The 56587-nt window shown below is 73.5% G+C and carries 53 protein-coding genes and 1 pseudogene (1 of these 54 running past the window's edge); 26 read left to right on the top strand and 28 right to left on the bottom strand.

All coding sequences use genetic code 11. From position 1 onward, the window contains the following. Nucleotides 1–27: 27 nt before the first annotated feature. The 6 genes and pseudogenes from ACVW07_RS05345 to ACVW07_RS05320 form a co-directional block, all read right to left on the bottom strand. Complete coding sequence (locus ACVW07_RS05345; RefSeq protein WP_456818239.1) at nucleotides 28–372, bottom strand: hypothetical protein; 345 nt, start codon at nucleotides 370–372, stop codon at nucleotides 28–30. 38 nt (nucleotides 373–410) lie between these two features. Further along, nucleotides 411–680, bottom strand: coding sequence for a DUF7218 family protein (locus ACVW07_RS05340; RefSeq protein ID WP_456818238.1), 270 nt, complete (start codon nucleotides 678–680; stop codon nucleotides 411–413). 144 nt (nucleotides 681–824) lie between these two features. Further along, complete coding sequence (locus ACVW07_RS05335; RefSeq protein ID WP_456818237.1) at nucleotides 825–1493, bottom strand: ATP-binding protein; 669 nt, start codon at nucleotides 1491–1493, stop codon at nucleotides 825–827. Nucleotides 1494–1728: 235 nt separating this feature from the next. Further along, nucleotides 1729–2754 (bottom strand): annotated as a pseudogene (locus ACVW07_RS05330) (PP2C family protein-serine/threonine phosphatase); the annotation flags it as partial. A gap of 12 nt (nucleotides 2755–2766) precedes the next feature. Next, nucleotides 2767–3762 carry an ANTAR domain-containing protein gene (locus tag ACVW07_RS05325; RefSeq protein WP_456818236.1) on the bottom strand — a complete coding sequence of 332 codons (996 nt, stop codon included), beginning with the start codon at nucleotides 3760–3762 and terminating at the stop codon, nucleotides 2767–2769. 156 nt (nucleotides 3763–3918) lie between these two features. Further along, nucleotides 3919–4287, bottom strand: coding sequence for a nuclear transport factor 2 family protein (locus ACVW07_RS05320; RefSeq protein WP_456818235.1), 369 nt, complete (start codon nucleotides 4285–4287; stop codon nucleotides 3919–3921). An 84-nt stretch (nucleotides 4288–4371) separates the two neighbouring features. Here ACVW07_RS05320 and ACVW07_RS05315 point away from each other — a divergent pair, with 84 nt between their 5' ends. Beyond that, complete coding sequence (locus tag ACVW07_RS05315) at nucleotides 4372–4830, top strand: GatB/YqeY domain-containing protein (RefSeq protein ID WP_456818234.1); 459 nt, start codon at nucleotides 4372–4374, stop codon at nucleotides 4828–4830. Between the two features lie 36 nt (nucleotides 4831–4866). On the opposite strand, the gene ACVW07_RS05310 is transcribed toward ACVW07_RS05315, so the two are convergent. The 3 genes from ACVW07_RS05310 to ACVW07_RS05300 form a co-directional block, all read right to left on the bottom strand. Continuing rightward, nucleotides 4867–6567, bottom strand: coding sequence for an AMP-binding protein (locus ACVW07_RS05310; RefSeq protein WP_456818233.1), 1701 nt, complete (start codon nucleotides 6565–6567; stop codon nucleotides 4867–4869). A 46-nt stretch (nucleotides 6568–6613) separates the two neighbouring features. Further along, the gene (locus tag ACVW07_RS05305; RefSeq protein ID WP_456818232.1) at nucleotides 6614–10816 is read right to left on the bottom strand and encodes a molybdopterin-dependent oxidoreductase; all 4203 of its coding nucleotides are present in this window, start codon (nucleotides 10814–10816) and stop codon (nucleotides 6614–6616) included. 124 nt (nucleotides 10817–10940) lie between these two features. Next, entirely contained in the window at nucleotides 10941–11960 is a 1020-nt protein-coding gene (locus ACVW07_RS05300) for a hypothetical protein (RefSeq protein ID WP_456818231.1), read from the bottom strand. Nucleotides 11961–12287: 327 nt separating this feature from the next. Here ACVW07_RS05300 and ACVW07_RS05295 point away from each other — a divergent pair, with 327 nt between their 5' ends. After that, nucleotides 12288–13412 (top strand): AI-2E family transporter, encoded by a 1125-nt coding sequence (locus tag ACVW07_RS05295; RefSeq protein WP_456818230.1) that lies wholly within the window; start codon nucleotides 12288–12290, stop codon nucleotides 13410–13412. Between the two features lie 88 nt (nucleotides 13413–13500). Then, a complete protein-coding gene (locus ACVW07_RS05290; protein ID WP_456818229.1) occupies nucleotides 13501–15642 on the top strand; it encodes an alpha-galactosidase in 2142 nt (713 codons plus the stop codon). An 86-nt stretch (nucleotides 15643–15728) separates the two neighbouring features. On the opposite strand, the gene ACVW07_RS05285 is transcribed toward ACVW07_RS05290, so the two are convergent. Then, nucleotides 15729–16709: a DUF4349 domain-containing protein gene (locus tag ACVW07_RS05285; protein WP_456818228.1), complete on the bottom strand. Its 981-nt coding sequence runs from the start codon at nucleotides 16707–16709 to the stop codon at nucleotides 15729–15731. A gap of 153 nt (nucleotides 16710–16862) precedes the next feature. Further along, the gene (locus ACVW07_RS05280) at nucleotides 16863–17756 is read right to left on the bottom strand and encodes a DNA-3-methyladenine glycosylase family protein (protein ID WP_456818227.1); all 894 of its coding nucleotides are present in this window, start codon (nucleotides 17754–17756) and stop codon (nucleotides 16863–16865) included. Nucleotides 17757–18203: 447 nt separating this feature from the next. Between ACVW07_RS05280 and ACVW07_RS05275 the strand changes: the two genes are divergently transcribed. The 3 genes from ACVW07_RS05275 to ACVW07_RS05265 all read left to right on the top strand — a co-directional run bounded on the left by ACVW07_RS05275 (nucleotide 18204) and on the right by ACVW07_RS05265 (nucleotide 20774). Further along, the gene (locus ACVW07_RS05275; RefSeq protein WP_456818226.1) at nucleotides 18204–19661 is read left to right on the top strand and encodes a mechanosensitive ion channel family protein; all 1458 of its coding nucleotides are present in this window, start codon (nucleotides 18204–18206) and stop codon (nucleotides 19659–19661) included. After that, a complete protein-coding gene (locus ACVW07_RS05270) occupies nucleotides 19658–20290 on the top strand; it encodes a uridine kinase (protein ID WP_456818225.1) in 633 nt (210 codons plus the stop codon). The genes ACVW07_RS05275 and ACVW07_RS05270 overlap by 4 nt, the downstream gene beginning before the upstream one ends. Before the next feature lie 217 nt (nucleotides 20291–20507). Then, a complete protein-coding gene (locus ACVW07_RS05265; protein WP_456818224.1) occupies nucleotides 20508–20774 on the top strand; it encodes a hypothetical protein in 267 nt (88 codons plus the stop codon). A gap of 26 nt (nucleotides 20775–20800) precedes the next feature. Here the strand turns inward: ACVW07_RS05265 and ACVW07_RS05260 are convergent, their stop codons facing one another. Beyond that, on the bottom strand, nucleotides 20801–22831 hold the full coding sequence (locus ACVW07_RS05260; protein ID WP_456818223.1) for a hypothetical protein: 2031 nt from the start codon (nucleotides 22829–22831) through the stop codon (nucleotides 20801–20803). A 212-nt stretch (nucleotides 22832–23043) separates the two neighbouring features. Here ACVW07_RS05260 and ACVW07_RS05255 point away from each other — a divergent pair, with 212 nt between their 5' ends. From ACVW07_RS05255 to ACVW07_RS05225, 7 genes are all read left to right on the top strand, one after another. Further along, nucleotides 23044–23574, top strand: a complete 531-nt coding sequence (locus tag ACVW07_RS05255; protein WP_456818222.1) for a methylated-DNA--[protein]-cysteine S-methyltransferase — start codon at nucleotides 23044–23046, stop codon at nucleotides 23572–23574. A gap of 428 nt (nucleotides 23575–24002) precedes the next feature. Then, nucleotides 24003–24371: a peptidase inhibitor family I36 protein gene (locus tag ACVW07_RS05250; RefSeq protein ID WP_456818221.1), complete on the top strand. Its 369-nt coding sequence runs from the start codon at nucleotides 24003–24005 to the stop codon at nucleotides 24369–24371. After that, nucleotides 24332–25270: a hypothetical protein gene (locus ACVW07_RS05245; protein ID WP_456818220.1), complete on the top strand. Its 939-nt coding sequence runs from the start codon at nucleotides 24332–24334 to the stop codon at nucleotides 25268–25270. Before ACVW07_RS05250 ends, ACVW07_RS05245 begins: the two co-directional genes overlap by 40 nt. After that, nucleotides 25267–26016, top strand: a complete 750-nt coding sequence (locus tag ACVW07_RS05240; protein WP_456818219.1) for a hypothetical protein — start codon at nucleotides 25267–25269, stop codon at nucleotides 26014–26016. Before ACVW07_RS05245 ends, ACVW07_RS05240 begins: the two co-directional genes overlap by 4 nt. After that, nucleotides 26013–27476 (top strand): hypothetical protein, encoded by a 1464-nt coding sequence (locus ACVW07_RS05235; RefSeq protein ID WP_456818218.1) that lies wholly within the window; start codon nucleotides 26013–26015, stop codon nucleotides 27474–27476. The genes ACVW07_RS05240 and ACVW07_RS05235 overlap by 4 nt, the downstream gene beginning before the upstream one ends. Then, on the top strand, nucleotides 27473–28177 hold the full coding sequence (locus ACVW07_RS05230; protein WP_456818217.1) for an ABC transporter ATP-binding protein: 705 nt from the start codon (nucleotides 27473–27475) through the stop codon (nucleotides 28175–28177). The genes ACVW07_RS05235 and ACVW07_RS05230 overlap by 4 nt, the downstream gene beginning before the upstream one ends. Next, nucleotides 28174–29352 carry an ABC transporter permease gene (locus ACVW07_RS05225; protein WP_456818216.1) on the top strand — a complete coding sequence of 393 codons (1179 nt, stop codon included), beginning with the start codon at nucleotides 28174–28176 and terminating at the stop codon, nucleotides 29350–29352. The genes ACVW07_RS05230 and ACVW07_RS05225 overlap by 4 nt, the downstream gene beginning before the upstream one ends. Nucleotides 29353–29414: 62 nt before the next feature. Here the strand turns inward: ACVW07_RS05225 and ACVW07_RS05220 are convergent, their stop codons facing one another. From ACVW07_RS05220 to ACVW07_RS05205, 4 genes are read right to left on the bottom strand one after another with little or no spacing between them, the layout of a single operon-like run. After that, nucleotides 29415–29768: a PRC-barrel domain-containing protein gene (locus ACVW07_RS05220; RefSeq protein ID WP_456818215.1), complete on the bottom strand. Its 354-nt coding sequence runs from the start codon at nucleotides 29766–29768 to the stop codon at nucleotides 29415–29417. Continuing rightward, on the bottom strand, nucleotides 29755–30189 hold the full coding sequence (locus ACVW07_RS05215; RefSeq protein ID WP_456818214.1) for a hypothetical protein: 435 nt from the start codon (nucleotides 30187–30189) through the stop codon (nucleotides 29755–29757). The genes ACVW07_RS05220 and ACVW07_RS05215 overlap by 14 nt, the downstream gene beginning before the upstream one ends. After that, on the bottom strand, nucleotides 30186–31415 hold the full coding sequence (locus ACVW07_RS05210) for an NRAMP family divalent metal transporter (protein ID WP_456818213.1): 1230 nt from the start codon (nucleotides 31413–31415) through the stop codon (nucleotides 30186–30188). The genes ACVW07_RS05215 and ACVW07_RS05210 overlap by 4 nt, the downstream gene beginning before the upstream one ends. A 10-nt stretch (nucleotides 31416–31425) precedes the next feature. Beyond that, nucleotides 31426–31881 (bottom strand): hypothetical protein, encoded by a 456-nt coding sequence (locus tag ACVW07_RS05205; protein WP_456818212.1) that lies wholly within the window; start codon nucleotides 31879–31881, stop codon nucleotides 31426–31428. 121 nt (nucleotides 31882–32002) lie between these two features. On the opposite strand from ACVW07_RS05205, the gene ACVW07_RS05200 reads away from it, so the two are divergent. From ACVW07_RS05200 to ACVW07_RS05185, 4 genes are read left to right on the top strand one after another with little or no spacing between them, the layout of a single operon-like run. Beyond that, entirely contained in the window at nucleotides 32003–32233 is a 231-nt protein-coding gene (locus tag ACVW07_RS05200) for a hypothetical protein (protein ID WP_456818211.1), read from the top strand. 25 nt (nucleotides 32234–32258) lie between these two features. Next, a complete protein-coding gene (locus ACVW07_RS05195) occupies nucleotides 32259–33302 on the top strand; it encodes an NAD-dependent epimerase/dehydratase family protein (protein ID WP_456818210.1) in 1044 nt (347 codons plus the stop codon). A 37-nt stretch (nucleotides 33303–33339) separates the two neighbouring features. Then, nucleotides 33340–33861: a DsbA family protein gene (locus ACVW07_RS05190; RefSeq protein ID WP_456818209.1), complete on the top strand. Its 522-nt coding sequence runs from the start codon at nucleotides 33340–33342 to the stop codon at nucleotides 33859–33861. Nucleotides 33862–33917: 56 nt separating this feature from the next. Next, nucleotides 33918–34730, top strand: a complete 813-nt coding sequence (locus ACVW07_RS05185) for an SDR family NAD(P)-dependent oxidoreductase (RefSeq protein ID WP_456818208.1) — start codon at nucleotides 33918–33920, stop codon at nucleotides 34728–34730. Nucleotides 34731–34793: 63 nt separating this feature from the next. On the opposite strand, the gene nhaA is transcribed toward ACVW07_RS05185, so the two are convergent. Further along, entirely contained in the window at nucleotides 34794–36125 is a 1332-nt protein-coding gene (gene nhaA, locus ACVW07_RS05180; RefSeq protein WP_456818207.1) for a Na+/H+ antiporter NhaA, read from the bottom strand. Nucleotides 36126–36175: 50 nt separating this feature from the next. Beyond that, on the bottom strand, nucleotides 36176–37024 hold the full coding sequence (ppk2, locus tag ACVW07_RS05175) for a polyphosphate kinase 2 (RefSeq protein WP_456818206.1): 849 nt from the start codon (nucleotides 37022–37024) through the stop codon (nucleotides 36176–36178). A 110-nt stretch (nucleotides 37025–37134) separates the two neighbouring features. Here ppk2 and ACVW07_RS05170 point away from each other — a divergent pair, with 110 nt between their 5' ends. From ACVW07_RS05170 to ACVW07_RS05150, 5 genes are all read left to right on the top strand, one after another. Continuing rightward, nucleotides 37135–37539, top strand: coding sequence for a TOBE domain-containing protein (locus tag ACVW07_RS05170; RefSeq protein WP_456818205.1), 405 nt, complete (start codon nucleotides 37135–37137; stop codon nucleotides 37537–37539). Next, nucleotides 37536–38366: a molybdate ABC transporter substrate-binding protein gene (gene modA / locus ACVW07_RS05165; protein WP_456818204.1), complete on the top strand. Its 831-nt coding sequence runs from the start codon at nucleotides 37536–37538 to the stop codon at nucleotides 38364–38366. The genes ACVW07_RS05170 and modA overlap by 4 nt, the downstream gene beginning before the upstream one ends. A gap of 27 nt (nucleotides 38367–38393) precedes the next feature. After that, a complete protein-coding gene (locus ACVW07_RS05160) occupies nucleotides 38394–39203 on the top strand; it encodes an ABC transporter permease (protein ID WP_456818203.1) in 810 nt (269 codons plus the stop codon). Continuing rightward, the gene (locus ACVW07_RS05155; RefSeq protein ID WP_456818202.1) at nucleotides 39200–40315 is read left to right on the top strand and encodes an ATP-binding cassette domain-containing protein; all 1116 of its coding nucleotides are present in this window, start codon (nucleotides 39200–39202) and stop codon (nucleotides 40313–40315) included. Before ACVW07_RS05160 ends, ACVW07_RS05155 begins: the two co-directional genes overlap by 4 nt. 149 nt (nucleotides 40316–40464) lie before the next feature. After that, a complete protein-coding gene (locus tag ACVW07_RS05150) occupies nucleotides 40465–41844 on the top strand; it encodes an MFS transporter (RefSeq protein ID WP_456818201.1) in 1380 nt (459 codons plus the stop codon). Between the two features lie 52 nt (nucleotides 41845–41896). Here the strand turns inward: ACVW07_RS05150 and ACVW07_RS05145 are convergent, their stop codons facing one another. The 10 genes from ACVW07_RS05145 to ACVW07_RS05100 all read right to left on the bottom strand — a co-directional run bounded on the left by ACVW07_RS05145 (nucleotide 41897) and on the right by ACVW07_RS05100 (nucleotide 51381). Continuing rightward, complete coding sequence (locus ACVW07_RS05145) at nucleotides 41897–43441, bottom strand: molybdopterin-dependent oxidoreductase (RefSeq protein ID WP_456818200.1); 1545 nt, start codon at nucleotides 43439–43441, stop codon at nucleotides 41897–41899. A 151-nt stretch (nucleotides 43442–43592) separates the two neighbouring features. Then, a complete protein-coding gene (locus tag ACVW07_RS05140; protein ID WP_456818199.1) occupies nucleotides 43593–44450 on the bottom strand; it encodes a hypothetical protein in 858 nt (285 codons plus the stop codon). Nucleotides 44451–44497: 47 nt separating this feature from the next. Continuing rightward, nucleotides 44498–45079 carry a DUF6318 family protein gene (locus ACVW07_RS05135; RefSeq protein WP_456821029.1) on the bottom strand — a complete coding sequence of 194 codons (582 nt, stop codon included), beginning with the start codon at nucleotides 45077–45079 and terminating at the stop codon, nucleotides 44498–44500. Nucleotides 45080–45310: 231 nt separating this feature from the next. After that, the gene (locus ACVW07_RS05130) at nucleotides 45311–46705 is read right to left on the bottom strand and encodes an SPFH domain-containing protein (protein ID WP_456818198.1); all 1395 of its coding nucleotides are present in this window, start codon (nucleotides 46703–46705) and stop codon (nucleotides 45311–45313) included. A 65-nt stretch (nucleotides 46706–46770) separates the two neighbouring features. Beyond that, nucleotides 46771–47277, bottom strand: coding sequence for a hypothetical protein (locus tag ACVW07_RS05125; protein ID WP_456818197.1), 507 nt, complete (start codon nucleotides 47275–47277; stop codon nucleotides 46771–46773). 160 nt (nucleotides 47278–47437) lie between these two features. After that, entirely contained in the window at nucleotides 47438–47884 is a 447-nt protein-coding gene (locus ACVW07_RS05120; RefSeq protein WP_456818196.1) for an HIT family protein, read from the bottom strand. An 85-nt stretch (nucleotides 47885–47969) separates the two neighbouring features. Beyond that, nucleotides 47970–48542 (bottom strand): hypothetical protein, encoded by a 573-nt coding sequence (locus tag ACVW07_RS05115; protein WP_456818195.1) that lies wholly within the window; start codon nucleotides 48540–48542, stop codon nucleotides 47970–47972. Nucleotides 48543–48605: 63 nt separating this feature from the next. Beyond that, the gene (locus ACVW07_RS05110; protein ID WP_456818194.1) at nucleotides 48606–49850 is read right to left on the bottom strand and encodes an ABC transporter permease; all 1245 of its coding nucleotides are present in this window, start codon (nucleotides 49848–49850) and stop codon (nucleotides 48606–48608) included. Further along, nucleotides 49847–50785: an ABC transporter ATP-binding protein gene (locus ACVW07_RS05105; RefSeq protein WP_456818193.1), complete on the bottom strand. Its 939-nt coding sequence runs from the start codon at nucleotides 50783–50785 to the stop codon at nucleotides 49847–49849. The genes ACVW07_RS05110 and ACVW07_RS05105 overlap by 4 nt, the downstream gene beginning before the upstream one ends. Before the next feature lie 44 nt (nucleotides 50786–50829). Beyond that, complete coding sequence (locus ACVW07_RS05100) at nucleotides 50830–51381, bottom strand: DUF1697 domain-containing protein (protein ID WP_456818192.1); 552 nt, start codon at nucleotides 51379–51381, stop codon at nucleotides 50830–50832. 165 nt (nucleotides 51382–51546) lie between these two features. Here ACVW07_RS05100 and nirB point away from each other — a divergent pair, with 165 nt between their 5' ends. The 4 genes in view from nirB to ACVW07_RS05080 are tightly spaced (each overlapping or abutting the next) and all read left to right on the top strand, a layout consistent with a single transcriptional unit that may run on beyond the window. Next, nucleotides 51547–54129 (top strand): nitrite reductase large subunit NirB, encoded by a 2583-nt coding sequence (nirB, locus tag ACVW07_RS05095; RefSeq protein WP_456818191.1) that lies wholly within the window; start codon nucleotides 51547–51549, stop codon nucleotides 54127–54129. Further along, nucleotides 54126–54503 (top strand): nitrite reductase small subunit NirD, encoded by a 378-nt coding sequence (gene nirD, locus ACVW07_RS05090; protein ID WP_456818190.1) that lies wholly within the window; start codon nucleotides 54126–54128, stop codon nucleotides 54501–54503. The genes nirB and nirD overlap by 4 nt, the downstream gene beginning before the upstream one ends. After that, nucleotides 54500–55786 carry a uroporphyrinogen-III C-methyltransferase gene (gene cobA / locus ACVW07_RS05085; protein ID WP_456818189.1) on the top strand — a complete coding sequence of 429 codons (1287 nt, stop codon included), beginning with the start codon at nucleotides 54500–54502 and terminating at the stop codon, nucleotides 55784–55786. Before nirD ends, cobA begins: the two co-directional genes overlap by 4 nt. Next, nucleotides 55783–56587 carry the 5' portion of a uroporphyrinogen-III synthase gene (locus tag ACVW07_RS05080; RefSeq protein WP_456818188.1) on the top strand. Its footprint extends 314 nt past the window's final position, so only the first 805 of its 1119 coding nucleotides appear in the window; its start codon is at nucleotides 55783–55785; the stop codon falls past the right edge of the window. The genes cobA and ACVW07_RS05080 overlap by 4 nt, the downstream gene beginning before the upstream one ends.

Genomic DNA, 56587 nt, shown 5'->3' with positions numbered 1-56587 from the left:
GGGCACATCCTCCCGAAGAACCGGTCGTCACCGACGAGGGCGCCGCCACGAGAGCATCACGTGCAGGTCCCGCTGCCCGGCGGGCCCGGACAGGACCGCACGGGCGACCGCCGCGGCGCCGACCTGCTCGCACTCCCACAGCTCGAAGTCGACGGTCCTCGACCACGCGGGCGACAGGTAGCCGAGGACCACGGCCCCCTTCGACACCCGCACCAGGCCGCGGTCGACCCGGGCGAGGACGACCGGGAACCGGACGGCGTGCCGTGGGGCGTCGTCGGGCAGGGTGGTCTCGCTGAAGCCGAGCACCCGGACGCAGACGTGCCCGCCTCCGACCGGCACCTCCCGGGTGCGTCCGAGGTGAACGGCGTCCATGGCGGGACGGTAGTCGCGCGGCACGGCTCGGTGCTACCTCAGTGGCCTCTCAGAGCCTCGACGAGCTCGTGCTTCTTCATGGACGAGCGGCCGGGGATCCCGATCTCGGAGGCACGCTTGCGCAGGTCGGCGACGCTCCAGTCGTCGTACGAGCCGGAGCGTCCGCCCTTGGCGGCGACGTTCCTGCGGCCGCGGGCGGCGCTCGCGTTGGCGATCCGGGCGGACTTCTCCTTGCTGTTGCCCTCGTCGCGGAGCTCCTCGTAGAGCTTCTTGTCCTTGACGCTCGGTCCGGGGCTTCGTCCAGGCATGTCGGCCTCCTGCGGGTCGCTCGTCGGCGGGCGCCTGCTTCGCCTTCCGGTGTCCATGCTGCGTCGGACGTCGACGTCGCGCATCCGTGCCCCACTGGTCACCGGCGACGGCACCGCCGGTACCTCGTACCGCAGGTCGCCGCGTCAGCTTCCTTCCCGCACGTGGGGTGTCCCGGCCAGGGCGAGCGTCTGGGCGGCCGGCGACCCGGGCGGCGCGACGATCGCCAGCCCCTCGAACTCGTCGACGAGCTGCTCCAGGACCCGGACCCCCGCGCTGCCGAGGTACGCGACGCCGCCGAGGTCGACCTCGACCGGCACGAGCCCGTTGCGGGCCAACCGGCGCACCTCCGCGTCGAGCCGGGTCGCCGCGCCGAGGTGGTCGACGGCGCCGGCGACCCGGAGCCGGCCCCGTTCCGTGTCGAGCGCGAGGGTGACCGGGTCGGAGCGGGCCACGGAGGCGTCCTGCACGGGCGTCGCCTCGTCGACGGGAGCGGGCCGGCGGGCCGGGCACTCGAGCGTGACCGCGGTCCCCGCCGGGCCGGGATCCACGGCGAGCTGCAGGCCGGCCGTGGCGATCATGCTGAACCCCCGCCCGCGCTCACCGGGGCGCGGCTCGGGCTCGCGCCACTGCCCGTGGTCCCTCACCACCACCCTGATCATCGCGTCGTCGTCGATCCGCGCGTCGAGCATCACCGGCCCGGCCGGCTGCGCCGGGTCCCGGTGCCGGTAGGCGTGCTCGACGGCGTTCGCGGCCGCCTCGCTGACCCCGAGCACGAGGCGGTTCCGGTCGAGCGTGCCGACCCCGACCCGCACGCACCACTCGTCGACGGCGCGGCGGAGCTGCGCCAGCCGGGTCGCCTCGGCCGGCACGGTCAGGTGCAGCGGCGCCGGCGGGGCGCGGCGGACGGCGACGAGCAGCGTGACGTCGTCGGTGAACCCGCTCTCCACGAGGTCGCCGGGGGATCCGCTGCGACATCAGGACCGCCGGGGACTCCGGTCCACCGTCATGGGAGGCGGCGCTGCGGAAGGCGGCGACGGCCGACCGCTCCAGCGCGTCGACGCCTTTCAGGACCGGACGGTGGCGCTTCTCCACGAGCCCGTCGGTGAAGAGCAGGACCGCCTCGTCGTCCGCCAGCCGGTCCCGCCCGGGCCGGCTGACGGCCCGGGCCCCGAGCGGCCCGTCGCCCGTGGGCGCCAGGAGACGGGCGGACGTCCGGTTGACGACGAGGGGGGCGGGGTGCCCGCGCGTGACGTACTCGAGCTCGCCCGTCAACGGGTCGAGGAGGGCGACGCACACGGTGGCGGCGAACGCCCCGGACACGCGTTCCGCGTAGGCCTCGACCGCGCCGATCGCGGTGACCACGTCCGCGCCCTCGAACAGGCGTGCCGCGAGCACGGCACGGAGCTGCGCCATGACGGCCGAGGCCTCGACACCGTGCCCGACGACGTCGCCGACCGTGAGCGCGAGCCGACCGTCGCACAGCGTGGCGGAGTCGAACCAGTCGCCACCGGCGGCCTGCTCGACGCCCGCGACGAGGTAGGCCGCGGCGACGTCGACCCGGGGGAGCAGGGGCACCGTCGTGGGCAGCAGAGCGCCCTGCAGGCGGACCACGACCTCCCGGGCGCGGGCGTAGCGCTCGTGCGCCTCCGCCTCGCCCTCGGCGGCGAGGGCCGCCGCGAGCACGTGCTCCGTGACGTCGAAGCCCGAGCTCAGGACGCCGACCTGACGACCCTCCGGATCCCGCCAGGGCGAGACGGTGACGTCCAGCCAGCGTTCCGTGGCGCCGTCGTCGGAGTCGATGCCGACCCGCAGCGCGGAGGTGTGCACCGACTCTCCGGTGCGCTGCACCGAGCGCAGGATCGCGCGCACGCCGTCCAGGCCGGTGTCCGTGACGTCGTCCGCCCGCAGCCCCAGGATCGGCCGGTGCAGCATGAGCTCGCGTCCCGCCCGGTTGGCCGCGACGATGCGCAGGTCGTCCCCGCGGAACGCGTAGTGGAAGCACGACGAGCTCTCGAAGATCTCAGGGACCCACTCGGCGTGGTGCACCGTGCCGGACGGCTCGTCGGCGGCCATCGTCGTGCCCCCTCATCCGTGCCGCTGGCGCGGAGGTTCGGACAGGCGCGCGCTCTCGGCAGGGGTCGAGCGGGTTGTCGGGACGAGCTCCAGGTCGAGGCCCTGCGCCCCTGCCAGGCCCAGGTCGGCGCTCTCCGACAGCACCAGGCGGAGCCGGACGCCGCCGTCCGCCGCTCGTCGGTGAGCGGTGGTGAGCACCGAGACACCGACCGAACCGAGGTGCGAGACGCCACGCAGGTCCATCACGACGCTCCCGGGGCGCCGCGCACGGACCAGGAGCTGGGTGAGCGCGGCGCTCAGCTCGCCGGCGGTGGCCAGGTCGACCGGGCCCTCGACGATGGCGGCGGGGACACCGTCGACCGTCGTGAAGGTCACCTGGAGCGCGGGCGGCTGGCGGTCGACCTGCTGGTCGCTCGGGTCCTCGGTGAGGCTGGCGAAGAACACGTCGTCGAGGCGCCGACGACTCCCGGAGCTGAGCCCGCCGCTCGACCGCACCGCCGCGACGAGCCGCCGGGCCAGGGTGACGAGCTTGAGGTTGCGCTGCTGCGATCCCCAGCGCAGCAGCTCGAAAGCCGCCTCCCCGTCGATCCCGTAGCCGAGCATGAGCACGCCCTTGGCCTGGTCGATCACCGCGTGCGACTCGAGCGCCAGCGCGAGCTCGGTGTTCACCCGGCTCGCCGTGGCCCGCTGCTGCGCCGCGGTGGTGTCGACGAGGAAGCCGCTGACCACCCGCTCGCCGTCGATGCCTGCCTCTCCCGAGCCGGTGAGGGTCACGGTCCGCGCCGCACCGGACAGGTCGAGGAGCCGGTACTGGCACCCGAACGGGGTGCCGTCACGTGCCCCCTGCGCGATCTGGTCGAGCACGCGGTCACGGTCGGCGGCCTCGACGTGCCGGAGCATCAGGTCGAGCGTGGGCACGACCTCGCCCGGCGCCATCCCGTGGATCTCGAACATCCCGTCCGACCACTGGCACCGTCCGTCCACCGGGTTGATCGCAAAGCGACCCACCGCCGTGGATCCGCCACTCGTCATGGCGTCCTCCGACCCTCACCCCGCCCGTGCCGCGTCCGGGCTCGTTCCTGAACCCGCCGCCGGACGGTCGCACCTTCGACCGTAGTCCCCGGTGGTCCCGCGGCGCGCGTGGATCGTGCCCGGTCTCCCGGATCAGGCCGGGTCGTCGGCCGCCTGGTACGTGGCGTGGCCCTCGGCGACGAGCCCGTCGGCGAGCACCAGCACCTCGTCCACGAGGTCGCCGCGGTGGTTGCGGTACGAGATCACCAGCACGTCCACGCCGGTGAGCACGCGCTCGACGGCGAACTGCAGGTCCGGGCTCCGGCGCAGACCCTCCGACCAGTAGCGGCGCAGCGCGTCCTTGCCCCGCACCACCCCGCCGGTCTCCGGCATCAGACGGGCCGCGTACGGCGAGGAGAACACCACGTCGTCGTGGAAGTGGGCCAGGACGGCCTCGACGTCATGGGCGTTCCAGGCGGCCACCCAGGAGGCGGCGAACGCGGTGGGGTCGGGCATCGTCATGTCGGCATCATGGCGGAGCTCGCCCGGCGCCACACCGCGGATACTCGCTCGGGCGGGAGGGCTCGAGGAGGGCAGGATGGCCCCATGAGCGCCACGACCCTCGACCAGCTGACCGCCGACCTGACCACCGCCATGAAGGCCCGGGACACCGAGCGGGTCGGCATCCTGCGGCAGGCGATCGGTGCGGTCCGTGCCGAGGCCAAGGCCGGACCTGTCGAGAAGGACCTCACCGAGGACGACGTGCTCCGGGTGCTGACCCGCGAGGTGAAGAAGCGCCGGGAGAGCGCCGAGATCTACGCGGCAGCGAACGCCACCGGGCGGGCGGCGACCGAGACCGCGGAGGCCGACCTGCTCGAGACGTACCTGCCCGCCCGGCTGTCGGACGACGAGCTCGACGCCCTGGTGCGAGCGGTGGTCGCCGACCTCGGGGCGGTCTCGCAGAAGGACATGGGCCGTGTCATGAAGGAGGCCGCGGCCCGCGCCGCGGGTGCGGCCGACGGCAAGAAGCTCTCGACGCTCGTGCGCGACGCGCTCGTGGGCTGAACCGGGCGACGTCCTCACCGCAGGGTGACGGGCGGGTCACGGCGTCGCGGCGGCCAGCACGTCCTCGCGGACGACCCGGCGCAGCACCTTGCCGAGGATCGACCGTGGCAGCTCGTGCACGAGGACCAGCCCCCGCGGCACGGCGTACTGCGCGACGCGCTGGGCGCACCACGCCCGCACGGCGTCGAGATCCACGGGGACGGCGGCGTCGTCGAGCACCACCGCGGCGACGACCGTCTCGCCGAGGTCACCGCCCGGGACGCCGACCACGGCGACGTCCCGCACCCCCGGCATCGCACGCAGCTGGTCCTCGACCTGCGACGGGTAGACGTTGAACCCGCCGGTGATGATGACCTCCTTGATGCGGTCGACGAGGACCACGAACCCGTCGTCGTCGAGCCGCACCACGTCCCCGGTGCGCAGCCAGCCGTCCGGCAGGAGCTGCTCGGCGGTCTCCTCGGGGCGCTGCCAGTACCCGGCGAACACCTGCGGCCCGCGCACCAGGAGCTCGCCCTGCTCACCCTCGCCGACGTCCCGGGAGGGGTCCTGAGGATCCACGACGCGGATGTCGGTGCTGGGGAAGGGCAGACCGAGCGCCCCCGGCCGCCGGGCGGCGGACAGGGGGCTCCCGAGGACCACCGGAGCCGTCTCCGTCATGCCGTAGCCCTCGACGACGAGGCCACCGGTGACCCGTTCCCAGCGGGCGGCGGTCTCGGCCGGCAGGGCCATGCCTCCGCTGATCGCGTACCGGAACGAGGTCAGGTCGACCTTCGGGTCCGCCTCGGCGGACGCGGCGATCCGGTCGAGCATCGGCGGGACGGCGGGGAGGAAGGTCCCGGGCCGGCGGCGCTGGGCGGCGAGCACCGCCGTGGGGTCGAACTTGGGGAACGCGACGATCGTCGCGGCGATCCGCACCGTGTAGGCGAGCCCGAGGGTCAGTCCGAACGCGTGGAAGAACGGGAGCATGGCGTAGACCGTCTCGGTGCCCGGGACGGCCGCCGTCCACGCCTGGCCCTGGACCGCGTTCGCGACGAGGTTCCGGTGTCGCAGCGAGGCGCCCTTCGGGGTGCCGGTGGTGCCGCCGGTGTACTGGATGAGCGCGAGGTCGTCGCCGGTCGGTGCGGGGTGGGACGCCGGCAGCGGGGCTGCTGCGGCCACGAGCCGGTGCCAGGACGGGGTGGCGGCAGGCACGTCGCCGCGCACGGCGGCCAGGGCGGCACGGGCGGCGGGGACGGGCAGCCGCAGTGCCCAGCGGCTGCGGCGGGGCAGGTCGGCTGCGAGGTCGACCGCCACCACCGTGCGCAGCGCGGTCCCGGGCCGCGCCTGGAGGACCGCGGCGACGGCCTTCTGCCAGACGAGGGCGACGGTGGCGCCCGAGTCGGCAAGCTGGTGGTGGAGCTCGCTGGCGGAGTAGGTCGGGTTGTGCTCGACGACGACGGCGCCGAGGCGGAGGGCGGCGAAGAACGCGACGACGTGGGCGGTGCTGTTGGGCTGGACCACGGCGACACGGTCGCCGTGGCGGACGCCCAGGTCGTGCAGCACCTGGGCACCCCGGGACACCAGGTCGGCGAGCTCGGCGTAGGTGGTGGTGGCGCCGAGGAGGTCGACGGCGACGCGGTCCGGCCAGTCGCGCGCGGCCCGGTCGAGGGCGGCGCCGAGCGGCTCGTCGGGCACGACCACCTCGTGCGGTACGCCGGGGGCGTAGGAGGCGTACCAGCGACGGTCGTTGTCGGCCATCGTCCGAGCCTAACCTACGGTGCCGTAAGTTACCAGTGCGTAACTTTCAGTAGACGTCCCGGACGTACCGCTTCTCGGCCACCAGCTGCTCGACGTAGGCCGACGCCTCGTCGGCCGACAGGTGCCCCCAGGTCTGCGCCACCTCGTGCAGCGTGGCGTGCACGTCCTTCGCCATCCGGCTCGCGTCGCCGCACACGTAGAAGTGCGCGCCGTCCTGGAGCCACGACCACAGCGCACCGCCCTGCTGACGCATCAGGTCCTGCACGTACACCTTGTGCCGCTGCTCGCGGGAGAACGCGAGGCTCAGCCGGGACAGCAGCCCGTCGTCCTGCATCTGCCGCAGCTCGTCGCGGTAGTAGAAGTCCGTCTCCGAGTGTCGCTCGCCGAAGAACAGCCAGTTGCGGCCCTGGTGCCCGAGCGCCCGGCGCTCCTGCAGGAACGCCCGGAACGGCGCCACGCCCGTGCCCGGGCCGACCATGATCATGGGTGTCCCGGGGTCCGCCGGCGGCCGGAAGTGCGGCGAACGCTGCACGAACACCGGGACCTGCGCATCGTCGCCGCGGTCCGCGAGGAACGTCGAGCACACCCCGTGCCGCCGGCGGCCCTGGTGCTCGAACCGCACCGCGGACACCGTCAGGTGCACCTCGCGCTCGTGGTGCCGCGGGCTCGACGAGATCGAGTACAGCCGTGGCTGCAGCCGCTTGGTGACGCCCAGCCACTCCTCGACGTCCGCCCGTACCCGGTGCTCGGCCAGCACGTCCACCGACTGGCGGCCCCAGAGGTAGCTCTGCAGGCTCGTCGTGTTGTCCTGCCGCAGCAGCCGCCCGAGCTCCTGGTGCTTGGCCCGGTCCTGCACGAACCGCAGGAGGTCCGGCGTGATGCGCAGGATCTCCAGGTGGTGGCGGGCGGCGTCGGCGAGCGCCATCGGGGGCAGCCCGTCGAGCGTCACCTCCGTGTCGCCGTCCAGCCCGGTGACGTGCAGCCACTCCTCGACGGCCTCCGGGCTGTTCGTCGGCCACACCCCCAGAGCGTCGCCCGCCTCGTAGGCGAACTCGTCGTCCTCGAGCGCGAACGCGAAGCTGCGGACGTCCTTCGTCGAGCCGTCCGAGCTCAGCCGCACGTTGCGGACCAGGCGCGTGGCCAGGGGTGACGAGCGCGTCCAGCGGTTCCGTGGCCGAGCCGCGGGGGCGGCGACCGTGGGTGCGGAGCTGCCGGCGAGCAGCCCGCGGACCGTCGTGAGCCACGTGTCGGCGGGCTCCTGGTCGCCCGGCTCGACGTTCACGCGGTCCGTGAGGCGGGTGGCGCCCAGCTCGGCGAGGCGTGCGTCCAGACGGCGGCCGTGCCCGCAGAAGTCGTCGTACGACGAGTCGCCGAACGCCAGCACCGCGTAGCGCGTCCCGGACAGGGTGCCGACCGCCTCCGACGACAGGGCGTTCCAGAACCGTGTGCCGTTGTCAGGGGCGTCACCGTCGCCGAACGTGCTCGTGACGAGGAGCACGGTGCGCCCGCCTGTCCCGTCCGAGCCGAGGTCCGCCACGTCGAACCGGTCCATGCTGACCAGCGCCACGGACAGGCCGGCGGCCCGGAGCTCGGCCGCGAACCGTTGGGCGTGCTCCTCGGCGTTGCCGGTCTGGGACGCCCACAGCACCAGGACCGAGTCGGCCGTCGGCGCCCCGCGTCCGGCCGGAGCGCCCGCCGGAGCGCCCGCCGGAGCGCGCGCCGGAGCGCCGGCCGGCGTCGGGAAGGCCGACACGCCGCCCGCACGGGAGAACAGCCCGGCGAGCATCCCGTCCACCCAGGCGCGGGTCAGCGGGTCGAAGGGCGCGGCGTCCGGGAGCACCGGAACGCCCGTCTGCCCCTCCTGGCGCATCGACCACAGCAGCCCGCGGACGTACTCCGCCTGCTCGCGGGACAGGTCCGGGGCGGTGGCCGGACCGAGCCCCAGGGCACTGCCGACCGGGTCGGTGGCCGCAGGGGCGTCGCCGGCGTCTGCCTCCGGCCCTGCGTCGAGCCCCGGGAGCAGGCCGTCCGTCGACGCGACGGGCAGTGCCGCGACGGGCACCGGCGCCTCCACCCTCGTCAGCGTCACGGCGCACACCTTGAGCTCCGGCTGGAACGAGACCGGGTCGACGGCGTCGTTGGTCACCGCGTTGATCGCGAGGTACTCGCCGAAGGAGTCGTTCCAGTGGATCGGCGCGAAGCAACCGCCCGGCCGGACGCGGTCGCTCACCACGGCGGGCAGCACGGCACGCCCCCGGCGGGAGGCGATCTCCACGTGGTCGCCCTCGGTGATCGACAGCCGCTGCGCGTCGTCCGGGTGGATCTCGACGAACGGTCCCGGGTTGAGCCTGGTGAGGGCCGGCACCTTGCCCGTCTTCGTCATGGTGTGCCACTGGTGCTGCAGGCGGCCCGTGTTGAGCACGAACGGGTACGCGTCGTCGGGCAGCTCGGCGGCGTCCATGTGCGGGCGGGGGAAGAACTGTGCGCGGCCCGACGGCGTCGCGAACGCCAGCTCGGGGGTGGTGCCGTCCGGTGCGACGAGCAGCCGCTGGCTCACGCCGTCGTTGAGGTACCTGACGGGCGCCCGGTGGTCGGCACGGCCCGGGGGAGCGGGCCACTGCACGGGGGTCTCGCGCAGGCGGTCGTACGTCACGCCGCGCAGGTCGTAGCCGGTGCGCGGGTTCCAGAACTGGCGCAGCTCGTCGAACACCTCCTCGGCGTCCGCGTACGTGAACGCGTCGGCGAAGCCCATCGCGCACGCCACCTCGGCGATGATCCGCCAGTCCGGCATGGCCTCGCCGACGGGGTCGGCGGCCTGCTGGTTGAGCGTGAGGTTCCGGTCCGAGCTGACGGTGACGTACGTCGACTCCGCCCACAGGGTGCCCGGCAGCAGGATGTCCGCGTACGCGTTCGTCTCGGTGTCGAGGAACACGTCCTGCACGATGACCAGCTCGCACGCCTCGAGCCCCTGGATCACGGTGCTGCGGTTCGCGACGGACGCGACGGGATTGGTGCAGATCACCCAGCAGGCCTTGATGGTGCCGTCGGCCATCTGCCGGTACAGGTCCACGGTCCCGGTGCCGACGTCCGTGCGCAGCGTGCCGTCGGGCAGGCCCCACGCCTCCTCGACGAACGCACGGTCCTCCGGGTCGACCACGGACCGCTGGCCCGGCAGGCCCGGACCCATGTAGCCCATCTCGCGGCCACCCATCGCGTTCGGCTGCCCGGTGAGCGAGAAGGGTCCGCTGCCGGGCCTGCAGATCGCGCCCGTCGCGAGGTGCAGGTTGCAGATCGCGTTGGTGCTCCACGTGCCGTGGGTGCTCTGGTTGAGACCCATCGTCCAGCAGGTCATCCAGCGCTCGGCCTCGCCGATCCACCGGGCGGCCTGGCGCAGGTCCGCCTCGGGGATGCCGGTGATCTCCGCGACGCGGTCCGGCGGGTAGTCCGCCAGGTGGTCCGCCATCGCGTCCCAGCCGTCCGTGAACCGCTCGATGAACTCCGGGTCCGTGTGGCCGGCCTCGACGAGCAGGTGCAGCAGGCCGTTGAGCAGCGCCAGGTCCGTGCCCGGCTTCACCTGCAGGAACAGGTCCGCCCGCTCGGCGGTCGCCGTGCGGCGCGGGTCGACGACGACGAGCTTGGCGCCGGCCTTGACCCGGTCGAGCATGCGCAGGTAGAGGATCGGGTGGCAGTCGGCCATGTTCGCGCCGATGACGAAGAACAGGTCGGCGTGGTCGAAGTCCTGGTACGAGCCGGGCGGTCCGTCCGAGCCGAGGGACTGCTTGTACCCCGTCCCGGCGCTGGCCATGCACAACCGGGAGTTCGACTCGATCTGGTTCGTGCCGACGAACCCCTTGGCGAGCTTGTTCGCGAGGTACTGGGCCTCCAGCGACATCTGCCCCGAGACGTACAGGGCGACGGCGTCCGGCCCGAACTCGTCGAGGATCGCCCGCAACCGGGCGGCCGCCTCCAGGATCGCCTCCGCGACGGGGGCCGGTTCCGCCGGCGCGTCGCGTCGGGGCCGGACGAACGCGGTCTCGAGCCGGCCACCGGCCGACAGCATCGCCGCGCTCGTGGCGCCCTTGGTGCACAGCCGCCCGAAGTTCGTCGGGTGCTCCTTGTCGCCCGCGGCCTTGAGCACCGTGCGTCTGCCCGACGACGGGTCGCGTCCGATCTGCAGGACCATGCCGCAGCCCACACCGCAGTACGAGCACGACGACCGCACGGTCTCGGGCGCGGTGGAGGAGTCCATGGCCCCATGAAGCCAGGTCGGGGTTGCCGCACCGTGACGGCGTTGTGTCGCGCGAGGCACAAGGGCTTCACAACGGCGGCTGCCGGGATGTGCGCTCGACGCCGGCGCTCGCGGTGCGCCGGCGTCACCGGTCCGGTGACGGCTGCACGAGCTGCTGTGCATGACGAGGGTCGGGAACCGTCGACAGACGGGCTGCCCACGGCTGGAGCCGGACGAGCTCGTCGACCACCATGCGCCACCGGCGCTCCGCGATCCGCAGGTGCCCGGCGACGTCGTCGGGCGAGATGTGCCCGGAGCCATGACGGCCCGACGCGGCGTCCACCGCATCCATCCCGCGGCGCACGGTGCTGCGGGCCGCGCGGTAGCCGGGTGAGTCGTGACCCTCGGGCGGCGTGAGCACCTCGAGCACCGCCGCCGCCTCGTCGAACAGGGACCTGACCAGCGCGAGCGCCGGTGGGCGCTCGGCCGCCGTCAGCCGGTGCGCGCTGTCGGCGAGCGTGGAGATCGCCGTGGTCCCGGTCAGCCGGTGCACGGTGGTGCCGAGGGTGGCCGGGTCGCGACGCATCTCCAGGAGCAGCGCGAGCGTGCGGCCGAGCAGGGTCTCGTCGCGCACCCGCTCGATCTCCCGCTGCTGCGCGGCCTCCCGGTCCTCCTCCTCCGCGCGAAGGACCGCCGCGTGGGCCTCGCGCTCGAACCGCTCGGCCTCCAGGCGCGCGGCCGTCGCGTTCCGGGCGACGCGCTCGGCGGCCGAGCGGACCCGGTGCTCGCTCTCGTTCTGCCCGCGCAGCACGAGCTCCCGGGCAGTCTGGTTGAACGGCGCCGCGAACCCGTCGTCGGTGTACCCGAACAGCGAGACCCGGTGCTCGTCGGCCCACAGCTGCGCGGCCCGGGTGTAGCCCGAGCGAGAGTAGAAGGCGGCCGCGCGGGTGCCCGCCGCGGCGTGCAGCTGCTCGACGTCGGTGCGCTCGACGGGGCGGTGCTCGTGGTCGACCCGTGCGGCGAAGTCCGGCCCGGTCAGGTCGACGCCGCCCGGGCCGTCGGTCGGCGACACCCGGACGTCCGTCCGGGCCAGGACCGTGCGAGCGTGCCGCTCGGCGAACCGCTCTGCCGCCCGGTGGCGCGGGTCCTTGCCCGCTGCGCTCACGCCCGCTCCTCGGATCGTCCCGGCACTCCGGACTCGACCGTAGGGGCGTGTGGCGCCGCATGCGTTCGGCCGTCCGGGTGACGTCGGGGTGGCGTCAGCGTCCCCGCCCGGACGGACCACCACGAAACGGCGCAGTGCCGTGGACCCGGGCACGCGCGGCCGACGGGCTCCTCCCGCCCGTCATGGCGGACGCGTGGGCTCAGCTGACCGGTTCGTCGTCCGCCGTCTTGTATGTTGCGGGCACCCGGCTTCGTCGACGCCGGACCTCGGGACGGCACCGCGCCGCGGGTGACCGCCACGAGACCGGCCCGTCGAAGGAGCGCATCGATGGCTTCCCCGCAAGGGCTCGCCCCCTCCACCCGCACGCTGCTCACGATCGCGGCCTTCGTGCTGGCGCTCGCCGGCGTCCATGCCGCGCAGGACATCCTCGCGCCCCTCGTCCTGGCCGCCGTGCTGGTCGTGATCGTGCACCCCGTCCGGCACCCTCTGGAGCGCCGCGGCTGGCCCCGCTGGCTGGCCACGACGACGGTCATCGTCCTGGCGTATCTGATCCTGCTCGTGCTGGTCGCCATGCTCGTGTTCGCGGGTGTCCGGTTCGCCGACCTGGTCCGCGAGTACCTCCCCGAGCTGCAGGCGACCGCGAACACCGTGACCGACCGTCTCGCCGAGCTCGGCTTCGACTCGGCGGCCTCCGACGCGACGGCCGACTTCCTCAAGCCCTCGTCGCTGCTCGGCGTGGCGACGGCGGTCAGCGGCGCGGTCGCGTCGGTGGCGAGCACGTTGTTCGTGGTGGTCACCTACGTGCTGTTCATGTCGGTGGACGCGGCCCGCTACGACGGTGCCCGCCGCCTGTTCGGCTCCGAGCGCCGCAGCGAGCTCGACCGGGCGACCACTCTCAACATCGGTGTCCGCCGGTACTTCGTGGTCAGTGCGACGTTCGGTGCCATCGTCGCCGTCATCGACGGGTTCGCGCTGCTGTGGCTGGGGGTGCCGGCTCCTGCCGTGTGGGCGATCCTCGCCTTCGTCACCAACTTCATCCCGAACATCGGGTTCGTGCTCGGCGTGATCCCGCCGACCGTGATGGCCCTCGTGGTGGGCGGGTGGCCGTTGGCGCTCGCCGTCATCGCCGTCTACAGCGTGGTGAACGTGGTGCTCCAGGTGCTGGTGCAGCCGAAGTTCGTGGCCGACGCCGTCAACATCACGCTCACGCTGAGCTTCGCGTCGGTGGTGTTCTGGACGTTCGTGATCGGGCCGCTCGGTGCGATCCTCGCCGTGCCGCTGACGCTGCTCACCCGGGCGATGCTCCTGCAGGGCGGAGCCCGCTCCGCCTGGATGGCGTGGCTGTCGGGTGACGACGCCGTACCCACCCCGGACGGACCGCCACCGGCGGCGACGGAGCTGAGCGCCTCGGCCCGGGGACCCGAGCCGGACCAGGATCCGCTGCCGGCCTGACCTGGTGCCGCCGCCGGCACCGATGGACGCAGCACTGGGACGTCCATGCAGGCGGTGAATCTCAGTGCCTGCGAAGGGGAAGCACCGCATGTCCGTGCTCGACGAGGTCGTCCACCTGCGCGCCGACGGCGTCTCCCTGCTCGTCGACCTGCGCGGCGGGACGCTCCCGCGCGTCGTGCACTGGGGGCGCGACCTCGGTGAGCTCGGGCCGGACGTCCTGCTCGACGTGGTCCGCGCGACGGCCACCGCGACCGTCGGCCTCCCGGTCGACGGGCAGGTGGAGGTGTCGGTGCTCCCCGAGCAGGCGGCGGGGCACCTCGGGACACCGGGGCTCGTCGGGTCGCGGGACGGGGCCGACTTCAGCCCCGCGTTCGTCGTCCGCTCGTCGAGCGTCCAGGTCGACCCGGAGGGCGGCGGCGCGCTCGACGTGGTCGCCGCCGACGCGGGCCTCGTCGTCGAGCTCCGGCTCGAGCTGACCCCGCAGGGCCTCGTACGGCTCCGCGCCGGCGTGACGAACGACGACGAGGCCACGTACACGCTCGACGCGCTCACGCCCATGCTTCCCGTGCCCGGGCGGGCCACCGAGCTGCTCGACCTCACGGGCCGGTGGGCGCGCGAGCGAGCTCCGCAGCGCACCGCCTTCACGCACGGCACCCGGCTCCGCGAGAACCGTCGGGGCCGCACGGGCTCGGACTCCGCGTACGTGCTGGCGGCGGGCGTCGCCGGGTTCGGCGACCGGGGCGGTGAGGTGTGGGGGCTGCACACGGCCTGGTCGGGCAACCACCGGTCCCTCGCCGAGCGCAGCCACTACCAGGCGGGCCTGATCGGCGGCGGCGAGCTGCTGCTGCCGGGCGAGGTGCGGCTCGGCCGCGGCGAGACGTACACCGGCCCGTGGCTGTACGCCTCCTGGGGTGACGGGCTCGACGACCTGTCCGGCCGGTTCCACCGCTGGATGCGCGCGCGTCCCCAGCACCCCCGCACGCCGCGGCCGGTCACGCTCAACACCTGGGAGGCCGTCTACTTCGACCACGACCTCGGACGGCTCACCGAGCTGGCGGACATGGCCGCCGCGGTCGGCGCCGAGCGGTACGTGCTCGACGACGGCTGGTTCGGCTCGCGCCGCGACGACCACCGCGGGCTCGGCGACTGGTACGTGTCCGACGAGGTCTGGCCGGACGGGCTGCACCCGCTCGTCGACCACGTCACCGGTCTGGGCCTGCAGTTCGGCCTCTGGGTCGAGCCCGAGATGGTCAACCTCGACTCCGACCTGGCTCGCGCGCACCCGGACTGGATCCTGCGCACGCCCTCACGCCTGCCCCGGGACGCCCGCCACCAGCAGGTGCTCGACCTCGCCGTGCCCGAGGCGTTCGCCTTCATCCTCGAGCGGCTCGACGCGCTCCTCGACGAGTACGCGATCGGGTACCTCAAGTGGGACCACAACCGCGACCTGCAGGACGCCGGCCACGGTGCGGTCGGCGCGCCCGGTGTGCACGCGCAGACCGTGGCCCTGTACCGGCTGCTCGACGAGCTCCGGCTGCGGCACCCGGACGTCGAGATCGAGTCCTGCTCGTCGGGTGGCGGCCGCGTGGACCTCGAGATCCTGCAGCGGACCGACCGCGTGTGGGCGAGCGACTGCATCGACGCCTTCGAGCGGCAGCGCATCCAGCGCTGGACCAACCTGCTCGTCCCGCTCGAGCTGATCGGTGCCCACATCGGCTCCGGCACCGCGCACAGCACCGGTCGTCGGCACGTGCTGCCATACCGGGCCGGCACGGCGCTGTTCGGGCACCTCGGCATCGAGTGGGACCTGCGCGAGGCCGACGACGCCCAGCGGGCCGAGCTCGCCGCATGGGTCGCCGCGTACAAGGACCTGCGTCAGCTGCTGCACACCGGCGCGTCGGTCCACGCCGACCCTGTCGACCCGGCGCTGTCGGTGCACGGCGTCGTCGCGCAGGACCGGTCCGACGCGCTGTTCGCGGTCGTCGCCTCCGACACGTCGCAGGCCCTGCCCATCGGACGGGTGCAGCTCCCAGGGCTCGACCCCGATGTCCTGTACCTCGTGCGGCCGCAGGCGCCCGGCGACGTGGCGCACGGGATCGGTGCTGCGGCGCCCGGCTGGTGGGCTCCTGACGGGGTGCGGCTCACGGGGCGGACGCTCGCGGAGATCGGTGTCGCGGCACCGACGCTCTTCCCCGAGCACCTGGTTCTTGTGCGGGCGACGAGGCTGTGAAGGCGGAGCGCCGGACGTCGGACAACGCCTGACGGCGGAGCCGCCCGTCCGAGTACCGCCGGACGTTCGCGCTCTCCTGACGGGCGTCAGGAGAGGACGTCGTCGTCGGAGACCGGCACCGGTACGGGGACCAACGGCGGCCGCGCGGCCGTCGACCCCGAACGCGCCCGGCGCCAGCGGGTGACCGCCATGGCACCGGCGGCGACCGCCCCGCCGAACGCCAGCCACGGAAGCAGCACGCCCAGCACCACGGCCGCGACTCGGACCGTCGACGTGAACGTGGTCCAGCCCGCGGCCAGGCCTTCGAGGAAGGACTGCGGACCGGTCGCCGGCGCCACAACAACGACCTCCGGGCCGCTGATGGCGACGCTGAGCGTGGACAGCCGCACCTGGTCGGCGAGCAGGGCGCGCTGGGACGTGAGCTGCTCGAGGTTCGTCTGGCGCTCGGTCAGCGCGTTCTCCGCGGAGATGATCGCCTCGTTCGTGGTCGCCCGGGAGAGCAGGTCCTGCATGCGGGCCGCGGACAGCTCGAGCCCGTGGATCCGTGCGTCGAGGTCCTTCGCGGCGTTGGTGACGTCCTGCGAGTGCAGGTCCACCGCCTCGACGGTGCCGAGTGCCCGCAGCGCTGCGAGCGTGGCGGTCATCTCGCTCGATGGCACCCGGATCTTGAGGGAGGCGGTGCCCCGGGTGTCGTCGGTGGCGCCGTGCTCGGTGCGGTCGTCGACCCGGCCGCCCGCCTTCTCCGCGAGCTCGACGACGGCGTCGGCGGCGACGCGCAGGTCGTCGACCGTCATGGACACCTCGCCGGTCTGCACGACCTGCTGAGCGGGGGCCGCCGCCGGGACCTGGCCGTCCGCCACCGACGCGAGCGCGGCGGCGTCGGCTCCGACGTTCGCGGCCTCGTCCGGGCCGACGTCGGCGGCCATGTCGGCGCTGCCCGCGCTGTCCGAGGACCCGCTGTCGTCACCGGCGCTGCACGCGCCCAGGGTGAGGGTCGCGGCAATCAGGCCCGCTGCAGCGAGTGCCGCGCTGCGGCGGGGGCGGTGGGTTCTCGTCGTCGAGGTCATGGCGGGGACGCTAGGGGCGGCGCGCCCGTCGCGGGGCCGACGTCGCGCAATCGTGATGCCGGCGGCCGGATGTGCCCCAACCGTGACCTGTCCGTCACCGGACAGCGGCCGGGCGACGTGCAGGGACACGGCCCCTCGGGACAGCGGCGCAGGTCAGGGTGCGTACGCCCGCGACGTCCACAGGTGCATGGCGGCGAACGCGCGGTACGGCTGCCATGCCTCGGCGGCCTGCGCGAGGTCCCGCTGCGTCGGCAGGTCGAGAGCCCGCCGCAGCACGAGGTCGCCGACCGGCAGCGCGTCGCGGTCCGCGAGCACCCGCAGCGCGAGGTAGTCGGCCGTCCACGGACCGATGCCCGGCAGGGTGACGAGCGCGGACCGGACGTGCTGTGCGTCCGCGCCGGGTGCGAGCACGAGGCCTCCCGCGCACGCCTCGGCGAGGGCGTGCAGCGTCCGCGCACGGGCGTGCGTGATCCGGACCACCGCCTGCAGCTCGACGGGGTCGACGGCGGCGAGCCGCTCCGGGGACGGGTGCGCGAGGAGACCGCCCGGGCCGGGCGTGCCGTACGCGGCGGCGAGACGGCCGCCGAAGGTGCGGGCGGCGGCGAGCGAGACCTGCTGGCCGAGCACCGTCGCGACCGCCGCCTCGAACCCGTCGAGGTGACCGAGGATCCGCAGCCGGGGACGGCGACGGACGAGCGGTCCGACGAGGGGGTCGGGACCGAGGGTGTCGAGGACGGCGCCGAGGTCGTCGTCGAGGCCGAACCACCGTGCCGCGATGCCGTCGAGGTCGGCGTCGGGTGCGCCGCGGAGCTCGACGAGGTCGGGCGCGAGGCGGGCCTCGACGGCGACGGCCCGACCGCGGACGGCGACGAGCCGTCGCACGGTGCCGTCCTGCACCGTCTCCACCCCGGGCACCGCGTGGGCCACGAGCGAGGCGAGCAGCGGGGCCGGGTCGAGCGGCTGCCGCAGCGCATGCCAGCCGCCCGCGGGACCCGGCGGAGCGGACATCGGTGTCTCGTCGGTCACGTCGGGGTCGGGCTCGGTCACGAACATGCAGGCTAGACGGCTCTCCTGACAAAGGTCGTGCAACTGGACGCCCGTCTGAGGTGCGCGATGGCAAAGGGAGTGTTAGACATGGCACAGCCGATCGTCATGGGATTCCCACGCGACCGGCCTGTTGCGGGTCTGAGACCGCGTGCCGAGGGTCCGGCGAGAGCCGGGCCGCCCGAAAGGGTGCAGGGAGCGCGCCACGCCTCGTGCCGGCGAGACGCCTCTCGTGGTGCCCCGTCCCCACGTGGGGACGGGGCACCCCAAAACACGCCCGTGGTCCGGACGCAGCGCGGTGGGGGTACCGCGGCCCCGATCCGCCCGGCGTCCGGCGCGGGTGGCTGCCCGACGCGGGCGACGAGCAGTGCCGCCCGCGGGAGGCAGAACCTGCGGCGTGGTCGCGGCAGGCGTCGAGCGACCGCTGTCGCCGCTGCCTAGGCTGACGGCGTGCACCGCTCCCGGTTCCTGACCCTCGCCCAGGTGGAGGACCAGGCGTCCACGTCGGCGAGCGACGTCGTCGTGCCCGTGCTCTCCGTGCTGGTCTCGGTCGTGGTGGCCTACCTCGTCGCGACGCTCCTCGGAGCCCTCGTGCGCAGGGCCGCACGACGTTCCCCGGCCGCCGCGGACCTCACGCGCCGCTCCCGCCGGCCCACGCGGGCCGTGCTCGTGGTGGTCGCACTGTGGATCGCCCTGCGGCTGTCCACCGACCCGTCGCACTGGCGGGCCGCGGCCGAGCACGTGCTGCTGGTCGCGCTGATCCTGACGGTCGCCTGGCTCGTCGGGAGCCTGGCCTTCGTGCTGGAGGACGCGGCGTTCGCGCGGTACCGGGTCGACGTCTCCGACAACCGGCGGGCGCGGCGTGTCAGGACGCAGGTGCAGCTGCTACGTCGGATCACGGTCGCGGTGATCGTGGTGTGCGCGGTCGGCGCGGTGCTGCTCACGTTCGAGCAGGCCCGCGCGTTCGGCGCGAGCCTGTTGGCGTCCGCCGGCGTCATCTCGATCGTCGCGGGGCTCGCGGCGCAGAGCTCGCTGGCGAACGTGTTCGCGGGCACCCAGATCGCGTTCACCGACGCGATCCGGGTCGACGACGTGGTGGTGGTCGACGGCGAGTGGGGGCGGATCGAGGAGATCACGCTCACCTACGTCGTGGTCCACGTGTGGGACGACCGCCGCCTCATCATGCCGTCCACCTACTTCACCACCACGCCTTTCGAGAACTGGACCCGCCGGGACGCGAACCTCCTCGGCACCGTGGAGCTGGACCTGGACTGGGAGCTTCCCGTCGAGCAGATGCGCGAGGAGCTCACCCGCCTGCTCGAGGCGACCGACCTGTGGGACCGCCGCGTCGGGATCCTCCAGGTCACCGACGCGGTCGGCGGTGCCGTCCGGGTGCGGGCGCTGGCGTCGGCCGCCGACGCACCCACGCTCTTCGACCTGCGGTGCTACGTCCGCGAGGGGCTCGTGGCCTGGCTGCAGTCCGAGGCGCCCGAGGGCCTGCCGCGCACCCGGTGGGAGCCGGGCCTGTCGGCCCCGACGGTGCAGCGCCCGGTCGACGTCGCCGGTAGCGAGGCCGGGCAGGGCGTGCGCGGCGCCGGCGACGGTGACGAAGATGCCAAGCCGAGGGTCTCAGGGCGGCGTGCCGCTCGGCGAGACGCACCGGTGCGGCTCCCGGCGACGCGACCGCTGCCGCGCCCGGCGACGTGGTCGCGGGACGAGACGGAGGTGCTCACGTCGACCGGCCAGAACGCGCGGCTGTTCACCGGCAGCATCGACGCGCTCAAGCGGTCGGAGCACTTCCACGGCCCTGGGCAGGACGTGATCGACGAGCGCGAGCACACCGCCGAGGAGCGTGACGAAGGCGGCGACCGGCACGCGGCAGGGCGCGAGGAGAGCCCCGCCGGATGACGGCTCCGACCATCCGCCCGGTGAGCTGGGACGCCCTGGTGGCGCACGTCGTCGCGCGCGTGCTCGCCCGGCCGGGGCGCAGCCGGGTGGTGGTGGACGGTGCTGCGGTGCTCCGGCCGGCCGATCTTGCCGACGCGCTCGTCGACCCGTTGCGGGCTGCGGGTCGTGCAGTGGTGCGGGTGCACGCCGACGACTTCCTGCGGCCGGCCTCCGTCCGGTGGGAGCACGGCCGCGACGACGCCGACGCCTACCTCGAGGACCGGCTCGACGCCGCGGCCCTGCGCCGGGAGGTGTTCACCCCGTTCGCCGTGGAGGGCCGCTACCTGCCGACGTTGTGGGACGCGAGCACGGACCGGTCCACCCGGGCCGGGTACCGGACGGCGCCGGCCCGGTCGGTGCTGGTGGTCGACGGCGAGCTGCTGCTCGGGCGGCTGGACGGGGACCTCGCGGTGCACCTCTCCGTCCGTCCCTCGACGCTCGCGCGGCTGCTGCCGGCGGACCGCCAGTGGCTCCTCGCGACCTTCGCGCGCTATGACGACGAGGCGGCCCCCGACGCGGTCGCGGACGTGGTGGTGCGTGTGGACGACCCCCGCCGTCCGGCCCTGGTCACAGCAGCCGAGCGGCTGTGACAGGCCGTGACCGGCCGAGTCGCACCGGCCATTGACCGGGGCCCGAGATGCGCGTAATCTCCGTGCACACACCGGACAGACCTCGCATGACACCGTGACCCGGACAGTGTGACTTCGGATCCGACGTCCCTCTCCGCATCCCTCAGCCGACGAGCTCGGCCTCCCGTGACGGAGGCCGGGACACCAGCAAGGCCCGCGACGCTCGAAGGGGAGTGCCATGGCCATCTACGGGACACCGGTCCGGACGGTCGACCACGACCTCGGGTGGGCGGCGACGCTGGTCGGCGCAGCCGTGCTCAGCGCGCTCGTCGCCTTCTGGGTACCGCTCGGGGGCGTGCTCGCGCCGCTCGTTCTCGCACTGTCGCTCTGGCGGCTGCGCCACACCGGCGAGCTCGCAGTCAAGGCGTTCCTGTGGGCGGCGGTCGTGGCCTCGGCCACCGTGCTGCTGCTGCTCGTCGTGGCGACGTTCGCCACGACCCGCTGACGGTCGAGGCGTCCGGGCCCGTCGCCTCACCCGGTTCTCGGTCGCGCGAAGACGCCACCGACGAACCCGAGGACGGCGCCGACGAGCACGAGGAACCACCCGCTGCCGGAGGCGTCGGTGACGCCCGACGACGCCGCGACGAGGGCGGCCGCCGCGATCAGGATCATCAGCACCGCCGCGATGCGGATGCCGCGACCGGTCGAGCTGTTCAGTCCGAACAGCATCACGATGCCCAGGAGCACCACCAGGACGACGGACGCCGTCATCGCGCTGGACGCGATCGACTCCGTGTCGCCACGGGTCGCAGCGGCGACGTCGTCCGTGACCTCGCTCAGGTCCGCGTCCTGGCCGAGCAGGAAGGGCAGCACCGCGCCGAGCATCGCGAGCAGCGCCCCGAGCACCACGAACCAGCGCTTCGCGACCGGCCGGCGGTCCCGCGACGTCTGGGTGAGCATCGCCTCTGCCTCGACCGCCGCTGCCCCGTCGCTCGCCGTGATCCGCAGCTGGCGTGACGACGTGGTCCCGCCCCGGGGTGGCTCGCTGTCGACGGCCAGCCGGACGGAGGCGACCTGCCCGGCCGGCACGGCCAGCTCTGCCGGGGTGAAGGTGAGCCGTGCGCGACCGAACTCGTCCGAGCCGGTCAGCCGCACCCGGAGCACGTCCGCGCCCGCCCGGTTGTCCACGTGGACGCCGTACACGCCGCGTCGCTCGTGGGTGGACAGGTTCGACGGCTCCACCCGGAGCCGTGCCGTCGTGATCGGCGCCGCGCGGGAGGCGACCTCCAGCACGCCGGGTGCCTCGACCTCGGCGGTGCCGTCGTTCGCGACGACCGTGAACGGGCGGGTCTGGGTCGTGCCCGGCGGCGGTGCGGCCGTCCGGAGCAGGGCGTGCACCGTGGAGACCCGGTGGGGGCCGACCACCAGCCTGTCCTCACCGAACGAGAACGACACGAGGCGCTGCGGGTCCCGCGCGCTGAGCGACAGGGCGACGCCGACGTCGCTCGCCCGGTTGTCGATGACCACGTCGAACGCCACGGTCCGGTCGTCGGTCGTCTGGAGGTGGCTCGGCTCGAGCCGCACCGCGACGGGGTGGCGCTCCGGCGGTGCGGCGGTGCGCTGCGTGATCGTGACCGCCGCGGTGACCTCGCCGTCGTCGGCCGTCCCGGTGATCGTGACCTGTCGGCTGACCTCCTGGCCGGCCGGCGGTTCCGGTGCGACGAAGCGCACGGTGGTCTCGACCGTTCCGCCCGCCGGTACGTCGACGACGGCCGGCACGAAGTCGACGCGGACGAGGTCCTCGGGGTCGTGGGCGGCGAGGACGTAGCGACGGGGGAAGTTCGCCGCCCGGTTGTCGAACGACAGCGCGAACGAGCCCTCGCCGGTGTCGTTCACGTGCACGAGGGCCGGACGGGACGTCAGCGTGGGCGGAGGTCCGAGCGGGGGCACCGTGAGGCTGACGGAGATCTCGACCAGCTTCGCCGGGTCGATCGAGGAGCGGACGACCAGCACCAGCTCGAGCTGCTGGGCGACCACGAGCACGCCGGGACGCGTCGCGAACGTCACGGTCACGGATCGCGTCTCGCCGGGCATGAGGTTGGCGTCCTCCTGCGTCACGACGAGCCACGGCGGTGGGGCGACCGGGTGCACGACGATGCCGTCGACGATGTCGGACGCGTTCTTGAGCACCATCCCGAGCGTTCCCGGCGCCTGCGGGGTGACGAGCACGTCGCTGCGTTCGAGCAGGGCGACGGGTGCGGCGGCACGCGGTTGGGTGCGCGGCTGAGGAGCAGGCTCGTCGGAGACGGGCTGCTGCTCTGTCGGGTCGGTGTCCACGTGAGGACCGGTGCCGCCGGACGTGCCGCCCACGGTGCCGGCCGCGATGCCGCCCGCACCAGCTCCCGTCGCGGCCCCGGCTCCGGCGACCTGGGTCCCGCCACCGTGCTGCGAGCCCGGCGCCTCGCCGGTGCCGTCCCAGTCGAAGTAGGTGTCACACACGCGGCAGAACGCCGCGTCCTCCGGGTTCGACGAACCGCACACGCTGCAGATGCGATCCGCCATCACGTCCCCCTCGTCGTCGCGAGAGCCCCGTCACCAGCGATGCTAGCCGCGTCGGGGTCACGGGACGTCCTGGGAGGAAGGAGCGCGACGTCGGCCACTGATACGCCGCGCCGGTCGACGCCCGCACCTCACACCCGCCGGTCGCGCGTCGTCTTCCCCGTGGGGGCCGGCGCCGTGCCGGGATGCCGGAGGGGAGCGGGAAGATGTCGGTCATGACGGCAGCGCGAGCGGCGGCCACCACGCACACCGTGGTCGACTCGGAGATGGGCCCGATCACGCTCGTCGGGGTGGGCGGCGCCCTCGCGGCGGTGCTGCTTCCGTCCACCCGGGCCCGCAACCATCCGGTCGGCGGTGAGCTGGGCGTGCGCGACGACGCGTCGCTCGCCGAGGCCGCCCGACAGCTGACCGGGTACCTGGCGGGCCGCCGGACGGTGTTCGACCTGCCGCTGCACCTCGTCGGCTCCGAGTTCCAGGTGCGCATCTGGCGGGCGCTCCTGCGCATCCCGTACGGCGAGACCCGGTCCTACGGGGAGCTGGCGGCGGAGGTCGGCCTCGACCCCCGCACGTCGTCCCGGGCGGTCGGCGCCGCGAACGGTGCCAACAGGATCGCGATCGTGGTCCCCTGCCACCGCGTCGTCGGTGCGGACGGGTCGCTCACAGGGTTCGCCGCGGGCGTCGAGCGGAAGCGGTTCCTGCTCGAGCTCGAACGGGCACCTGCCGGGGGAGCGGGCACGCTCTTCTGACCGGGGTGAGGTCCTGACCGGGGTGAGGTCCTGGCCGCGGGGAGGTCCTGACCAGGACGTCGTGCTGACCGGGACGCGTGCTGGGCAGGGCGACGGGACGGCGGTGAGCCCGCCCGCCAGGCGCCGGTGCCGTCCGGCGCGGGCGGCACGACCTATTCGAAATATGTGCTCGGATTCAACCGAATATCGGTGCCTAAACGTTCAAGCCGGTGCGTACGGCCGCGGCGCGCGGGCCATTTTGACTTTGCGCGACGGACCCCCCTAGGTTGCACCGGGGCGAACCGGACAAGTCGGACGTTTGGTGACAGATCGGTAAGCAAACGCCGGCCCGCTCGGTACACCCTCCCGCGCGCGAAATCGGCACGATCGCTCCGGTCGAGATCGGCGTGGGCCCCTGTTTGACCAATCCAAGACACGAGGTGTATTGCATGCGCAAGATCAGCAAGATTGCCGCAGCAGCAGCTACCGCAGCCCTCATGACCGTCGGCGCCGTCCTCGTCGCCACCCCGGCCTCCGCGGGAGACGGGGCGTGCAGCCTCGGTTACGCCTGTGCCTGGAAGGACTCGAACTACAACGGTGCACGAGTCACCTTCCAGTACCGGATCCCCAACATGAGCGACTACGGCTTCAACAACGTGGCGAGCTCGCTCGCCAACAACGGCCGCACGTCGAACGTGATGTGGTACACGGGCACCAACTACGACGGCAGCGGCTGGCTGCTGCAGCGTGGCTACTGGTCCGCGAACCTGGCGGGCACGTGGCTGCAGGACGCCATCTCGTCGGCGAAGTTTGTCTGAGACGTGATGATTCCGTGAGTCTTGCGCGACTCGCGGGCTGTTGCGCCCTCGTCGCCGCTCTGATGGTGTCTGGTTGTTCCATGCACCCGGAGAATGGTGGCGAGGGCGCGACCGGCCGCTACGACGCTCCTTCCGACCTGCCGCTGGAAAGCAAGTTCGTCGACCTCTCCCTGTACGGCGCGGCCGTCGATGCATTCATGGCTGAATGCATGGCGCGGTCCGGGCTCGAATACACCGTCGGGACATGGGATGTCAGCAAGCCTGCGGTCCGTGCGTACTCGTCGCTCGGTTATCCCAACCTGGCGCCGGACGTGGTCGAGAAGTACGGGTACCGAGCTCCGCGAGATCCGCGGGAGGTCGCCATGCCTGCTGCGCTGGCCTCGGTCGTCCCGGCGGGCCAGGAGGAGAGGTACACGCAGGTGAAGGAGGCGTGCACGGAGGAGTCGCGAGGTCCGGTGCCGGACGTCGCCGCCGCCGGGAACGTCCTGCTGCAGCTCGACGCCAAGAGCCGCGACGCGGCCGTGGGGAACGCCCGCGTCGACGCCGGCGTCGAGCGGTGGCGCGCCTGCGTCACCCGCGCGCACCCTCCGATCGGCGACCCGACCGGCCGCCCGGAGCAGTTCCGGATCTCGGTGCTGGAGGCCGTCGACGCGCGAGACTACCCAGGTGCGGGCGACACGTTGGTGCTGGACGCACCTCGCGACGAGATCGAGGCTGCGACCATCGACGTGGAGTGCCGGAGCCGGTCGGGTTACGACAATGCCTATTTCTCCGCGATCGGCGAGGCGCAGGAGCGCCTGACCGCCGAGCACGCGGATGCGCTCGAGGGAGTAGAGAGATCGATGAACGACATCCAGCAGGCGATCGACCACTACGTGCTCGACGGGCAGAACCGATGAGGGCGCGGCGTGCTGCGTCGTCACGGGTCGCGGCCGTGCTCGGCGCTGCGGGCCTGGCGGTCCTGCTGGTCGGCTGCTCGTCCCACGAGACCGGGGACGTCGCCTCGCTGGACGGCGACGACGCAGCCGCCACGGTGCAGGGCGGCTACGCCGACGAGAACACCGCGAGCTACGCGGACTGCCTCGAAGGCCTCGGCCTGACCGTGCACGCGGAACCGAGCGGCAACCTCAAGGGCTTCGTCGTCATCGAAGGCGTCCAGATCCTCGGTGACTCCGACACCTCGCCGATCGGCGTCGACGGGGTGGACCGGGACGCGGACATCAAGGGGTGCCGCACCAAGTTCCCGGGTGCCAAGGACGAGCTCGACACGTCCGTCGCCGTGGACGCGCCGCAGGAGCTGGCCGTCGACGACGACGTCGCCGAGGCGGGGCACACCTGGGCGCAGTGCGCTCGTGACGCCGGGTACGCGATGATCGCGGACCCGGTCGTCGACCTGGTCGTGATCCCCGAGGGCCTGACGGTCGACCAGGCGGTCGCACTGGGCAAGGCGTGCTCCAAGCCGATCGCGCACCCGGACGACCCGGCGCCGCACTTCGACTACCAGGCGGCCGTGAAGGTCGAAGGTATGGGTATGGACATCGGCCCCTACATGCAGGCGATCGAGAACCCGATCTACGCCGGTGTCATGGGTGGGGCCACTCCGGGAGCGGCAGCACCGTCGGACGGGAGCACGGACACACCGTGAAGAGGGCGGTCAAGGCGGTCGTCGCGGCAGTCGCGCTCGGTGCGCTGGCCGCCGCGTCGATCGGTGCCGTGCGCCTGAACGCACCGCACGACCCTGGTCCGGCCGACACGGCCTCGATGAGCACGGCGGTCGTCGAGCGGGGGGCGCTCGCGGCCGGGATGCGCCTCACCGGCACCCTGACGCGCGGTGACGTGACGCCCCTGTCCGGTTCGGGGCACGGGGTGCTGACGGCGCTCCCGCCGCCGGGTGCGCAGATCTCGGCCGGCCAGGTGCTGTACGAGGTCGACGGGCAGCCGGTGTTCCTCCTCTCCGGGCCGGTGCCGTTGTGGCGCGCCCTCAAGCTCGGCGACACGGGCAAGGACGTGCTCACCCTCACCACGGCGCTCGCGGCGCTCGGCCACGGCGACGGCGCCTCGGACGTGTTCGACGCGGCGACGTCGGCGGCCGTCGCCGATCTCTACCGCGCGGCGGGAGAGACGCCCCCGACCGAGACGGACGAGGGCAAGAAGGCGATCGCCGACGCCCAGGCCGCGCTCGACGCCGCGCAGAAGTCTGTCGCGGCCGCGCGCAAGGGTCTCGCGGCCGCCGACTCACCGCCCGACGCGGTCGAGGTCGCCCAGGCGGACGCGGCCGTCGCGGAGGCGGCTGCGGCGCTGGACGAGGCGACCGCGAGCGGCGCCAGCACCGCGCTCGCTCAGGCGCAGCTCGACGCGGCCAGGGCCGCGCGGTCGGCGCTCGACGCGGCGCCGGACGTGGCCGCACAGAAGCAGGCCGTCGACGAGGCCGTGGCCCAGGTCGCGGCAGCGAAGGCCGCGCTGGGCGTGGCGCGTGCCCAGTCCGTCGGCCCGGAACAGCTGACCGTGCTGAGCGCCGCGTCCATCCGCGTGGAGTCGGTCGGCGCGCGCCTCGGCGGCCCGGCGAGCGGGGAGATCCTGCAGTGGACGGGCATGACCACCTTCGTCCAGGCTCCCGTCACCGCCTCCCAGCAGTCCGCGCTCGCCATCGGCACGACCGTCCAGGTCACGCTCCCGTCCGGTGGCCAGGTGCAGGGGACCGTCGCGTCCGTCGGCAGCACGACCGCAGCCGCGGCCGCAGCCGACGGGAAGTCCGGTGACGGCGCAAAGACGGCCGGCGACGGCGCCGGCGGCACGGGCGCGAAGGACGGCTCCGCGTCAGCCACGAAGCCTGCGCTGCACGTCGACGTCGCCGACCAGGCGGCGGTGGCGGCGCTCGCCGGGTCGGCGGTCACCGTCGAGGTGTCGACCGACGTGGCCGAGGATGCGCTCATCGTCCCGGTCACCGCGTTGCTCGCGCTCGCCGAAGGTGGCTACGCCGTCGAGCGAGTCACCCGGGGGGGCCATGTCGAGCTCGTCGGCGTCAAGGTGGGCCTGATCGCCGAGGCACGGGTCCAGGTCACCGGCGGCAAGCTCAAGGCGGGGGACCGGGTGCGGATCCCGTGACCGGGGAGGGCGCCCCGCCGGCGCTGGCGGTGCGCGGCGTCACCAAGGACTTCTCCACCGGCGGTGGCACGCTGCGCGTGCTGCACGGCATCGACCTCGAGATCGGTCCGTCGTCCCACGTGGCGGTGGTCGGCCCGTCGGGCTCCGGGAAGTCGACCCTCCTGTCGATCATGGGCACGCTCGAGGACCCGACGACGGGCGACGTGGTCGTCGGCGGCTCCTCGACGGTGACGATGACGGACGGTGACAAGGCGGCGTTGCGCTCGCGCGCGTTCGGGTTCGTGTTCCAGCAGTTCCACCTCCTCGAGTACGTCGACGCCACCCGCAACGTCGAGCTGGGCCTGCTGTACGCGGGGTTCAGCGCGAAGGAACGCCGGGAGCGCGCTCGGCACGCCCTCGAGCGGGTGGGCCTCGGCGGGCGCATGGACCACCGTCCCGGGCAGCTGTCCGGTGGTGAGCAGCAGCGCGTCGCCGTCGCGCGGGCGATCGCGCACGATCCTCAGGTCGTGTTCGCGGACGAGCCCACCGGCGCCCTCGACCAGGCGACCGGCCGGTCCGTCATGGAGCTCCTGCGAGGACTGAGCTCGACGGCGCTCGTCGTCATCACGCACGACGAGGCCATCGCCGGTTCGCTGCCCCGACTGGTGCGCGTCCGCGACGGACGGATCGAGCAGGACGTGCACCAGCGGGCGCACTCGTGAAGCGGACGCGGCTGTCGGTCGCCGACCTGCTCGGCACGGCGACCCTCGGACCGAGGTCCCGTCCGCTGCGGTCGGTGCTGTCGATGCTGGGGGTGGCGATCGGGATCGCGACCCTCGTGACGGTGATGGGCATCGCGGGCACGAACCAGGCCTACACGCGTGCCCAGCTCGAGGCGCTGGGCTCGAACGTGCTCGAGGTGGCGCCCGGGGACGGCCCGGACGGGCCCGTGCCCTTGCCGGACACGGCGTCGGCGATGATCCGCCGGATCGGACCGGTCGAGGGTGCCGCGGCGATCCGTGAGCTGCCGGACCTCGGGGTGTACCGCACCGATCTCGTGCCGGCGACCATGGGCAACGGCCTCACGGTGGCCGCGGTCGAGCCCGAGCTCGCGGGTGCGATGGACCTCTCGGTCGTCGAGGGACGGTGGTTCGACGACGCGACCTCCGCGCTTCCCGGCGTGGTCCTCGGCGCGAAGGCGGCGCAGCGGCTGGGGGTCTCGGCGGTCGGGCAACGCGTCTGGATCGGGAACGCCTGGTACGGGGTGATGGGTGTCATGGCCCCGTCGCAGCTCGCGCCCCAGCTCGACCTGAAGGCGCTGATCGGTGACCGGTGGGCGGCCGAGCATGCCGCCGATCCGCGGATCACCACGATCTACGTCCGCTCCCGCAGCGGCAGCGTGCCCCAGGTCAGGCCGGTGATCCCGTTCACCGCGAACCCGGCGGCTCCGTTCGCGGTCCAGGTCACGGCACCGTCACGCCTCGAGCAGGCGCAGACGGCGGTCGACGGCTCGTACCGTTCGCTCGCGCTCGGGCTGGCCACGATCGCGCTGCTGGTGGGCGCGATCGGCATCGTCAACACGATGGTCATCGCCGTCCTCGAGCGGCGCGGCGAGATCGGTCTCCGCCGCGCCGTCGGCGCGCGAGCGGGGCAGGTGCGGCTGCAGTTCATCATCGAGGCGGCGTTGCTCGGGCTGGTCGGCGGTGCGACCGGGGTCGTGGTGGGCGTGCTGGTGACGCTCATGTACGGCGCGGTCAACGCCATGACCCCGCAGCTCGACCCGGCCGCGTGCGCCGTGGGGCTGGTGCTGGCCGTCCTGGTCGGCGCGGCCGCGGGGGCGTACCCGGCGTCGCGCGCGGCTCGGCTCTCGCCGACCCAGGCGCTTCGCGGCGCCTGACGCGCGGGGCCGCGTCGCCCCGGCGGCGACGAGGACGCGGGGTCTGCGCCTGAGCGGCCCCGTCAGGGCCGCCGGCGGCCTTCCTCCGGGTGCGCCGGGGACCACCGCCGGTAGCCGTCGGCGAGCGTCACGGCCTGTCCCGACGCCACGTCGACGTCGGACCACAGGACCAGGAACGTCCCCCGGTGCCGCCACCGGAGGTACCGGGCGACGAGCGCGGGGGACCGGACGTCGGTGCGCTCGTAGCCCATGAAGGACGTCCTGGTCCGAGGACTGACCAGGAGCCCGTGGACGCGCGGTGCGGCGAGGAGGCCGGTCACCGGGCCGTCGAGGACCAGCCGCACGTCCACGACGAAACCGAGCCGCCGCCCGGCGGCGTCGCGCACGGGGGCGTCGAGCAGGTCACCCAGGATCATGACGACCTCCGGGGATGCGGCCGATGACGTGGTCCCGCACCCAGCGCTCGACCCACAGGACGTCGAGATCGTCACCGTGCACGCCGAGCCGGACGGTGGTGCCGACGTCGGTCACGTTGCGCCAGTCCACGCGGTGCAGCCGGGCCGACGGGGGGCGGCCGCCGAAGATGCGTGTCGCCAGCACCGGGCCGGACAGCAGGGCGACGACGTGCAGCGTCTCCGCGCCGGTCGCGGACGACGACTCGGGCGTGCCGATCTCGAGGTCGTCGACCGTGGCGACGGGCCGCCCGTCGACGTCGAGCGTCTGCCGGTCCAGCAGGTGCAGCCGCGCGTCGAGCACCCGGCCGGCCGGCCGTGGCGACCCGGGCAGCGTCCCGTCGGTGGGGAACGGCCGGTCGGACCGGCGCAGCCAGGGGCTCACGAGCCTGCTCCTGTCACGATCATCAGCGGTATCGCCGCCAGGGACGCGGCGAGGATGACGACGAGGAAGACGAGCGCCAGCGCGTTCGTCGCCCGCCCGTTGACGTGCACGCCCATGTACTCGGGGTCGTTGGCCACGAGCAGGATCGGCAGGTAGGTCAGGGGCAGCGCGACGGCCGAGAACACGACGGAGAACTCCGTCACCTTGATCGGGTCGACGCTCGTCATCAGCACCCCCGTCGCCACCATGATCGCCACGATCATCGCCAGATGGAACCGCGCCGCCTGCGCGGGCCGGCGGAACTTGCCCCAGGACCAGCCGAAGAACTGCGCCAACGTGTAGCCGCTGGACAGCGACGTCTCCAGCGCCGCCCCCATCGTCGCGGCGACGATCCCGACGATGACGACGGCCAGCGCCAGCTTGCCGCCGGCGAGCGCGACGGGCAGGACGATCTGCGACAGCGACGACACCTCGACGTGCCGGGGCAGGAAGACGACGGCGGCGCACGCGGCGATCGCGACGGACAGGATGCCGCCGAACGGGAACCCGACGAGCACGTTGAGCCGGGACTGCCCGACGTCCTTCACGGTCCACCTCTCCTCGACCGCTCCTGAGGAGAAGAAGAACACCTCGTACGGCGTCATCGCCGCGCCGAACAGCGCGATCGCGTAGTACCAGTACGACGCGGGCCCCTCCTCGGCGGGGACGCTCGGCTGCAGCGCCTGGGTGGCGAGCTCGTTCCAGGGCGGGTGCAGGAGGAACAGCGCCACGGCGAACACGACGAGCGTCAGCCCGAGCAGCCCGGTGACGTTCTCCATGATGCTGAACCTCGCGCGCCAGACGACGAGCCACACGGCGAGCGCGGCAACGGGGATCCACAGCCGCGGCTCCACGCTCGAGGCGAGCTGGAGGGCGAGCGCGATGCCGCCGATCTCCGCCGTCAGCGTCAGCAGGTTGATGAGGAACGACGCGGTGAGGTTGGCACCCGCCGTGCCGGGTCCCAGGCGTTCGCGGATGATCTCGAACGTCGCACGGCCGCTGACGGCAGCCACCCGCCCCGACATCTGCGCGAACAGGCAGATGCCGACCACGCCCAGCGCCACCACCCAGGCGAGCGACAGCCCGAACCGGGACCCGACCACGGCGTTGGTGACGAGGTCCCCGATGTCGAGGAACCCGCCGATCGCGGTGAGGATGCCGAGCGCCACGCCGAGCAGCCGCTTCATGCGCGGGCCCTCACGTGCCGGCCGCCCGCTCGAGCTCCGTGCCGAGATCGTCGAGCTGGCGCGCGCTCTCCTCCAGGTCGGCCCGCACCCGGGCTGCATCACCGACCCCGTTGGCCCAGTCGCGGGCCCGGGACACCGCGACGGTCGCCCGGTCCACCGCGGCGAGCGCGTCGTCGCGCCAGGCGGCCGCCTCGTCTCCGCCGGGAACGAGCGTGCTGATGGCGAACGAGGCCTCGGACAGGACGTGCACGGAGTCGTCGATGGCCGTGTCGACCACGGGCGCGGACGCGCGGTCGTCGCGCAGCAGCCGGGCGGCCAGGCGGGTCGTCTCCACGGCGGACGTCGCCTCGGCCACCGCCTCGCCCAGGGTCGAGGCGTCGTCCGAGGGCGCAGCCGACGACCCCACCGCGCAGCCGGCCAGGAGGCCGAGCGCGACGAGGGCGGGCAGGAGCCTGGCCGGCAGCATGGACGCATCGTGGCGTGCGCCGGCGCAGTACGCACGACGAGCGGCCGCCTTCGGCCGGCCGGGAGCGCTGGCGAGCCGCGCACCGGATGCGCCCGTCCCGCAGCGGTGTCAGCGTGGACGGATGACGAGCGCACCGGACGGGCAGCGGCCCGACTCGACCCCCACGACCCCGGACGACGGGACGGCGCCCGACGCCGCCGCGCCGTACGACGCCACCACGGACCCGGACTCCGACCCGGGGATGCTGAACCCTCGCACGGGAGCAGCCGCATCCTCGTCCGACGATCCCAGCAGCGACCCCGAGGCCGACCCGGACGGCGACCCGGCGAACCTGAACCCCCGAGAGCCGTGACGGGCGCACCGGCGCCGGGCCGCTGATGAGGGTCGTGGTCGTCGGCGCGAGCGGCAACGTCGGCACGGCACTCCTGCGGAGGTTCGCGGCGGACCCCACGGTGACGTCCGTCGTCGGTGTCGCGCGCCGGGTCCCGCACGGGCTGCCACCCCTGCCGTACCGGATCGCGTCCTGGGTCGCGTGCGACCTCGGTGCCGGCGTGCCCGACGAGCCTGTCGTCGCACGGCTCACCGACGTGTTCGCCGGGTCCGACGCCGTGGTGCACCTCGCCTGGGCGATCCAGCCGAGCCACGACCGACGCCGGCTGTTCGACGTCAACGTGGCCGGGACCCGCCGCGTCATCGCCGCCGTCGTCCGCGCGGGGGTGCCGCACCTCGTCGCCGCGTCGTCGGTCGGCGCGTACTCGGCGGCGCCGGACGACGTGCCCCGGTCGGAGGCGTGGCCGACCGACGGCGTGCGTTCGTCGTCGTACTCGCTGCACAAGGCGGCCCAGGAACGCCTGCTCGACGAGGCGGAGGTGACGCACCCGGGACTCGTCGTCGCACGGGTGCGGTCGGCGCTGGTGTTCCAGCGGTCGGCCGGCAACGAGATCGCGCGCTACTTCCTCGGCCCGTTCGTGCCGCGCACGCTGCTCGGAGGCGCCCTGCCGGTGCTGCCGTGGCCGTCGGGCCTGCGCCTGCAGGCGGTGCACGCGGACGACCTCGCCGAGGCGTACCGGGAGGCCGTCGTGCGGCGGGTCAGAGGCGCGTTCAACGTGGCGGCCCCCGACGTGCTGCGGGCGGGCGACGTCGCGCAGGTGCTGGGGGCCGGAGCCGTCCGGGACGTCCCACCGGGCGTCGCGCGCGCCGCCGTGGCGGTCACCTGGCGCGCACGGGTGCTGCCCGTGGGGCCCGGCTGGCTGGACATGGCGTTCGCGGCGCCGGTGCTCGACACGGCGCGCGCGGAGCGGGAGCTGGACTGGCGGTCCCGGACCAGCGGCGCCGACGCGCTGCGGGAGGTCGTCGAGGGCATCGCCGCCGGTGACGGCACGGCGAGCCCGCCGCTGCTGCCGCGGCGGCTGCACCGGTGAGGTGCCGGCGAGCCTGCGTGCCTGGCATGGTCGTCCCATGACCGATCCGACCGTCGCCGACCGGCACGTCTACGGCGACCCGCTCGCCCCGGTGACCGTGCTGGAGTACGGCGACCTCGAGTGCCCGTACTGCCGGGCCGCCTCACCGGTGCTGCGCGAGCTCGTCGACGGCGCGGAGGGACGTGTGCGGCTCGTGTGGCGGCACTTCCCCCTGTTCGAGGTGCACCCGCACGCGCTCACGGCCGCGCTCGCCGTGGAAGCCGCCGCGGTGCACGGGCGCTTCTGGGAGCTGCGTGACGACCTGATGAGCCACCAGGACCACCTGTCGGACCGCGACCTGCGGGCATCCGCCCGCTCGCTCGGTCTGGACCCGGACGAGGTGGTCGGGGACGCGGCGCAGCGGTTCGCCCGCGCCGTCCAGGACGACTACGCCGCGGGGGTCGCGGCGGGGGTCACCGGGACGCCGACGATCTTCGTGGGCGGGGTCCGGTACGAGGGCCGTCCGGAGCTGCGTCGGCTCCGCGAGGCCGTGGCGCGCGCCGCCGCGTCGACGGCCTGACCGGTGCGCCTGCCGCTGCCCCTGCCCGTTCCCGAGGTGTGCGGCACCATGGCCCGATGACCTCCGACGTCCTGCGCACCGCTCTGGTCACCGGCGCCGGCAGGGGGATCGGTCGCGGCCTGGCGCTCGGCCTCGCCGCCGCCGGGTACGCGGTGGGACTCGTCGGCCGGACGCGCAGCCACCTGGACGCCGTCGCGGAGGAGGCTCGGGCGCTCGGTGTGCCCGTCGTCGTGGCCGCCGCGGACCTGGTCGACGTCACCGCGGTCCTGGACGCCGTCGCACGCGTGGAGACGGACCTCGGCGGCATCGGGCTCCTGGTCAACAACGCCGGCGTCCTCGAGCGGTCCGAGGTTCCGTTCGGTGACGACGACGTCGAGGACATGTGGCGGGTGATCGAGACGAACGTCCGTGGCCCGGTGCTCGTCACGCACGCGGTGCTCCCGGGCATGCTCGCCCGTGCCGGCGGCCGTGTCCTCAACGTCAACTCGGGGGCGGGCCACAACCGCGGCACCGCGTACACCGGGTACGGGATCAGCAAGGGGGCGCTCGCGCGGTTCACCACGCTGCTCGACGCCCAGTACCGGGACCGCGGCATCCGGGTGCTCGACCTCGCCCCCGGCGTCGTCGCGACCGACATGACGAGCGGCATGCCCCTGCACGCGGGGCGCACCGAGTGGACCGCCGTCGAGGAGGTCGCCGAGCTCGTCCGGGCCTTCGGCGACGGTGAGCTCGACGACCTGTCGGGCCGCTTCGTCCGGGCGGGCGCCGACACGGTGGGGTCGCTGCGTGCCGCGGCCGCGCGGATCGTGGAGCAGGACGCCCGGCGGCTCGCGCTGCGGACGTTCGGACCCGACGACCCGCTGGAGTGAGAGCAGCTCACCGACTGGTCGCTGATCGTCGACCCGCGCTCGCGGACGGTGCCTGACCGCGCTCTACGCGGGTGACCGCCACGGCAGCGGCGGGAGCGCGGGCGGCGGCCCGAGGGACGCGGGGGAGCACAGCGGCAGCTTCTCGCCCAGCCACCGCAGCAGGACCGACCCGAGCACGGCGGCAGTGAGCGATCCCGCGAGGATGCCGATCTTCGCGTCGGACAGCTGCGCCGGGTCGTCGAACGCGAGCCCTGCGATGAACAGCGAGATCGTGAAGCCGATGCCCGCCAGCATCGCGCCGCCGAGCAGGTGCCCGTACCTGACGCGCCCCGGCAGCTCGCCCAGCCCGAGCCGGATCGCGAGCGTCGAGGCGCCCGTGATGCCGATGGCGTTGCCGAGCACGAGAGCGACCGCGACGCCCACGGCGAGCCGCGAGTGCGCGGCGGCCCCGAGGGTGTCCGCGTCGAGGCGGATCCCCGCGTTGGCGAGGCCGAACAGCGGGACCACCACGAACGCGCTCCACGGGTGCAGCACCCGCTGCAGGCGGTCGCTGGTCGGGACGGCGGCCCGTGCGGCGAGCTCGGCAAGGTGCTCCCGCTCGGCGGTGGTGTCGTCGACCAGGTCGCCGGCGTAGGCGGGCACGGCCTCGACCTGCTCGCGCCGCGGCACCGTCGCGGGCACCAGGAGCCCGACGAGCACGCCGGCGAGCGTCGCGTGCACCCCGGACGCCTGCACGGCGAGCCACAGCAGGACGCCGGCCAGCACGTACGGCGCGAGCTGCCACACCCGCAGCCAGCGCATCAGGAGCATGCCCACCACGACGAGCCCTGCGGCCGCGAGCGCGAGCGCGTCCACGTCGTCGGTGTAGAACACGGCCATCACGGTGATCGCCCCGATGTCGTCGACGATCGCGAGGGTCAGCAGGAACAGCCGCAGCCGGTCGGGGCATGCCGGCCCGAACAACGCGAGGATGCCGACCAGGAACGCGGTGTCCGTCGACATGACGACACCCCAGCCGTGCGCCGCGTCGGTGCCGCCGTTGAACGCCAGGTAGATCAGCACCGGCATGAGCAGCCCGCCGAGCGCACCCAGGGCCGGGACGGCGACGGTCCGCCTGTCCCGGAGCTCACCGCTGGTCGCCTCGCGGCTGATCTCCAGGCCGACGACGGCGAAGAACACCGCCATCGCGGCGTCGTTGACCCAGTGCTGCAGGTCGAGGTCGAGGCTCCAGGTGCCGACGTGGATGCCGGCCGTGGTGGTCCAGAGCTCGTCGTACGCCCCGCTCCACGGCGAGTTCGCCCACACGAGCGCGACGACCGTCGCGGCCAGCAGCACGACCGCGCTGCCGGCCTCGGTCGCCAGGAAGTCGCGGACCGCGGGGTTGATGCCCGGCACCCGCACGCGCAGCGCGGGGCCGGGACCGGTGAGGGCGGGCGAGGTGCGGGTCAGAAGTCCTTCTCCGGGTCGCCCTGCAGCGCCGCCGCGTGGTCGGGCACGTAGGTCGAGAGCTCGCGCGGCGGCCGCACGTAGCCGTTGGACGGCGCCGGCCGGTCCGGCAGGACCACCTTCTCGTGCGGGACGTCCGTGTACGGGATGCTGGAGAGGAAGTGGCTGATCATGTTGAGGCGCGCCACCTTCTTCACGTCCGACTCGACGATGAGCCACGGGCTCGCTGGCACGTCCGTGTGCACGAGCATCTCGTCCTTGGCCCGGGAGTAGTCCTCCCACCGGGTGAGGGACTCGAGGTCCATCGGGCTCAGCTTCCACTGCCGGACCGGGTCGTTGAGGCGGGACCGGAAGCGCTTGAGCTGCTCCTCGTCCGACACCGAGAACCAGTACTTGCGGAGCAGGATCCCGTCCTCCACGAGCATCTGCTCGAAGATCGGCGTCTGACGCATGAACCGGCTGTACTCCTGCGCGGTGCAGAAGCCCATGACCTTCTCGACGCCGGCCCGGTTGTACCAGGACCTGTCGAACAGCACGATCTCGCCCGCCGCCGGCAGGTGGGCGACGTACCGCTGGTAGTACCACTCGGTCTTCTCACGCTCGGTCGGCGTGGGCAGCGCGGCGATCCGCACGACGCGAGGGCTGACGTACTGGGTGATCCGCTTGATCGTGCCGCCCTTGCCGGCGGCGTCGCGGCCCTCGAAGAGGACGACGATCCTGGCGCCGGTCGCCTGCGTCCAGAGCTGCAGCTTGACCAGCTCGGCCTGCAGGCGGAACAGCTCAGCCTCGTAGACGTCGTTGGGGATCTTGTTCTTCTTCTGCTTCTTGTCCTGCGTCGCCTTCGCCATGAGCGGACGTTACCCCTGGTGACGCGCTCATGCGGACCGGAGCGAGGAACTCCGCACGTGCGGCCTTTCCGGCGCCCGGCGTCCGATGCTGCGGGCTACGATCACGGTTTGTGACGCACTATCGGATCAGCGAGGCGGCTGCCCTGCTCGGAGTCAGCGACGACACGGTGCGCCGGTGGGTCGACGCGGGCACGCTCGCGGCCTCCGTCGACGAGTCCGGGCGGTCGGTCGTCGAGGGTGCGGCGCTCGCCGCGGTCGCCGTGGAGCGGGCCCGGACGCCGCAGGACTCCGGTGCGGGCAGCAGCTCGGCACGCAACCGGTTCGCAGGGATCGTCACCGCCCTGACCCTGGACACGGTGATGGCACAGGTCGAGCTCCAGTGCGGGCCGTTCCGGGTGGTCTCCCTCATGTCGGCGGAGGCGGTCCGTGAGCTGGGGCTCGAGGTCGGGTCGCGGGCGTCGGCGGTGGTGAAGGCCACGACGGTGGTCGTCGAGACGCCGCGGGGGCACCGGTGAACCGTCGTGCCGGTGCCGGCGTGCTCGTCGTCGGTGCCGTGCTCGCGCTGGCGGCCTGCTCCGGGGACCACTCGGCGGGCGCCACGGGCCCGGCGCGTTCCTCGGCGACCGTCGGCGAGCGACCAGGCCTGACGGGAGACCTGACGGTGTTCGCCGCCGCCTCGCTGCAGGCCGCGTTCGACGAGCTCGCCGACACCTTCGCGAGCACCCACCCGGGGGTCACCGTCGCGCCGGTCACCTACGACGGCTCCTCGACGCTCACCACCCAGCTCCTCGAGGGGGCGCAGGCCGACGTGCTCGCCACCGCCGACGAGACGAGCATGACGACCGTGACGGACGCGGGCCTCGTCGAGGGCGTGCCCACGGTGTTCACGACCAACACGCTCCAGGTCGTGGTCGCCGCAGGGAACCCGCACGCGGTCGGCTCGCTCGCGGACCTCGCCGCCCTCGCGTCGTCGGGCGGTGCGGTCGTCCTCTGCGCACCCGAGGTCCCGTGCGGGTCCGCCGCGCGGAGGGCCCTGGATGCGGCCGGTGTCACGCTCGCGGCCGCCAGCGAGGAGCAGAACGTCACGGCCGTGCTGACCAAGGTCCGTTCCGGGGACGCCGACGCGGGCCTCGTCTACCGCACGGACGTGCTGGGTGCCGGGCCGGACGTCGAGGGGGTGGACGTCCCCGAGGCGGCGGCGGCCGTGAACCGGTACCCGATCGCCGTGCTCTCCGCGCCCGCCCGCCCGCACGACGAGGACGTCGCACGGGCGTTCGTCGACCTGGTGCTCTCCGCCGAGGGCCGGCGGGTGCTCACCTCCCACGGCTTCGTCGCGCCGTGACGCCGGGAGGGGCGCCGTGATGCCCCGATGAGCGAGCCGCGGGACCGGCACGGGGTGCCCCGGCTGCTCTGGGCACCTGCGGGGCTGGCGCTCGGGCTGCTCGTCATGCCGATCGTGGCGCTCCTGGTGCGGGCGGACTGGCAGTCGCTGCCCTCGGACGTCACGTCTGCGGCTGCAGTCTCCGCCCTCACGCTGTCGCTGGTCACGTCGAGCCTGGCCACCGGTGCGTGCCTGGTGCTCGGGGTGCCGCTGGCCGTCGTCATGGCGCGGTCGCGGGGGTGGACGTCCGACGTCCTGCGTGCCCTCGTCACGCTGCCGCTGGTGCTGCCTCCGACCGTCGGCGGCATCGCCCTGCTGTTCCTGCTGGGCCGACGCGGCCTCGTCGGCCGGTCGCTCGACGTGTGGTTCGGCGTCCGGCTGCCGTTCACCACGACCGCCGTGGTCATCGCCCAGGCGTTCGTCGCGATGCCGTTCCTCGTGCTCGGCGTCGAGGGCGCCCTGCGTACCGCCGGCACCCGGTACGAGACGGTCGCGGCGACGCTCGGCGCCGGGCGGTGGACCGTCCTGCGGCGCATCACGCTCCCGCTCGTGCTGCCGGGGCTCGTGAGCGGCACGGTCCTGTGCTTCGCCCGCGCGCTCGGCGAGTTCGGGGCGACGGCACTGTTCGCGGGCAACGCTCCGGGCGTCACTCGCACCATGCCGCTCGCGATCTACTCGGCGTTCAACGGTGCCGGCGTCAGTCAGGGGACCGCCGTCGCGCTCTCCCTGCTGCTCGTCGCCTCCGCCGCCGCCGTGCTGCTCGCGGCGCGGGCGTGGCGACCGGGCGGTGCGACGTGACGCTGGTGGTCGACGTGCGGGTGCGGCGCGGCGTGTTCGCGCTCGACGTCGCCCTGACGGCGCCGCCAGGGTCGATCGTTGCCGTGCTCGGGCCCAACGGGGCGGGGAAGTCCACGCTGCTCGACGTGGTCGGGGGGCTCCTCCTCCCCGTGGACGGCACCGTCCGTGTCGGCCCCCGGGTCCTCACGGCGGTCGGCGCCGCCGGGACCGTGCATGTCCGCCCGGACCGGCGGTCCGTGGGGCTGCTCGGGCAGGACCCCTTGGTGTTCCCGCACCTGGACGCGCGCGAGAACGTCGCCTTCGGACCGCGCGCGTCCCGGGTGGCCGCCGCGTCGGCGCACGCCACTGCCGACGCGTGGCTCTCCGCCGTCGGGCTCGACGGGCTCGGCGACCGGCGCCCTCGGTCGTTGTCCGGTGGCCAGCGTCAGCGCGTCGCCCTCGCACGCGCACTCGCTGCCGAGCCCGCCGCGCTGCTGCTCGACGAGCCCTTCGCACAGCTCGACGTCCGCACCGCCGCCGAGCTACGGGAGGTGGTCCGCGACCAGGTGCGCCGCACCGCGACCCCGACCGTGCTCGTCACGCACTCCGTCCTGGACGCCCTGACCCTGGCCGACGAGGTCGTGGTGCTCGACCACGGGGCCGTGGTGGAACGAGGCAGCCCGCTGGACGTCCTCACCGATCCGGCGCACCCGTTCACCGCGGCCCTCGCCGGCGTGAACCTCCTGGTCGGCGCGGTCGTCCGGTCGGGCGCCGGTGCCGCGCTCGCGGGGCCCGGCGGGCTGCACGTCCCCTGCCGCACCGACCTCGCGCCGGGCACCCGCGCGCAGGTGTCCTTCCCCCCGACGGCGGTCGAGGTCTCCACGCCGGTCGGTGATGCCCCCGGAATCGACGGCACGGGACCCGGCGCGGGCGGCCTGTCGACCTGGTCCGCGCACGTCGTCGACCTCGAGGCGGGGACCACAGGGCTGCGCGTCCGGACCACCGGCGACGTGCTCGTCGACGTCCCACCCGCGCTCGTCGGCCGCATGGACCTCCAGGTGGGCGCCCCGGTACGGCTGTCGGTGCCGCTGACGTCCATGCGTGTGCGGCAGGCTCCGGCGCCCACGCGCTGAGCGGGTGCCCCCGGCGACACCTCACAGCGCGGTGACCGGGCGCGTGCGCGAAAGGTTCCACCGGCGCAACGCCACCGACCGGCCGGTCGAAACATCGGCTCCCTAGCGTCGCCGTTGTCCGAGCCCCACCCGATCTGCCGGAGGTCCCCATGGCGACACCGCTCGCGACCCCCGACGCCGCTGCGGCGTCCCCCCTCGCCGGCGCGCCCGTAGCGCCCGCTGAGCTCACCACCCGTCCCGGCCGTTGGATCGACGGCTGGAACCCCGAGGACGAAGGGCAGTGGTCGTCCGTCGGGAAGCCCATCGCCCGCCGGAACCTCGGTCTGTCCGTGTTCGCCGAGTTCCTCGGCTTCGGCGTCTGGGCCCTGTGGAGCATCGTCGTGCCCCAGCTCGCCAAGGCCGGCTTCGTGCTGTCCGTCGACCAGATGTTCTGGCTCGTCGCCCTGCCGATCCTCGTGGGCGCCACGTTGCGCATCCCGTACACGTTCGCGGTCCCGATCTTCGGCGGCCGCAACTGGACCATCGTCTCCGCGCTGCTGCTCCTCATCCCGACGACCGCGCTCGCGATCGTCGTGCAGAACCCCGACACGTCGTTCGGCGTGCTGCTCGGGGTCGCGGCGCTCGCGGGCCTGGGCGGCGGCAACTTCGCGTCGTCCATGGCGAACATCTCGTTCTTCTACCCGGACCGGGAGAAGGGGCGCGCGCTCGGCTTCAACGCTGCCGGCGGCAACATCGGCACCGCCGCCGTGCAGATCGCCGTGCCGCTGATCATCGTCGGGGCGGCGGGCATCCAGCTCGAGCGGGCCGGTCTGATGTTCGTCCCGCTGGTGCTGGCCGCCGCGCTGCTCGCCTGGCGGTTCATGGACAACCTGTCCAACGCGAAGGCCGACCCCCGCTCGTACGGTGCCGCCACGCGCGTCAGGCACACCTGGATCATCTCGTTCATCTACATCGGCACCTTCGGGTCGTTCATCGGCTTCGCCGGGGCGTTCCCGACGCTCCTGAGCAACCAGTTCCCCGAGATCACGTACTACGTCGCCTTCCTCGGCGCGCTCGTGGGATCGGTGGCCCGACCGCTCGGGGGCATCCTCGCCGACAAGCTCGGCGGCTCCCGCGTGACCATCGGCGCGTTCACGGTCATGGGCATCGGCACGGTGTCCGCGATCTTCGCCCTGCGGGCGCACTCGTTCGGCGGGTTCCTCGCGTCGTTCCTCGTGCTCTTCGTCGCGACGGGCGCCGGCAACGGTTCGGTGTACCGGATGATCCCCGCGGTGTTCCGTCACGGCGCCACCGACGCCGAGGACAAGGCACGGCGCGCGAAGGCCGCCGCCGGGTGCCTGGGCATCGCCGGCGCGATCGGCGCGTTCGGCGGGTTCCTCGTCCCGCGCGGCTTCGCCGTCTCGACGACGGCGACCGGCAACATCCAGGCGGCGCTCTGGGTGATCGTCGGCCTGTACGTCGTGATGTCGCTGACGGTGTGGGCCGTGTACCAGCGGCGGGGCTCGCAGTTCGGGTCGACCGTCATCTGACGCTCCTCGACGCGGCGGCACCCCTCGTCCGGGGTGCCGCCGCGTCGGCCGTTCAGCGCACCGTGACGCCCACGTTGTCGTACCCCGTCGCTCCGTCGGGGACCTCGCCCTGCTGGGCGCCCGTCTGCGGGCCGTCCTGGTCGAAGGCCCGGACGTACAACCGGTGGTCGCCGCTGCCGGCGGCGGGCCAGGTCCACGACCACTGCCGCCACGAGTCGATGCCGCCGTCCGCCGCAAGGGTCGCGTCCTGCCACGGTCCGTCGTCGACCCGCACCTGCACCTGTGTGACGCCGCGGTGCTGCGCCCAGGCCGTGCCGGCCACGACGACGTCGCCCGCGTCGACATCCGCCCGCGGACGCGGGACCTCGATCCGGGACTGGGTCTTGACCGGCCCTTTCTCGGACCAGCCGCGGTCGGTCCAGTAGGCCGTCGCATCGGCGAACCGGGTCACCTCCAGGTCCACGACCCACTTCGTCGCCGACACGTACCCGTACAGGCCGGGCACCACCATCCGGACCGGGAAGCCGTGCTCGATGGGCAGCGGCTCGCCGTCCATGCCGATGGCGAGGAGCGAGTCCCGCCCGTCCGTGAGGGCCTCCAGCGGGGTCGAGGCGGTGAAACCGTCGACGCTCGTCGACAGCACCATGTCGGCGTCGGACCGCGGCCTCGCCCGGTCCATGACCTGCTGCAGCGGCAGCCCGAGCCACCGCTGGTTGCCCACGAGGTCGCCACCGACCGGGTTGGACACGCAGCACAGCGTCACCCACGCCTCGACGAGGTCGCTCGCGACGAGCTCGGACCAGGTCATCGTGAACGGGTTCTCGACGAGGCCATGGACCTTGAGCGTCCATGTCTCCGGATCGACCTGCGGCACCACCAGCGCGGTGTCGATCCGGTAGAACTCGCCGGTCGGCGTCCTCCACGGCCCGACCCCGGCGACGTCGACGTCCACCCCCGCCGGGACCGGCGGCGCTGCCGTGGTCGCGGCCGGCAGCTTGATCGCGGCCCGCGCCGTCGTCGTCCCGCGCGTCGCTGCCGTGAGCGCGCGCCCGACGAGCACCGCGACGAACCCGGCCCCCGCCGCGACCGCCCCTGCCTGGAGAAACCCGCGCCTCGTCGCGCCCGGACGTGTGCCCGCGGTGCGCGCCGCCTGCTCGTCGGGCGCGGGGATCCTCCGGACGAGCTCGCGGAGGGCGAGCAGCCCGGCGATCGTCCCGACCACGCTCGGCGCCCCCGCCAGCACGCCGGCGTCCGGGCGCCCGGTCGCGGCGAGTGCGGCGACCGCACCCAGCAGGACGACGAGCGAAGCGCCCCACGCCCACTTCCGGGCGGCCAGGATCCCGGCGAGGGCCGAGAGGGCGGCCAGGACCAGGAGCTCGCCGAGCTTGAGGACGGCCTTGTCGTTCGTGCCGAACGTCGTGGCGGCGAAGTCCTTCAGCCACGGTGGCGTCGCATCGACGAACGCGGCACCGACGGCGTTCAGCGGGTCGGACGACGGCCCGGTGAAGATCGCGACGAGCGACCCGACGCCGACGGTGACGAACCCGGCGGCCACGCCCGCCAGTGCGGACAGCCACGTCCAGGTCCGCCGCGTCATCGCCCGCTCCGTCCGTCGTCTGTCATCCGTGGTCCGGCCATCCTGCGCCCTCCAGCCGCAGATCGGGACCGTTCCGCGTCGGTGCTGCTGCGGGCCAGATCACCGCGGGCGGGATGTCCGGCCCTCGAAGGTCCGCTGTCGGGGTGAGTCCTTACCGGCAGTCGTCGGGTTTGGGGATGTCGGTGCAGAGGGTGGAGACGAGGTGGGATCGGCGTTCTTGGACGTCGAAGGGTGGGCTGGTGGTGGAGGTCTGGGCGGTGCCGTCGACGTCGCGCCAGATGGGTGAGCCGTCGACGCGGTAGGTGCCGTGCCAGGTGGTGGTCAGGGTGATCTGCCGGGTGCCGGGTCGTTGGTAGATGTGGAACGTGTCGTGGTCGGGCCAGGGGTGGCCGGGGCTGTCGGTGATCAGGGGTTCGAGGTCGTCGCCGAAGTCGTAGCGGTAGGTGGTGGGGGTGGCGACCACGTCGATGCCGTGGCCGAGCAGCTCGGTGCGCAAGGTCTGTGCGGTGGGGTCGGTCATGACGATGGTCTCGATGTTGACCAGGACCCAGCCGCGGTCGGGTTGCATGGTCAGGGTGGGGGCTGCCAGGGGGAGGCGGCGGAAGTCCTCGGCGGTCAGGACGGGCAGCAGGTCCGCGGCGCAGCCGCCCTGGTCGACCTGCGTCCATGGTCCCCAGTCCTGCGAGGTGGGTGTGGAGCGTTCCCGCATCCACAGCGGGTCCACCACCGTGTCCTCGCCGCACGCGTTCGGGCCGGTGTCACCGACCGCCGGCGGGCACGGCCCGTTCAGCGGTGTTGTCGGAACCGGACCGTTGACGTTGCACAACGGCGCCCGCCGGTACTCGAACCGGGCCGCCTCCGGATCCGTATGCGCCGCATGCGCGAGCCGCCGTGCCTCACCTTCGTTGACGGTGACGAGCAATGCAGACCGGTCGACGCTCGCGCGAGCGTTGAAGTCGCGGGTTCCCTGCTTGTTCGACTGTTCGGGCGGCGTGGCGAGCACGTTCATGGACCCCATGAGCACAGAGACGAGGACGAAGAGACTGGCGGCCGGGATCACTGCGCCGCCGGCAGGTCGTGGACGTCCACCTGCCGAACGAGCCACCCGTCCTCGGTCCACCCGAGCGCGAAGTACATCTGGGCGGAGGAAGGCTCTCCGCTGTCGACAACGGTTCCTGTGACGTCGATCTCTGTCCAGGCGCCCTGAATCACGTCGAGGTCCACCCCATAGGACTCCTGTGGAAGCACCTCGGTTGCGTTGGCACGCGTGACCTGCATCGACGTCGAGGGGCTGGTGTGCCTCAAAGCGACCATGTCCTCGATGTCGGTGATGACGCCATTGCAGAACTTGCAGTCATCGGCCGACATCGCACGCCACAGGTCGAGATTTCCGGAGGCAAACACGAAGTCGTACAGCTCCAGGTAGTACTTCGCGGCCGCCACCGCGCCGTCCGTGCTCGGCTCGGCCATCGCGGCAGACGGGACGGGTGCGCTAGGCACCGCGCTCACCGACGGTACGGCCGTTGTCGTCGGGCTGGCGCCGGTCGACGCAGGGCTTACGGACGTTGTCGCCCTGTCCGTCGTCCCTCCCGTGCAACCACCTGCGGCGACCGCGACGACTCCCGCGAGTATCCACATGCTTGCCCCCTGGCCAATTCGCATGCCGGGGAACCTACCGAAATCGGGCGTCTCCCGTGCCGCGTATCTCAGGGGCTGTGGATAGCGGGAGGGCGGAGGTCACGGCCGACATCCTGTGCGGGGCTCGGGCGATCGCCTGTGCGTGGCGACGCCGCGACTGCTGGGACGTCGTGCGGCTCCACGGCGGCCCGACCCACGCGAAGCGTGAGCGGGCCCGCCGTGCGGGCAAGGTCAGTTCGAGATCGCCGAGTGCCCGTTCTGCGCAGGCTTGGCTGCAGGGGTAGCCAGCTGCGAGACGAGCTGCGTCACGTCGAGCCCGGTGGTGGCCTTGACGATCTCCTGGAGCTGCGTGAAGTTGTTCGCGACCGCCCTCGGGAGCGCGGAGGCACCGTCGGTCGACAGGACCGTCAGGGTGTCGATGTTGCCCATCGGCGCCGCGAGCTCCCTGGCGATCTGGGGGAGGACCTCGAGCAGGCGGTCGGTGATGGCGGCGGAGTTGAACTGCGCGTACGCGGCTGCGCGCTTCTGAAGCGCCTCGGCGTCGGCCGACCCCTCGGCGAGGGTCGCGGCTGCACGCGCCTCACCCTCGAGGCGGGTCGCCTCGGCCGCGGCCTTGCGGAGCACGAGCTCACCGGCGGCCCGCTGCTCGGCCTCCAGGCGGGCGCCCTCGGCCTGCTTGATCGCGGTGGTGCGTCGCGCCTCGGCCTCCTGCTCGGCCTGGTAGCGAGCGGCGTCCGCAGGGCGGCGGACGGTCGAGTCGAGCTCGCGCTCGGTGAGCGCGGCCTGGCGCGCGGCGACCAGCTCCTGCTGGGTGAGGATCTCCTGCTGGCGGGCCGCGACCTCGAGCGGGCCGGCCGCGGCGGACTGGGCCGTGGCGCGGTCGGTCTCGGCCTTGATCTCCGACTCGCGCAGCTGGAGGGCGCGCTGGTAGTTCGCGACGTCGGTGGCGACCTCGACACGCTTCTGCTCGGACAGGCGCCGGGCCTCCGCCTCGGCGATCTCGGCCTGGCGGCGGATCTCGGCGGCGGACGCACGGCCCATGTCGGCGATGTACGTGCCCGCGTGGTCGCCGACCTCCTGGATGTGGAACGTGTCGAGCTTGAGGCCCTGCTCCGAGAGCGAGGTGGTCACGTTCTCCAGGACCTTCTGCGCGAACGACTCGCGGTCGCGGATGACCTGCTCGACCGTCAGCTGCCCGACGATCGCCCGCAGCGCGCCGGAGAGCTCGTTCGTGACGAAGTTGTCGATCTCCTCCTGCTGCGCACCGAAGCGCTGCGCGGCGGCGCGGATCGCGACGTCGTCGTTGTTGACCTTGATCGCGGCGACGCCACGCACGTTCAGCGCGATGCCCTGCGACGACGGGGCGCCGTTGACCTCGACGGTGATGCGACGCGAGGACATGTCGAGCACGGACAGCTGCTGGACCAGCGGGAACACGAACACGCCACCACCGGTGACGACCTTCTGCCCGGAGAGGTCACCTGAGCTCTTTCCCCGCCGCCCGGTGACGATGAACGCCTCGTTCGGCTTCGCGACCCGGTAACGCTTGGCGATCGCGAGACTGACGATGACGACGACCAGGACGAGGCCTGCGATGCCCAGGATGGGCGAGGATGCGTCGAGCACGGAACACCTTCGACTCTCGGTGGTAGGGGTCGAGCACCGGCCTGGGCCGGGTGAGGCAGGGTGTGTCAGCCTTCGCGGACGACCTTCACGACGCCGGGGCCGAGCACGGTGGCGATGCGCACCGCGGTGCCGTTGCCGATCGGCTCGCTCGCACGCGCTGCGATCGAGGTGCTCTGCCCGGCCAGGACCAGGTTCACCTGTCCCATGCCATCGGCCGGGATCGAGGTCGTCACGGTCGCCACCTGGTCGACGTAGTCGGCTGCGGAGAGCTGGTGCGCGGTGGGCCCGTTCGCGAGCCCGCGCGTCACGAGCGAGGCACCGCCGCCCACGGCGGCGCCGGCGCCGACGCCCGCGAGGGCGGCCACGAGCATCGAGACGTCGGTGGTGCCGAGCAGGAGTGCGCCGGTCAGCCCGAACGTGGCGAGGAACGACAGCACGACCTCGGACGACAGGATCCCGTCCCCGAGGCCGATCGCCTCGATCGGCCCGTCCAGGAAGCCACCCACCACGAAGGTCAGCAGCAGCAGCGCCACGGCGATGCCGGCGATGGCCACGAAGATCAGCACGCTCACCCCAGAGGTCTCACTGCGGGGAGGGTCTCCGCCCGCAGGTCGACGTGCTGCTCAGCCGCGGACGCCATGCCGGCGCCTGCTGCACACGTTCAGACCGGGCACACCGTACCGGCTCGCTCAGCACGCCACGCCGAACCGTGCACAGGACAACACGTTCGGCTCAGAGCTGCGGGGAGCCGATCGAGGCGGGCACGTTCGCCGAGTGCCCCGCGTCCGCGAGCGCCTGCCGGACGCGCTCGGCGGCCGCGTCGAGCGCGTCGGCGGGGACGTCGGTGCGGGCGTTCCGGAACGACAGGCTGGCCTCGTCCCACGCCGGCAGGACGTGCAGGTGCAGGTGCGGCACCTCGAACCCGGCGACCAGCAGCGCCGCCCGCGGGGCACCCCACGCGGCCTGCTGCGCCCGCCCGATGATCTTGGCGACCCGGGTCAGGTCCGCCAGCAGGTCGTCGTCCGCCTCCGTGAGCTGGACGACCTCGGCGCGGGGGACCACGAGCGTGTGGCCGTCGGTGATCGGCGCGATCGTCGCGAACGCGACGACGGTGTCGTCTGCCCAGACGAACCGGCCGGGGATGTCGCCGTCGATGATCTTGGTAAAGAGCGTGGTCATGCCGTCACGGTATCGGCGGCGCAGACGAGGCATCGACTCGTCCCGTCGGCGCCGCCAGGGAGATGTCCGATCGGTTGACGACGGGTCAGCTGGCGCGCGGGAGCCACGTCCAGCTCGCGAGGACCGCGTCCGTCATCTGCTGCGCCTCGGCCCCGTCCCACGGTGCGAGGAACGCGCCGACCGTGAAGCACCAGCCGTCGTGGTCGAACAGCGCATCCGTCACGATCGTGCCCGCTCGCGGACCGGCAGCGATCGCCAGCGTGTACCCGACTGCCCGTTCGCCCGCCAGCAGTAACTCTGTCGGCTGGGCCACGCAGCTCACGCCGAACCGGACGTGGTTGCGGAGTGCGTCCTCGATGCCGGTCGTGGCTCGATCTCGAAGGTCGTCGTCACCCCTCGGGCCGTTGCACGAGCCGACCAGGTGGCTCGAGGGTCCGACGCGGAGGAAGAAGTCGGTCGTGCGGCCGTGTCCGACGTACTCACGAACCACGTTCGACGACCCGGCCATGGTCAACCGGTAGCCAGGCCGTCCCGCGGTGTCGGTCGGGACCACGACCTGGCGGTCGAGGGCGCCGGTGAACTCGGCCGGGCCACGGATCCGCGCCCGCCGCACCGCCGAGCGCGCGATCAGGTTCTCGTACCAGGATGCACCGGTCACACGGGGGAATCGGCACTTCGAGTCTGGGTCATGAGGCTCGTGCAGCGGACTGTCGGTGCGGGCTCAGCGGGCCGCGACCGATCCCTGCGACTCCTGCGTCCCCTGCAGGGCGTCCTTCAGGCGGACCCGGCCGCCCGAGTGCAGCACCGCGTTCGAGTAGACCCGCCCCGCGAACCACACCAGCACCGGGATGAGCGCGAGGCACAGGCCGGCAGCGAGAAGCACCTCCCACAGCGCGACGGCGTCGAGGGCGATGCGGATCGGCATGAGGAGCGGCGAGAAGAACGGCACGAACGACAGCCACACGATGAGCGGGTTGTCGGGGTCCCAGGGTGCGATCGAGATGCCGAGGATGTACGGCAGGACCATCAGCCCGATCACGGGAGAGATGACCGAGCTGACGTCCTCCTGCCGGGACACGAGCGAGGCCAGCGCGGCCAGGACCAGCGCGTACATCGCGAACCCGATCGCGAACCAGGCGACGGCCCAGGCTGCGGTCGCCCCCAGGTCGATGGACGACGAGTCGACGAGCCCGAACGCCAGGGCGGTCGCGACCCCGGACGCGACGACGGCGACGATCTGGATGAGCCCGATGACGCCGATGCCGAGCACTTTGCCGGCCATGAGCTGCCAGGGGCGGACGGTGGCGAGGAGCAGCTCGACGACGCGGCTGGACTTCTCCTCGACGACCCCCTGGGCGACGAGCTGCCCCGCGGTCATGAGGGACAGGAACAGCAGGATCCCGGCGATGTAGCCGGCGACGACCTGCGCGCCGTCGACCGTGTCCGGAGGCTCCAGGGACGTCACCACGGGCTCGGCGGCGGCGATGTCGGCGGCGACGGACGCCGGGTCGCCGCCGAGGTCGTTGACGGCGGACCCGAGGGCGAGCTGCTGCGCGAGCGAGCCCAGCACGGGCGCGAGCGCGTCGCCGAGCGACTGATGAACCTCGACGGTCAGAGCGGGCGACGTGGACGTGACAAGGGCGTCCAGCTCGCCTGACTTCAGGAGCGCGTGCCCTGCGACCTCGGACGCCACCTCCTGGGTCTCGATGGTCACCCCGACGGCGGCACCGGTCGCGACGATCTGGTCGGCGGCATCGGCGGTCGCGGACGTGAGCCCCACGTGCTGCGTGGGAGTCTCCCGGTCGCCGAGCACCCCGGCCGCGACGCCCCCGAGCACCACGGCCGCGACGAGCGCGACCGTCGTCCAGACGAAGGCCTTGGACGTGAGGCGGAAGCGGATCTCCCGGCCGGCGATCATGCGGATCGCGGCACCGGAGCCGAGCTCGAGGGAGCCCTGGGTGCTCATGCCGACACCTCCTGGAGCTCGGGTGACGAGGACGCCTCGGTGGTGACGACGTGCCGGTACAGCTCGACGAGCGTCGGTCGCTGCCGGGCGAACTCGCGTACCGGCCCGGCGACGAGCGCGGCCCGCAGGAGCTCCTGGTCGACGTCGTCGGGAGCGGACGGCCCCACGGACACGACGGTGCGCGAGCCGGACGACGACCTCACCTGCGCGACCGGCACGGCGGCGACCCAGGCAGCCCCTTCCGGCCCGTCGACCAGCCACTCCCGGTCGTCGGTCTGCCGCAGCTCGTCGATCCCGCCGACGACGACCATGGATCCTGCCCGCACGATCCCGACCCGGTCGCACAGCCGCTCGACGAGCTCGAGCTGGTGCGAGGAGAAGAGCACGGGGACGCCACGAGAGGCCTGGCCGCGCAGGACCGCGCTCATCACGTCCACGGCGACGGGGTCGAGCCCGGAGAACGGCTCGTCGAGGACCAGGATGTCGGGATCGTGCACCAGGGCGGCGGCGAGCTGCACGCGCTGCTGGTTGCCGAGCGAGAGCTTGAGCACCTCGTCGCCGCGCTTCTCCTCGATGCCGAGCGTCTCGGTCCACCGCTCCATCGACCGGCGCGCCGCTGCGGCGTCGAGACCGTGCAGCCGCGCCAGGTAGACGAGCTGGTCGCCGACCTTCATCCGCGGGTACAGGCCGCGCTCCTCGGGCATGTACCCGATGCGTCGACGGATCGCGTGGTCGACGGGCCGGCCGTCCCAGGTGACCGTGCCGGCATCCGCGGAGAGCACGCCGACCGCGATGCGCATGGTCGTGGACTTGCCGGCGCCGTTGGACCCGACGAACCCGAAGATCTCCCCGGCGTGCACGTCGAACGTCATGTCCCGCAGCGCCCGCACGGCGCCGTAGGACTTCTCGAGCGAGGAGATGCTCAGGACGGTCACGGCATCGATTCAACCAAAGGGCCCACCACGTGCGACATCGTCCGTCAGGACCGTTCCTGGGCCATCGTCTGGAGGGCGAGCACCGTCCGCCAGTTCCGGGCCGTGCCCACGCGCCCGGCCGCCTTGGACAGGACGGGCAGGGTGAGCTTGGAGGGCCCGATCCCGTCCGGGTAGTACGCGTACGTCTCGCGCCCGTGCCAGACGACCGTCGCAGTCCCGTACACCGACGCGTCGAAGGCGCGGACCGAGGTCACGTCGGGGACGCCGTCCCAGCAGTACACGACGAGGTGCGACGGGTCCGACTCGCCCTCCGCCCGGTACGGCAGCGCCCGGACCACCAGCTCCCACTCCGCGGCGGTCCGCACGACGACCGGGACGGCGAACCCGTACCGCGACTCGAACGCCGCCGAGAGCCCGGCCGCCACGTCGGACGGCGGACCGGCACCGTCCGGGGGCACGAGCACGAGGTTCCCGCTGTTCGCGTACGTCGCCACCGAGGTGTGGCCCAGGGACGACGCCACGGCCTTCAGCTCGGCGGCCTTGACGGTCCTGCCACCGACGTTCACGGCCCTGAGCAGGGCGACCACAGCAGTCATGGGCCCACCGTGCCAGCCGGCACCCACATCCGCGCGCACTCACACGTCCGCCGCGCCGGATGTGCGGACAACGTTCCTTGGGGGTAACGGACGGGCCACCCCGCGCGAAACACGCAGTTCCTACCGTCGGACCTGCCCTCGTCCCCCGACTGACCGGAGCCACTCATGGATCCCCGTCACCTCGTCGTCGTCGGCGGCGGCATGGTCGCCCAGCGGCTCGTCGAAGCCCTCCGCGACCGCGACACCGCCGGCGCCTGGCGGATCACCGTCCTCGCCGAGGAGCCGCGCCGCCCGTACGACCGTGTCGCGCTGACCAGCTACTTCAGCGGTCGTGACCCGGAGGACCTCGCCCTCGGGGACCCCGCGCTGTGGCACGACCCGCTGGTCCGCCTGGTGCGCGACGACGCCGTGACGCACGTCGACCGCGAGGCCCGCACCGTGACGACGCGGACCGGCCGGGTCGAGCACTACGACCACCTGGTCCTCGCCACCGGCTCGTACGCCTGGGTGCCGCCGACGGAGGGGGCCGACCTGCCCGGGGTCTTCGTCTACCGCACGGTCGACGACGTCGCCGCGCTGCGCGGGTACGTCGAGAAGCTCCAGTCGGACCTGCGGCGCCCGGTGCGTGGCGCGGTGCTCGGCGGCGGCCTGCTCGGCCTGGAGGCCGCCGGTGCCCTGCACGCGCTCGGCGCCCAGGCCACCGTGCTGCAGGTCGGCTCGCACCTCATGGACACGCAGCTCGACCTGGGCGGCGGCGAGGCGCTGCGGCGGCTCATCAACAACATCGGCGTCGCCGTGCGGGTGAAGGCGATGACGGTGCGGATCCGGGCGCACCGGCGCGGTGGCGTCGGCCGCCTCGACCTCGCCGACGGCGGCCGGGTGGACGCCGACGTGGTCGTCGTCGCCGCCGGTGTGCGGCCCCGCGACGAGCTCGCCCGTGCCGCCGACCTGGAGGTCGGTCCGCGCGGCGGCGTCGTCGTCGACGACACGTGCCTCACGTCGGACCCCGACGTGTCGGCGATCGGCGAGGTGGCCTGCATCCAGGGCGCGTGCATCGGTCTCGTCGCCCCCGGGTACGCGATGGCGGAGGTCACCGCGGACCGCCTGCTCGGGGGCGCGGCGGAGTTCCCCGGCGCCGACACCGCCACGAAGCTCAAGCTCGCCGGTGTCGACGTCGCGAGCTTCGGCGACGCGTTCGGGCGCACCGAGGGTGCGCTCGAGCTGGTCTGGGCGGACCCGGTCGCGGGCGTCTACAAGAAGCTCGTCATGTCCGACGACGCCCGCACGCTGCTCGGCGGCGTCCTCGTCGGCGACGCGTCCGCCTACGCGAGCCTGCGCCCCATGCTCGGCCGCGAGCTGCCGGGCGACCCGGCCGCGTACCTGCTGCCCGAGGGCGGCGCGGGCGTCCCGGACCTGGAGCTGCCCGACGACGCGGGCGTCTGCTCGTGCAACAACGTGTCCGCCGGGACCATCCGGGCGGCGGTCACGGAGCACGAGTGCACCGACGTCGGCGCCGTGAAGGCCTGCACGCGGGCCGGCACGAGCTGCGGGTCGTGCCTCCCGCTCGTCAAGAAGCTCGTCACCACCGAGCTCACCAAGCAGGGCATCACCGTCAGCTCCGCGCTCTGTGAGCACTTCGCCCTGTCCCGCGCGCAGCTGTACGACGCCGTCCGGGTCGCCGGTCTGCGGAGCTTCACCGAGGTCGTCGAGCGGTTCGGCGCCGGCCGCGGCTGCGACATCTGCAAGCCGGCCGTCGCCTCGATCCTCGCGACGACCGCCCCGGCGCACGTCCTCGACGGCGAGCGGGCCGCCCTGCAGGACACCAACGACCACGTCATGGCCAACCTGCAGAAGGACGGCTCGTACTCGGTGGTCCCGCGCATCCCCGGTGGCGAGGTGACCCCCGAGGGGCTCATCGCGATCGGGTCGGTCGCCCAGGACTTCGGGCTCTACACGAAGATCACGGGCGGTCAGCGGATCGACCTGTTCGGTGCCCGCATCGACCAGCTCCCGCTCATCTGGCAGCGGCTCGTCGACGCCGGGTTCGAGTCCGGGCACGCCTACGGCAAGTCGCTGCGGACCGTGAAGTCGTGCGTCGGCTCCACCTGGTGCCGGTTCGGGGTGCAGGACTCGGTGGCGCTCGCGGTGATGCTCGAGCTCCGCTACCGCGGCCTGCGCTCGCCGCACAAGATCAAGCTCGGCGTCTCCGGGTGCGCCCGTGAGTGCGCGGAGGCCCGCGGCAAGGACGTCGGAGTCATCGCGACCGACAAGGGCTGGAACGTGTACGTCGGCGGCAACGGCGGCTTCACGCCGAGGCACGCGCAGCTGCTCGCCGAGGACCTCGACACCGAGACCTTGATCCGCACCATCGACCGGTTCCTCCTGTACTACGTCCGCACCGCCGACCGCCTGCAGCGCACCGCGCCGTGGGTCGACGAGGTGGAGGGCGGCCTCGACGGCGTCCGCGCCGTGGTCATGGAGGACTCGCTCGGCATCGCCGCGGACCTCGACGCGCAGATGGCCCTGCACGTCGAGGAGTACGAGGACGAGTGGCGGGCGACGCTCGAGGACCCCGAGAAGCTGCGGCGGTTCGCGTCCTTCGTCAACGCCCCCGAGGTGCCCGACCCGTCCCTGGCCTACGTCCCCGAGCGGGGCCAGGCACGACCTGCCACATCCGACGAGCGCGCCGCGGCCGGCCGCGGAGAGCCCGTGCTCGTCGCCGGATCGACGCTGGAGGTGCGGTCATGACCGTGCTCGACACCCGTACGTGGCAGGCCGTCTGCCGGATCGACCACCTCGTGCCCGAACGCGGTGCCGCGGCCCTGCTCGGCGACCTCCAGGTCGCGGTGTTCCGCCTCGCCGACGACCGCGTGCTCGCCGTCGACCAGCACGACCCGTTCAGCAACGCCTACGTGATCTCGCGCGGCATCGTCGGCACCCGCACGGTCGACGGCGTCGAGGTGCCGACGGTCGCGTCGCCCATGTACAAGCAGGTGTTCGACCTGCTGACCGGCCGTTGCCTGGACCCGGCCGGCAAGGCTCCCGTCGCCGGGCTCCCGGCCGACCTCACCGCGTGGCCCGTGCGGGTCCGCGACGGTGTGGTCGAGGTGGAGGTCCCATGACGACGATGCTCGGGCTCGAGCTCACCGGCCGTCCCGTGCTCGTGGTCGGCGGGGGACCGGTCGCCGCCCGCCGGGTGCAGGGCCTGCTCGCCGACGCCGCCCACGTCGTCGTGGTCGCCCCGCAGCTGTGCGAGGTGCTGCTCGACCTGCACCGGTGGGGGCTGGTCGAGTGGCGCGCCCGCGAGGTCGTCGAGAGCGACGTCGACGGCGTCTGGCTCGTGCACACCGCCACCGGGCACCGCGCCACCGACGCGGCCGTGGGGGCCTGGGCGGCGGAGCGTCGGACGTTCTGCGTGGACGCGGGCTCGGGTGCCGCCGGCAGTGCCAGGACCCCGGCCACCACCCGCAGCGGCGACGTGCTCGTGGGTGTGGTGTCCACGGGCGCCCCTGACCCGCGCCGCACCACCGCGGTGCGGGACGCCTTGTCCGACGTGCTCCACGAGGGCACGGTCGACCTCCGTGCGCGACGCACCCGACGACCCGACGAGGGCCGTGTGGTGCTCGTCGGCGGCGGCCCCGGCGACCCCATGCTCATGACGGTCGCGGCTCGCCGGGCGCTCGCAGAGGCCGACGTGGTGGTCACCGACCGGCTCGGCCCCGTCGAGGTGCTCGACTCGCTGCCTCCCGACGTCGAGGTGATCGACGTCGGGAAGACACCCGGGAACCACCCCGTCCCGCAGCACGAGATCTGCCGGATCCTCGTCGAGCAGGCGCAGCGCGGCCGGTTCGTGGTCCGGCTCAAGGGCGGCGACCCGTTCCTGTACGGCCGGGGCGGCGAGGAGGTGCTCGCATGCCGCGAGGCGGGCGTCGCCGTCGACGTGGTTCCCGGCGTGAGCAGCGCGTTCGCCGCGCCCGCCGCCGCGGGCATCCCCCTGACCCACCGCGGGACCGTCGGTGCCGTGCAGGTGATGAACGGGCACGACGGCTGGTCGGCGGCCGCGCTCACCGGCCTGCGCGACGCGTCCTGCACGGTCGTGGTGCTCATGGGGGTCGCCGTCCTGGCGGAGCTGACGGCGACGGCCGTCGCGGCGGGTGTCGATCCCGCGACCCCGGCCGCGGTGGTCGAGAACGGCACGCTGCCCACGCAGCGCGTCACCCGCGCGCCGATCGGCGAGATCGCGGCGCGGGCCGCCGAGGTCGGCGTCCGCGCCCCGGCCGTGGTGGTGCTCGGTCGGGTGGCCGCCGAAGGGCTGCTCGACGGCCCGGCGGTCGACCGCGTCGCCCGTCCGGACGGTGTCGCCGAAACCTGCGCGCCACACACGCGCGACACAATGCCTTCGTGACCGAGCCCATCGACCAGACACTTGCCGGGTGCGTCGTCCTGATCACGGCCGACCGCCGTTCCGCCGAGCTGGCCGCTGCCCTGACCCGTCGTGGTGCCTCCGTCCGCCACGCGCCGGCGCTCAGCATGGTGCCCCACACCGACGACGCCGCGCTCGTCGAAGGCACGCGCGCGCTGATCGCGGACCCGCCCGACACGGTCGTCGTCACCACCGGCATCGGCTTCCGGGGCTGGATCGAGGCGGCCGACGCGGTGGGCCTCGCGGAACAGCTCGTCGACACGCTGCGCGGCTGCCGGATCGTCGCGCGGGGCCCCAAGGCGCGGGGCGCCATCCAGGCCGCCGGTCTGACCGCGGACTGGGTCGCCGAGTCCGAGACGAGCGCCGAGATCGCGGAGGTGCTGCTCGACGACGGCGTCTCGGGTCTGAAGATCGCCGTGCAGCACCACGGTGCCGGCGCCGACGGGCTCGACGAGGCGTTCACTGCCGCCGGTGCGACGGTCCGCAGCCTCGTCGTGTACCGCTGGGGACCGCCGCCGGACGCGGCCGTGGTCACGGCATCCGTCACGGCAGTCGCTGCGGGGGAGGTCGATGCCGTGGTCTTCACCTCCGCGCCCGGGGCGGCCGCCTGGCTCGCCGCCGCCGACGAGGCGGCGGTCACCGACCGGATCGTGCGCCTCGCCAAGGCCGGGAGCGTCGTGATGGCGGCCGTCGGCCCGGTCACCGCTCGGCCGCTCCTCGACCGCGGTATCGAGCCGCTCGTCCCCGAGCGCGGACGCCTGGGCTCGCTCGTGCGCTCGCTCG

The sequence above is a fragment of the Cellulomonas sp. URHB0016 genome (assembly GCF_054057935.1).
Note: the sequence above shows the minus strand (reverse complement) of the source record. Positions and strands in the feature narration are given on the sequence as shown.

Coding starts and splice junctions, on each gene's coding strand:
- ACVW07_RS05210 (WP_456818213.1), bottom strand. CDS start 31,415: ATGAAGCGGCTGCTCGGCGTGGCGCTCGGCATCCTCACCGCGATCGGC.
- ACVW07_RS05150 (WP_456818201.1), top strand. CDS start 40,465: ATGGCGACACCGCTCGCGACCCCCGACGCCGCTGCGGCGTCCCCCCTC.
- ACVW07_RS05240 (WP_456818219.1), top strand. CDS start 25,267: ATGAGGGCGCGGCGTGCTGCGTCGTCACGGGTCGCGGCCGTGCTCGGC.
- ACVW07_RS05270 (WP_456818225.1), top strand. CDS start 19,658: ATGACGGCTCCGACCATCCGCCCGGTGAGCTGGGACGCCCTGGTGGCG.
- nirB (WP_456818191.1), top strand. CDS start 51,547: ATGGATCCCCGTCACCTCGTCGTCGTCGGCGGCGGCATGGTCGCCCAG.
- ACVW07_RS05110 (WP_456818194.1), bottom strand. CDS start 49,850: ATGAGCACCCAGGGCTCCCTCGAGCTCGGCTCCGGTGCCGCGATCCGC.
- ACVW07_RS05310 (WP_456818233.1), bottom strand. CDS start 6,567: ATGGCCGACAACGACCGTCGCTGGTACGCCTCCTACGCCCCCGGCGTA.
- ACVW07_RS05195 (WP_456818210.1), top strand. CDS start 32,259: ATGAGGGTCGTGGTCGTCGGCGCGAGCGGCAACGTCGGCACGGCACTC.
- ACVW07_RS05140 (WP_456818199.1), bottom strand. CDS start 44,450: ATGAACGTGCTCGCCACGCCGCCCGAACAGTCGAACAAGCAGGGAACC.
- ACVW07_RS05315 (WP_456818234.1), top strand. CDS start 4,372: ATGAGCGCCACGACCCTCGACCAGCTGACCGCCGACCTGACCACCGCC.
- ACVW07_RS05305 (WP_456818232.1), bottom strand. CDS start 10,816: ATGGACTCCTCCACCGCGCCCGAGACCGTGCGGTCGTCGTGCTCGTAC.
- ACVW07_RS05260 (WP_456818223.1), bottom strand. CDS start 22,831: ATGGCGGATCGCATCTGCAGCGTGTGCGGTTCGTCGAACCCGGAGGAC.
- ACVW07_RS05135 (WP_456821029.1), bottom strand. CDS start 45,079: ATGTGGATACTCGCGGGAGTCGTCGCGGTCGCCGCAGGTGGTTGCACG.
- ACVW07_RS05185 (WP_456818208.1), top strand. CDS start 33,918: ATGACCTCCGACGTCCTGCGCACCGCTCTGGTCACCGGCGCCGGCAGG.
- ACVW07_RS05285 (WP_456818228.1), bottom strand. CDS start 16,709: ATGACCTCGACGACGAGAACCCACCGCCCCCGCCGCAGCGCGGCACTC.
- ACVW07_RS05190 (WP_456818209.1), top strand. CDS start 33,340: ATGACCGATCCGACCGTCGCCGACCGGCACGTCTACGGCGACCCGCTC.
- ACVW07_RS05100 (WP_456818192.1), bottom strand. CDS start 51,381: ATGACTGCTGTGGTCGCCCTGCTCAGGGCCGTGAACGTCGGTGGCAGG.
- cobA (WP_456818189.1), top strand. CDS start 54,500: ATGACGACGATGCTCGGGCTCGAGCTCACCGGCCGTCCCGTGCTCGTG.
- ACVW07_RS05220 (WP_456818215.1), bottom strand. CDS start 29,768: ATGATCCTGGGTGACCTGCTCGACGCCCCCGTGCGCGACGCCGCCGGG.
- ACVW07_RS05255 (WP_456818222.1), top strand. CDS start 23,044: ATGACGGCAGCGCGAGCGGCGGCCACCACGCACACCGTGGTCGACTCG.
- ACVW07_RS05120 (WP_456818196.1), bottom strand. CDS start 47,884: ATGACCACGCTCTTTACCAAGATCATCGACGGCGACATCCCCGGCCGG.
- ACVW07_RS05290 (WP_456818229.1), top strand. CDS start 13,501: ATGTCCGTGCTCGACGAGGTCGTCCACCTGCGCGCCGACGGCGTCTCC.
- ACVW07_RS05265 (WP_456818224.1), top strand. CDS start 20,508: ATGGCCATCTACGGGACACCGGTCCGGACGGTCGACCACGACCTCGGG.
- ACVW07_RS05320 (WP_456818235.1), bottom strand. CDS start 4,287: ATGACGATGCCCGACCCCACCGCGTTCGCCGCCTCCTGGGTGGCCGCC.
- ACVW07_RS05340 (WP_456818238.1), bottom strand. CDS start 680: ATGCCTGGACGAAGCCCCGGACCGAGCGTCAAGGACAAGAAGCTCTAC.
- ACVW07_RS05145 (WP_456818200.1), bottom strand. CDS start 43,441: ATGACGCGGCGGACCTGGACGTGGCTGTCCGCACTGGCGGGCGTGGCC.
- ACVW07_RS05200 (WP_456818211.1), top strand. CDS start 32,003: ATGACGAGCGCACCGGACGGGCAGCGGCCCGACTCGACCCCCACGACC.
- ppk2 (WP_456818206.1), bottom strand. CDS start 37,024: ATGGCGAAGGCGACGCAGGACAAGAAGCAGAAGAAGAACAAGATCCCC.
- nirD (WP_456818190.1), top strand. CDS start 54,126: ATGACCGTGCTCGACACCCGTACGTGGCAGGCCGTCTGCCGGATCGAC.
- ACVW07_RS05295 (WP_456818230.1), top strand. CDS start 12,288: ATGGCTTCCCCGCAAGGGCTCGCCCCCTCCACCCGCACGCTGCTCACG.
- ACVW07_RS05160 (WP_456818203.1), top strand. CDS start 38,394: ATGAGCGAGCCGCGGGACCGGCACGGGGTGCCCCGGCTGCTCTGGGCA.
- ACVW07_RS05250 (WP_456818221.1), top strand. CDS start 24,003: ATGCGCAAGATCAGCAAGATTGCCGCAGCAGCAGCTACCGCAGCCCTC.
- ACVW07_RS05345 (WP_456818239.1), bottom strand. CDS start 372: ATGGACGCCGTTCACCTCGGACGCACCCGGGAGGTGCCGGTCGGAGGC.
- ACVW07_RS05205 (WP_456818212.1), bottom strand. CDS start 31,881: ATGCTGCCGGCCAGGCTCCTGCCCGCCCTCGTCGCGCTCGGCCTCCTG.